The organism is Mesorhizobium sp. M2E.F.Ca.ET.219.01.1.1 (assembly GCF_004016445.2).
GTDB lineage: Bacteria > Pseudomonadota > Alphaproteobacteria > Rhizobiales > Rhizobiaceae > Mesorhizobium.
This window is the reverse complement of the sequence record NZ_SADT02000001.1, coordinates 2,142,084-2,199,754: the sequence shown is the minus strand read 5'-3', so window position 1 is coordinate 2,199,754 and position 57,671 is coordinate 2,142,084. Positions and strand designations below refer to the sequence as shown.

Here is a 57,671-nt window from a genome sequence, read left to right as displayed (position 1 = left end):
ACGGATCGGGGAAGCGACCTACCTTGCGGTGTGTGTTCCGTTGGCGGTGAAGGATGTTTTCCGATGTTTGTGAACCTCCCTTTGCTTGTGAAGCTTCCGATTGTCGTAGCTGGTCCCCTTGTGGATTGGCTCGGTCGCCGAGCCGATCAGAGGGCGCTATTGAAGGCAACAGACGACCTGAGCGGGTCCCCGGCTGAGATGCTCAGTGATATCGGGATTTCCCGTGACGACATCGAGACCGCGCGATGGTCCGCGCGAAAGTTAGGCTAAAAAAAGGCCCGGCCGCCGAGCGCCGGCGATGTCGTTACTTAGGCGAACCGTCAGAGGCCGCTGTTGCACGCCTGCCTGTGGCCAGGTGCCACGGGTATATCGTTTTACACAATCAACAAAGGGCTATCGCTATTAGTTAGCGAGGACTAATATGCCGGTGCAGTCGAGAGGGCCGCCTGCATGTCGGGTCGATCTGCTTTAGCTCCTGATACAATCGTCTCGACCACGATGCCCATCCCCATTTGCCTTGGCATTGCCCCTGACGAGCCTTGGATAGAAACGTTTCAAACCGATCAGGATGTTCGTCAGTATTGGCGAGGCTATGCCCTTGGTGGCGCGGTGTGCTCCGTTGTGCTGATCATCGAGCTTGTGGCAATTCACCTACTTATGGCGTCCTGACGGAGCCGGTTACACTCTGGGGATAATAAGCGGAGGCCAGCCGGTAGGGGGAATGGCTGCTAAGGCTTCGATAAACATCATGCGAATCACCGGACGCGACCTCACCATTCTCGGGGATAATGCCCGGAGATTGCAGCGCCAGGCGCAGAAAGATCAGGAGGCCGTCTGCCCTGAAGGGCCGAGGCCAATCCATTGATGATGGACGGAGGCAAAGGAAATCCGCACCCGAGCTGGAACCATCACCTCATCAACTCGCCCAACCATTTGCCCATTGACCGTCTCGGCGAGGGGCACTGCCCGCCGACTTTGGCTCATGGGCATGGCATCCAGCCGTTCCGCTGCTCTGGCTTACGCGAGCGTACGATCTTCGTCCGACCCAGCCAGCCGGCTGTATCCGACGACGTCGGCGGCGAGGGTCGCCGCGAGCTTGCGGGTCTCACTCACGTTGCCCCTCCTTTCGCGTGGGCTCGCTGCGCTCAGCACAACCCACTTTGCCGCGCCAGGTCGCGGAATAGCTTCTCATCATCGGGCCGCATTCTGCTTGTCCGGATGAACAACTCGTTTCCATTCTCCGGGCTTTCGCCGTTCACCACCTGTGCAAGATGCGTCGCCTCCTCGATCCGACCGGCCGCAGTCAGCGACAAGACCGCAATACGCCTTATATGGGCGTGAGCGTTGCGATGGAGCGTAGCGCGCACAGCCCACGCAGCAGCCTCGTCGGCTCTTCCGAGCCGCAGCAGGGAAATTGCCCGCACCGCTTGATTGGGACCTAAGAAGGGGTCGAACGGCGACAGTTCTCTGGCATGGTCGGCTGCTTGAATGGCAACCTTTGCATCCCCTGACCAGCCGTCGGTAAAGGCCCGCGCGTAATGCCCAAAGGCATAGGAAGGGCTGAGGATAGTTGCGCGCTCCAGCGCGTCAGTGGCTTCTTCGAGTGCGCCCATGATCCAGAGCGCGCGCCCGAGAGCGCAATGCGCCGCAGGGTCGTATGGGTCGACCGCCACGGCGCGGGCCGCAAGATCGTGAGCGAGTTGCCCTTCCACCGAAAGATGCGACGGATCAAACAGGAAGGCCTTCAAGAAATGTGTGAACGATAGGCTCGCGTACGGACTGGCAAAGCGCGGATCAAGGTCGATCGCGGCCTTGAATAGATCCTCGGCGACCGTATTGTCCTGGCCGGTGAACATGTGCATGTGGCCCAGGCCACGGTGATAGGCTTGCCATGCATCCAGTTCGTGAATAGCCCGCCCAGTCGCGATGTTGCGCTCCGCGAGATTGACCTCGTCCGCGATCAGCATTGCAATTTCGTCGGCCAAGGCCTGCCCGAACTGCGAGATCAATGCGAGGGGCTTCGAGAATCTTTCGGAAAAGAGCGCGCGGCCGTCAGCCGCCGCGACCAACTCGACATCGACCCGCAGCGTCGGTCCGTGCAGCGTGATGTTGCCGGCGCATACATAATCGCAGCGAAGCAGCCGGGCGGCCTCCAGGCTGTTCAATCCGAGGGATGACAAAGCCTGTAGCGAGTTCGCTGCGATGACGAAGACGGTTCGCAGTCGGGCAAGGTCGCGGATAATGTCCCTCAGCAACCCGTCCCTCAAGACATGGAGGCGCCGGGAGGCTATGTCCTCGAGCGCGAACGGCAGCACTGCGATCGCCGGCCTGTCGCGCCCGGAGACGCGAGCAGCCTGTGCTTCAGCCGATCTCGCCGGTCCCAAAAGAGGCATTGTCGACCTGCTTTCATCAGCCAACAACTCGAACGCACGCCGCAAGGAAGGGTCGCCTGGAAAATCCGTTGCGTCAGGCCGCGTTTCAGGCTGAGCTGAGGAGTAGCGCGGCCCGACGTTCGATTGTGCGTCCGCGGTGGCTGAATCATCGGCTCGATCGTTTGCCTCCTCCTCAAGCGTGAGCATGTAGCCGCGCTTTGCGACCGTCTTGATCAGGGTTGCCCCCTCCTCCCCGAGGACGCTCCGAAGATCGCGGACGGTCTGTGTCAATGCATCGTCAGTTACGACGAGGCCCTGCCACACGACCTCGAATATCTGATCTCGACTCACCACACGGTTTGCGTGCTCGACCAGATAGACCAACAGGGAAAAGGTCTTCGCGCGAAGGTAGACCGGGCGGCCGTTCTCCAAAAGAAGACCCCGCTCCCGGTCGAAGGCGTATGCGCCAAGCCGGATGAGAGCTTTGTGCGCTTGATCGGCCCCGCTCAACGGCGTTCTCCCCTGAAGGGTGCCTAGGTATACCGAATCTCCTCATATTAGGAAACTCTCAACTAAAGACCATTGGATTCTTGAACCCCCAAGTTTCGTCTCAATTTCGGAAATCTTTCCGCTGGATATCAGGCCTGGCCCCGCAAGCTCACCTAGGCTGCGACTGCCGCCATAGCAGGCGGCTCAAGAGGAGAGGACGCCATGGCCACCATCGAATTCCTGCACAGAGCCGGGTTGCGACGCCACCACGAGAGTCGTGCTGTCCGCCCCATTTTCGCCCTCCTGAAAGTAGCGGCTTCTGCCATTCTATGGCTGCCACGTTTTTGGGCACATCGAACGCAACTCGCCCCTCTTGCGTCTATGAATATACGCGAACTTCAGGACCTCGGCCTGAACTCTTGCGATGTTGCAAATGCTTTTGCGCAGCCGAATGAGCAGGACCCGACAGTGTACCTAGCGGCTGTTGCCCGCGAGCGCAGGCTGCGAAGCCAAACCTAGAGCACTGATCAAAGACAAGTCGATCCCGTCGCCTGGAACACTTCTCGCAGCCACTGCCCTTGGCTCCATGAACTCCTCGCCGCGGTGCGATTTCCTTGCGAACGATGTTCTAATACGACGTCAGCGTATTGCTCCATGCCTGATCCCCGTCTCTCGCTAAGTGGTCGGTTGACGACACCACGTCGAGGAACAGTATGGCGGCCAGTTTTCGGTCAGGCGCAATCTAGCGGCGTCACACCGGTAAGAAACGACTGGATGTCGGCCAGGATCGTATCCATGTCCTTGGCGACAAAGGTGTGTATGTCCCCGGGCTACTCCTTCATTTCTGCTTGAGGTACGCGCCGCGCCATGTCGCGCGCGGCTTCAGCCGATGCAACCGGATCGTGAGAACGGATCACGACTAGCGTTGGCACTGATATCGCAGGAAGGATATTCCAGATATCGATGTCCCGATTCATCGCTTCGTAGGCCGCATATGCGGACGGGATAGGCGATGGCCACCTCACCACTTCGCGCGTACTTCGTTCGGGGTCATCTCTTTTGCCTTACGGGGAGCTTACTCTCGTTGAGCCGCGGCCCCGGCGCTATCTGGAAATGTTGGCCGGGCTCCTTTCGTTTTCGCGGAGGGCGTTCGACCTGCTGTAGTGTGGCATAAGTCGCCTTGGGTTCCCACTTCATCGCGAGGGCCCCTCCAGCGTGGTGGACGGCAATGTCTGCTTTTCGCGGCGGGAGAGCCTCACCTCCACGGCCGAAAAGAGGCGCCAAGTGGCCATTCGCGTCGTGGGTGTTGGCGGCCGGAGGAATGTACTCATTCCATTGATCTTTTTTCGATTCGAGCCATTGGCCGACAGCGACGCTTGATGCTTGCCACAGGCAAACCACGTCAGGCGTTATGCACCAACCTATCTTGGTTCGCTCGGTTTTGGCCGCCGGCGTTGCCGGAATCTTCTCTCGGCATATCTATGGCAGAGAGAGCAGAGCGGTCGCGAACTCCTGGCCCTCAAGCCGCTAACGGGCAACGGATCACGAGCTGCTGTTTTGACGTGATTGGAATACCAAGCCGCTGACTTGCGTTTAATCAAAGAGCACGAGGCGAATCCGAACGGAGGACGTTCGATGCATGCTGGCTTCTCACAAAACTTGATCATAGCTGGATTGGGAGCCCTCATAGTCAGCTGCGCTGGCGTTCCCGCTCAGAAAATGGTTCCCACAAGCGGTTACGGCCCCAACCCTACCCTGCCGAAACCGACATCCACGCTGATTCCGACCGTCAACGTCGCGGAGGCAACAGGCTGGCAGAAAGGTGATATGCCGACCCCGGCGAAGGGGCTCAGGGTGACGGCGTTCGCCACCGGCCTCGACCATCCGCGCTGGCTGCACGTGCTCCCCAACGGAGATGTGCTTGTGGCCGAAACCAATGCACCTGCCAAGCATGACGACGGCTTCAGCCTCAGAAAGCTCTTTATGAACCAGGCCATGAAACGAGCCGGCGCTGCGACCATCAGCGCTAACCGCATCACGCTCCTGCGCGACACCAATGGCGACGGCGTTGCGGATGTGCGCAGAATTTTCGTGGAAGGCCTCAATTCGCCATTCGGCATGACGCTTTCCAAAGGGAAGCTCTATGTCGCCGAGACCGACGCGCTCGTCGCTTTCCCCTACTCCAATGGCCAGACCCGAATAACCGCGCCGCCGGAAAAGATCGTCGACTTGCCGGCCGGAGACATCAACCATCATTGGACTAAGGACGTGATCGCAAGTCCGGACGGACGCAAACTCTATGTCACCGTTGGCTCGAACAGCAACGCTGGAGAAAATGGCATCGCCGCGGAGAAGAACCGCGCCGCTCCGTCCTTGAGGTGGATCGGTCTAGCCGCAGCACCCGGGTTTTCGCGTCCGGGCTGCGCAACCCGAACGGGCTCTCCTGGAATCCCGAAACCGGTGAGCTTTGGGTCGCCGTAAACGAGCGTGACGAGATTGGCGATGATCTCGTGCCTGATTACATCACTTCAGTTCGCAACGGTGCTTTCTATGGCTGGCCCTATAGCTATTATGGGCAGAACGTCGACGAACGCGTCAAGCCGCAGCGCCCTGATCTTGTGGCGGAGGCGGTCAAGCCCGACTATGCGCTCGGCTCCCATACCGCCTCTCTAGGACTGGCTTTCTCCAGCCGCACGTCGCTCGGCACGGCCTATGGCAACGGCGCTTTCGTTGGCCAGCATGGCTCATGGAATAGAAGCGTACACAGCGGTTATAAGGTGATCTACGTGCCCTTCCGCGACGGTAGACCGAGCGGGCCGCCGAAGGATGTGCTCACCGGCTTCCTCGGACATGATGGCAAGGCGATGGGCCGTCCGGTCGGCGTTGCTGTCGATCAGGCCGGCGCACTTCTCGTCGCCGACGATGTTGGTAACGTCATCTGGCGGGTCAGCCGAGCGAAGGGGCGTTAGCGCGGTGCCTTTCTGACCGCTTTTTCCGTAAGCGCGATCTCGAGCGCCTTCGAATACAACGACTGCTTTCGGGGCACAGCAAATCTTACCTGTACCGCCGAGATGACGCGCAAAGCGTCCATAGCCTTTTTTGTTTCGAACCCTTAGGATGCTATCGACACTTCCGTGTCATGCAGCGGAACAATCCCGGTGGCATAAAGAACAACGGCGTCATCGAACTCGCCGATTGAAGGATCCCCGGTCCGGCTGAACGCCACAACACCGGCGCCGGCCGCTACCTTGTTCCGGAACATTTTAGCAATATTGAATGTTTATTTGGTTATGGAAAACGACCCTGCTTGCCGCGCTGCCTTGCGCATGATCCGGGCGACGATCGAGGAGCATTGCCCACCCGGCGTGCTGATGAGCGAGGAGCAGGTGAATGGGCACTAGGGCCCGACGCTACTCGACGAGGCCGAGGCACTGTCGGTTGTTGCCACCGTGGAGCGGCTGAGTTTTGAGCCCCGAGCAATACCTCCAGCGCCGAGCATAAAGACGTGAGTTTCCACAAGCACCGGGGTTGCCTGCTGTTATGACGTGAGGAGGCCGAGCTGCTCACCAAAAGGGCGTCGGGAGGCGCTTGGGCCGGCACCGCCTAGCTTGCCTTGTGGTAGGCCTGGGTGGTCTGAACCGCCTCAAGTAGCTCCTCTTCCGTTCTCCGGCCGCTCTCGAACAAGTTGACCAGTAGCAGGGCAGTCGCCTCAGCATCCGGACAGCCCGGCTGGCAACCCCGCTCGCGGCACAGAACCTCGAACACGCGCTTCAGCACGTCGAGATCTTCTGGATAAAAGGCATTAGGCGGTAGGTGCCGTTGCATCTCTCTGTTCCCGTCGGAGGCGAGAGTGCGTTGGTCGCTCTCAAGCAGCGGAGCCAAAAGCTTCTTATCCGGCAGGATGTTGGATCAGCACGGCGTATGCGAGGCCAACTAGCAGGATGAGCACAAGCCCAGCGATGAGGATGCTAATGGCGATCCATAGGCGTCTCGATTTCTTATCGTTGCTCACTCTGCCGGCTGCCCAGTTTTAGTCGCGCAAGGCGACAAAAAGCCCGCCGGCCGAAGCCAGCGGGTGAAGTGGGTCTCGGCCCGGCACGTGGGCCAAGAAGTTAATCATGCGCTCACAGCCGGCCGGGCGCGCCTACAAATGTTAAGAACTCGCAGGCTGCGGTCGCGCCGCCGTCTACACCGCCTAGAATTCGGCAGCCCGCTGCCGGTGGCTGAAAGCTAAGCCTGCGAAGAGCAAGCTTCACTAGCCGCTAACTCATCTCGCCGGTCGAGCGCTTCCTGCTGTGCCCGCTCGCGCGCGAGGGTAGACTCCTGGCAATGGAGGGTCGGCGGCCGGCGGCTTCTTCATATCGTCCTCTGTTCGCAGGTAGCGTAACTTTAGCTGCGGCTGATATACATGGCTAGGCCGGCTGCCTCACAACGGCAGGCTTAGGCTTGGCGGTCAACCACCAACGCTACCCAACGGAACCGCCGGACCGCTGCTGTTCGTTGTCGCGCATATAAGCCGACGCTTGTCGGCAAGCGTCATGCTCGCCAGCGCCGTTCGGCGCCGCGGGAAAGAATGCCGATTTCGGCTTCAGTCAGCGTGATCTGGTAGCGCTGTAGGGCATTCTTCGAGTAGATGTCGTCAGCAATAATCGAGACGGTCACATCGCCGTTCTCGTCGATTTGCACATCGTCGATCCGGAGCGGCGCTGAGTATATGCATTTCGGTGATGATCTTGGCTTTCGCGCAGGCTGAGTAGACAATCGCATGTGAAGAAGATCCCGTTGCCAGCAATTCGGCTGACGCAAGACTTATGCCAGCAAATTCGGTCCCGAGATGAGACAGGCCCGTCGGCTACTCCCACGTTCGTCCTTTTGGATACGTGCCTACTATTTCGGCCGGGGCGTATTGTTCGCTAGCCGGCGTCCGCGTTCGTACTCAGCGTCGGCTGGGCGGCTCGGCGGTTCAACCCAACGCACACCAACAGAGCGCGGGCCCGTCGGGCCACTTATGAACAAGGTGTCCAGCCCTTGCGCTACTCCGGCGTCAGGCGTGCTTGGAGGTTCCAAGCAAACATCGTTCCTCCCTTTGAAGGATGATGTCAGCCGCACATCGCGCTAGTTTGCTGAGAGAAGATCGGCATTTCCTCTTCAGCCGATCGTTCCGGCACCCGTCGCTGACTGCGGATGAACCAGCGGCGACGGGAGCGCCCGACCAGTTTGAGCGACCGGTGGCAAGGCGGACCTATGAATCCGTAAGGCAGCGATCCTTCGTTTGTACGACGGAGGTTTTCGCGACGATAGGCATGGGTCCGGTGGCAGACCCAGGAGGATAACTTTTTTGATCACCAGGCAACAAATCCGCACCCCCCGTACAATGCTTGGATGGACGCAAAACGAACTCGCGCAGGCGGCAGAGATTTCCGGAATGGCAGTGAGAAATATAGAAAGCGGGGCTACAGCCGATCCGCGCCCGAGCACGGTTGCTGGCGCTTCGACAAGCTCTGGGCCGGCGGCACGGAATTCCTTGGAGAGACGATAAGACCTGATAGGGGAGTGCGGCTGCGCATTACCTCATCAGGGACTTAACCGGCCGCAGCGGGCCCATCCTGCCAATAGAATAGAAGAGCCCGCCTCCGTTTAAGGAAGCGGGCCTGGCGCCAATAAGCCGTTGCAGCTCTAACCGCCGGTCGCGGACTTGGGCGCTGGTGCCGCAGGCTTGGCGACGGAAGGGGCTTCCACCTTCGGCGCGTTTACGGAGACGCTGACCTCCTTGGTGCCGCCATTGCCGTTGACGTTAATGACGCCCGTGAAGAACAGCAGCCCGACGATGGCTAAGATTGCAAGGACAATTGCAACTGCTGCGCCGCCACCGCCCGAGTTTACCACTGTAGGTCCGTCCGACATAACATCCTCCATTAGAAATATTGCAGATATTTTAGAACGGACTAATTCAGTCTTTGTTCCCGAAACCGCGATCGGCGAAATTTGTTGATCTAGACTTGTTTCATATTGGTACAGCTAGGCGCGCCAGTACTAGACCTGGCGCCGGTCCCCGGTCAGCGCTGGGGCGATTTCGAATCAGCCTGACCTATCAGCCGCTCCAACCGGGCGACGTGCTCCGCTCGCGTTTCGATGAACTTGCGTAGGAATTCTTCGGCTTCGTCTGTCGGATGACCATCCCGTGCAAGCGTTTTGATGAGAGCGCGCTGGCGGGCGATTATTGCCTCGCCTTCCCGGACGTGGCGCTCTGCCATCTGCACGAGAGTTTCGCGGCGAGGCATGAGACTTACTTCCGTATAATCCACTCCACCAACTGCGGATCGACAGCTGACAAGCCGGTAAAGGTCTGGATCAGGTGCGCGGCGAGTTCTCGCCATTGGCTCTCGGGCAGGCCCTGGCCTCTTTGTGAAACGCAGATTTGATGATTTCGACATCCAATGCCGATAGGGATTTTGAATTCGCCATGATTCCTCTCACACATTGGCGGGGGCGAAGACAATTCCCCGCGAACGGAGAGGATTATATCCCTACGCGATTAATTTCGCGAGTCCTTATGAATGCCGGGTAGAGCCTCAGTTTGAGATTTGCACGCGGCTGCCCCAGGTCACGATGGAATGGAGCGTGGCGCGGAACTGTCGGGCCGCTTACGGGCAAGCCGTCCAGCCCTTCCGCTGCTCCGGCGTTACGGCATGGTTGGTGAATTGGAGATTTCGATCGTCACGGCCGGCGGCGCGGCATTCGCTGCAATAGATGATCTCCAGCAGATCCCAATGAAGGCAAGGCTGATCCCGCCCGAACCGCTTGGCCAGCTCGGCGACATCGAGGACGGCGCGACGCTGGCAGCCGAAGCAGTGGACTGACAAGCCCGTGCCGGCCGCAAGCTTGTCGCCGAGCGTGCCTTCCGAAAAGGGATACTTGTTTGACATCGTGGCGATCCTCGTAAATGGGGTCGCCGCACCGATGAGGGATTTATTCCTGACGCCTGCCGGCTTCAAGCTCTTTCAGGAAATAAGCTTCGTTGAGGAGCTTTTCCCAATCCGTGCCGAAGCGCTCGATCAAATCGTGAGCCTGTGCTTCCGTGAGATTCGCTTCTCGCGAGAGTCTCCCGGCGAGTAGGTCGAGTTCGGTGAGATCAGTCTCGGGCAAACTGCCACCGCGGTGCTGCATCGCGTGGGCGATAACCTCGAACACGCTGCCGACTTCCTCATAGATCTCGCTGACCTCAATGCCCTCCCGGTCCGCAGCTTCCATAGCTTGGTCAGTCAGATCGCTTATCGTGGCAGGGTCATCCGTGACCACTTCGGGCAGATGCTCAGCCATCCAACGCTCGAGAAAATTGGCTCCCCGTGTGCTCATTTTTCCATAAGCATGAGCTGTATATTAGGTTCCGCTCATCTTTTTCGAAACCTTCTCCAGCGGGCTGCGTTGCCTTACGCTCATTGCCGACCACGAAAATCACATAAATATTGCGAATAATATCACATTATCACAAAAAAACTGATATCTTCATGGGATATTGATGTGATATAGACGACGCGTTTCGAAGGCGCCTGCAATGAAAAGCGACAACCGCCGACAAGGCATCATGGATTTCCTGATGGAGGCCGGCACGGCTTCCGTCGACGATCTCGCTTCGCGTTTCGCCGTCTCTAAAATGACCGTGCATCGCGACCTCGACGAACTCGAGGAAAGCGGCTTTCTGCGCAAGCTGCGTGGCGGCGCCACGATCCAGTCGAGCGGCCTGTTCGAGAGCGATTTCCGCTACCGCCAAAAACAGGCGGGCGACGAGAAGCGCCGCCTGGCAGTGGCGGCCGTGGCGATGATCGAGCCCGGCCAGACCGTCATCATCGATGATGGCTCGACGGCCGGTGGCATAGCCGCGCATTTGGCCGAGTTGCGCCCGCTGACCGTGATCACCAATAACCTCGCCGTCATACAGGAGCTGTCAGGGCTCAGCGGCATCACCTTGATCGCGCTTGGCGGCCAGTACAGCAAGAAATTCCACGGTTTCTTCGGCCTCATCGCAGAGGAGACGCTACGGTCGCTTCGCGCCGATGTCGCCTTTCTCTCGTCGTCGGCCATCTACGGCGCTGCGGCATTTCACCAGGACCAGGAGGTCGTGCAGACCAAGAGGCTGATGATGGCGGCCGCGGCGCGCAAATACCTGCTGGTCGATCATGGCAAATTCGGCCGCACGGCATTGCACTTCCTCACCGACCTCAAGGCGTTCAACATCGTCTTCACCGGCGGCGAGCTGGAGCCGCCCGCGCGCGAAGAACTGGAAGCCGCGGGGATTTCGCTGACGGTTGTCGACAACAGAGGTTGAACATCAGGAGCGCAGGCGTGACGTACTGGGTCGGAACAAGCTGGAAAATGAACAAGACGCTTGCTGAAGCCCTCGCTTTCGCCGAAGCGATCGCCGCGTTCACTCCTGGCTTCGACAAGCGCATCCAGCCCTTCGTCGTCCCGCCTTTCACGGCGGTGCGCGAAGTCAAGAAGGCGCTGTCGTCAACGCACATCAAGGTCGGCGCGCAGAACATGCATTGGGCCAACAACGGCGCCTGGACCGGCGAGATCTCGCCGCCTATGCTCAAGGATTGCGGGCTCGATATGGTCGAGCTCGGCCACAGCGAAAGGCGCGAGCATTTCGGCGAGAGCGACCACGCGGTCGGCCTGAAGACGGCGGCGGCGGTGAAGCACGGGTTGGTGCCGCTGATCTGCGTCGGCGAGACGCTGTCCGAGCGCGAGAGTGGCAGGGCAGATGCGGTACTGACGGCGCAGGTCGAAGGCGCGCTGCAGTTCCTGGAGGGAGAAGCAAAGTTAGCCAGGATTCTGTTCGCGTATGAGCCGGTCTGGGCGATCGGCGACAAGGGCATCCCAGCCAGTTCCGACTATGCCGACAAGCAGCAGGCGCTGATCAAGAGGGTGGCCACTGCCCTGCTGCTCGCAACGCCGCCGGTGCTTTATGGCGGCAGCGTCAATCCGCAGAACGCCGCTGAACTGATCGGCCAGCCCAATATCGATGGCCTGTTCGTCGGCCGCTCCGCCTGGCAGGCCGAAGGCTACATCGACATCCTGCGGCGCGCCTCGGCAGCGATCTGAATCCGATCGAAAGCACATTTCAGTCAAAGGAAGGACAAGAACCATGAAGATAGCCCTCGGAGCCGACGTCGCCGGCAAGCCGCTGCTCGACGTGATCGCGGCGCACCTCGCCACCAGGCCCGGTCTTACCGTCAGCGATCTCAGCCAGGCGGGCTACTACGCCGACCTCTCGCAGAACCTCGCCCAGACGATCGTCGACGGCAAGAACGACCGCGGCATCCTGTTCTGCGGCACCGGCATCGGCGTCTCGATCTCGGCCAACAAGGTGCCGGGCATCCGTGCGGCACTCACCCACGACACCTATTCAGCGGAACGCGCTGCCAAATCCAACAATGCTCAGATCATCACCATGGGCGCCCGCGTCATCGGGCCGGAGCTTGCCAAGGCGATCGTCGACACCTGGCTCGCTTCCGAATTCGACGAGAAGGGACCATCGGCCGGCAACGTCCAGGCGATCAACCGCCTCGACGAGGCAAAGCGCTAACGCTGCTTGTTGTGACGCAAGTCCGGACGGAAAACCGCTTCACACTTTTCCTGGAATTGCGCTGTTTAAGCTCTGCGCCATTGCGCCGATGACCGTGACGGCCGAGGCCGCGCCTGGATCGACATGGCCAAGCGACCGCTCGCCGAGGCGTGAGGAACGGCCCTTGGCGGCGATCATGTCCTTGGTGGCTTCGGCGCCGCCCTCGGCGGCGGCAAGTGCCACGGCAAGACTGTCTGCGAGGCTCTTGCCAGCAGCCCGCGCGGCACCAGCGGCTTCGGCCGCTGGCTGCCAGGCATCGACCATGGTCTTTTCGCCGAGCTCGGCCTTGCCGCGATCCTTGATGCCCTGCGCCATCGCCTGGAACATGGCGATGGCATCGTCGGCGCCGAGCTTCGTCTTGCCCTTGACGGCGGCGGCGCCGCGCATGAAGGCAGTTGCGTAGAGCGGCCCGGACGACGCGCCGACCGCATTGAGGAATGATTTCGCCGCCGTGTTGAGCAGAGCTGTCGGGTCGGTCGCGGCGAGATCGAGGCCGGCAACCGCGTCGCGCGCTGCGTTGAAGCCGAGCTCCATGGCGATGCCGTGATCGGCATCGCCGATCACGCCGTCGAGTTGACAGAGCCGGTCCTTGTCCGCCGCGATCGCGGCGGCGATGGCGTCGAACATCTTGCTCAGTTCAGGCGACCCGATCGAGGTCATGGCAAACTCCTCAGCCGGCCCTGAACATCGCGCAGTCGCAAGGATGGTCGAGCATCGTCTGCAACTCCCCGTCGAGATGCTCCAAGGTTAGGGAGGCGCCGGCCATCTCCAGTGAGGTGCAGTAATTGCCGACCCAGGTCGCGTGCACCGAGACACCGATATCGTCGAGCCTCTGCTTGAGCCGACGGTTCATGATGTAGAGTTCCATCAGTGGCGTCGAACCGAGCGAATTGACGAGCACTGCTACATTGTCGCCGCGTGACGGCGCCATTTCGGGGAGAATCCTATCCAGCATCTCGTCGGTGATAGCATCGGCGCTCTTGAGCGCGCCGCGCGCGATGCCGGGCTCGCCGTGGATGCCCATGCCGACCTCCATCTCGTCGGCGCCGATCTCGAAATTCGGCCGCCGCGTCTGCGGCAGCGAACAAGGCGACAAGGCGACACCCATGGTGAAGGTGTGGTCGTTGGCCTTGCGGGCGATGCGCTCGACCTCGTCAAATGAAAGCATGCGGTCGCAGGCCGCGCCCGCGGCCTTGAAGATGAAGAAATTGCCGGCGACGCCGCGGCGTTTTCCCCGCTGGTCGCGCGGCGCCGAAGCGACATCGTCGGTAGTCAGCACGGTGCGCACCTCGATGTCGTCCATCGCCGCCATCTCGGCTGCCATGTCGAAGTTCATCACGTCGCCGGCGTAGTTGCCGTACATGAACAGCACCCCGGCACCGCCGCTCGCCGCCTTGGCGCATTCCAGGATCGGATCGGGTGGCGGCGAGGCAAAGACGTTGCCGATGGCGGCTGCGTCCGCCAGCCCCTTGCCGACGAAGCCGAGAAAGGTCGGCTCGTGGCCGGAGCCGCCGCCGATGACGAGCCCGACCTTGCCGGATCTCGGACCGTCGCGGGCGATGATAGAGCGCGGGCTGCCGTCAACGCTCCTGAGGTGAGCGGGATGCGCCGCGAGGATCCCTTCCAGCATCTCGTCAACGGCGCGGTTGCCGTCGTTGATTATCTTCTTGGTCTGCACGGCATCCTCCCGATTTCAGTATTTTCGAGATACTACAGGCTGTTAGAGCAATTCCAGGAAAAGTGTGAAACGCTTCAGGCGGCGATGCGCTCCCGCGCCGCGAGAATCTCGACGCAGGCCTTGGCCGCTTCCTGGCCCTTGACCTTGAAGTGTTCGAAGAAGAAGCGGTGATGCTCTGCGCTGTCATGATAATTGTGCGGCGTCAGCACCGCCGAGAGCACCGGCACGCCGGTCGACAGCTGCACATTCATCATGCCGTCGATCACCGCGCTCGCCACGAAGTCGTGGCGGTAGATGCCGCCATTGACGACGAAGGCCGTGCCGAGGATTGCGGCGTAGCGGCCGGTCTCGGCCAGGGTCTTGGCGTGCAGTGGGATCTCGTAGGCGCCGGGTACGTCGAACACCTCGACGGCGAAGCGTCCGCCGGCAAGCACGGCTAGCTCCGCCTCGAACGACGCGACGCACTGGTCGACGATATCGGCATGCCAGCGCGCCCGAATGACGGCGACACGGTGACTATGTTGGTCTTTGGGGAAATGCTGATTCATGGGTCCATCCTTCCGTTTCGAACCAGAATCAGGACGCACGACACGGCCATTGAGCCCCGCGCGAGCGGGACCATTCACCGTTTCGTTCTCTTTCATCCGGACTGTGACCGTCGGCTCCGGAATCGCACCGGATCTGCTGACCCTCCCGTTGCCGGGAGGCGCTCGCGGGCTCGGGTCCCAGCTAAGGGTCCCTTACCGCCGGTGGGGACTTTCACCCCGCCCTGAGAACATTGACGCCGCTGGTATGGAAGCGCGGAGCCTGCCTGTCAACCGCCGAGACCGTCGCGAATGGCGGAGAAATAGCGGTCGGTCCCGACCTGCCCGCCCTTCAGCGCGACCTCAAGCCCGTCGACCGCCGCGATGCCGGAATGGGCGACGCAGAGCGGCGAGCCCGGCGACGCCGGTAGCGGCATGCGCACCGTCAGCGCGTCGACGCCCAATTGGCCAAGCGCATGGCTGGAGGTATCGCCGCCGGCGATGATCACACGCTTCAACGCTTGCTCCACGGTCAAGGCGCGCAGCAGCTCGCCGAGCCCGCGTCCGAGCTTTTGGCGGGCGCCCTCCTGCCGGTCGATCTCGGCGCCGCGATCGGCTGCTGGCCCAAGCGCCGTGTAGAGGATGACGCTGCGTCCGGCCTCGAGGCTGGCCTTGCCGGCTGCTGTCGCGCGCGCGATGGCCTGGTCGGACTGTTCGGACACCAGCTCGACCGGGTCGACCTCGATGCCGTCGAAGCCGTCGCCCATTGCGTGCCTGATCTGCCGTTCCGTAGTCGGCGAGCAGCTCCCCGAAACGACGGCGATGCGGTCGGCGGCGCCCGGCGGCGGGAAGCGGACGCCCTCGCCTGGGGCTGCGGGCTGCGCCCATTCGGCGAGCAGCGCGTATTCGATGCCGGACGAGCCGACGACGAAATAGCCGCCCGGCTTGCGAGCGCGCCAGATTTCCTTGCCGGCCAGCGCCTGGCTCTCGGGGCTGTCGATGTCGACGAGCAGCAGCGCCGCGCCCGCAGCCAGCCTGTCGAAGGCGGCGGCCCGGTTGGGCGACCGCAGCGTTGCAAGGTCGAGCAGATCCGACTTGAGATCGGTTTGGCGCGACAGGTGCACAAGCAGGTCGGACTCGTCCATCGGCGTCGCCGGGTGGCGGCTCATCACTGGATGGCGGTCGATGCGGTAGTAGCGGTCCTGATAGGCCGCGAACAAATGGCCGAAGGCGGTGTAGCGCCTGAGCTGCGGCGCGCCGACCACCAGCGGCACGCAGCCCTGCCCGAACACGGCGCGGCCGATCTCGGCCGCCCGCCCGATACTGCCGATCACGGGACTGGAATCGAAGGTCGAGCAGACCTTGTAGTGGCAGATCTCGGCCTCAAGCGACTTCAGCCAGGTGAACGCGTCCTTGAGATGCGTGTCCATCCATTGCGGGGACTCGCTGCGGCTGGTGCCGGCAAGGCCGACGGCACGGCAATGCGCAAAGCGCGCCAGCAGGCCGGCATCCGGCTTGCGCATGAAAAGCACAGTCGGCACGCCGCCGAGCTCCAGCGCCTCCATGACGTCAGTCGAGCCGGTGAGGTCGTCGCCATAGTAACTGAGGAGCAGGTTCTGCATGATCAGGCCGCCTTGCCGTCGCCGAACTTCTCGATCGAGCGCGCCAGCTCGGCATGGCTCCTGGCGAATTCGTTGAGCGCAATGCCCTCGACCGCCGCCTGCCACGCCTGCTGCACTGCGCGCACGCCGGCGCCCGGCCCGTCCGGATGGCTGACGATGCCGCCGCCGCACAGATAAAGCAGGTCGACCGTGCGGCCGGTGCGCGCGTAGGTCTCCGGCGCCTGCCCGCCCCACTGGCCGGATCCCGCCACCGGCAGCGCGCAATCCTCGGGCGAAAACAGCGGCGTCGTCACCGCTTCGAAGGAGCGGATGAAGGAGTCGTCTGGCTCCCAGTATTTCGAGGCGATGCCGTTGATCTGGAACTGGTCGACGCCGAGCAGCCGCCAGAACTGCTGCCAAACCTTGAAATCAAAGCCGAGTCCGGGATGGCGGGTGAGGATGTCCCAGCCGTTGCGGTGGGCATGCAGCACCAGGCCTGAGCGCTTGCGCAGGTAAGCCATGCCGCCGAAGCCGATGGAGTTGATGTTGACCACCGCGCAATTGCCGCCGGCCTTGATCACCATATCGTGGTTGCGCATCATCTCGTCCGGATCGGCATGCGAGATGCCAAAGGCGTACATAACCTTCTTGCCGGTCTTCTGCTCATGCTCGAGGATCAGCGGCATGATCGCCTTCACCCGCTCCGACAGCGGCGAATAGGCTGGGCTCATCAGCTTCTCGTCGTCCTTGATGAAGTCGACGCCGGCCTCAATCAGCTCGCCCACCATCTCGGCCGTCTCGTGCGGCCTCAAGCCCAGCGCCGGCTTGACGATGGTGCCGATGATCGGCCGCCCTTCGACGCCGGTCAGCCGGCGGCTGCCGGTGACACCGAATTGCGGGCCTGGATGCGCGCCCCTGAATTCTTCCGGCAGCTTCATGTCGATAACCCGAATGCCCGACAGGCCCCTGATCGAGAACGTGCCGCCGATCGCGATCGTCATCAGCGCCGCAAGGTCGGTGCCGATGGCGTCGAAGGGAAAGCCGATATCGACATCGGCCCGCCTGAACGGGCCGGGACCCGCCTCAGGGATCGATGGGGGCGCGGCCTCGGGCAGATGCCGGATCGCCAGCACGCGCGCCGCCACGCGCGCCTTCAGCTCCTCGGTCTCGCCGGGCAGCGCGACGAAGGTGCCGGTCGACTGGTCGCTGGCGATCTTGGCGGCCAGCGCCTCGACGCTCCCCGAGGTCTCGATGCGATAGGTGAGGACGATCATGGCCGGTCATACCGAGGTCGAATGGCAGGAAATGAATTCCCTGAATAGTAAATCTGGTATAATGAGTACATAAGCATTGCAAGCAATATCCCGTCGGCGGCAGGCATTCCGGAGATCGCCGCCGCAATGCTAGATTGGGACTGGGTCAAGGGAGATTCGCTGCGATGAACCGTTCGGAACCGATCATCCGACGTAAGCTTTCCGACGAAGTCTTTGTCAGGCTGAAGCGCCTCATCGCCAGCGGCGAGTTGCAGCCGGGCGACGATATGCCGTCCGAGCGCGAGTTGATGGAGCGCTTCGAGGTCGGCCGGCCGGCAATCCGCGAGGCCATGCAGGCGCTAAGCAATATGGGGCTCGTCGCCATCTCGCATGGCGAGCGCGCCAAGGTGCTGCAACTGACCGCCAAGTCGATCATCAAGCAGGTCGACGGCGCGGCCAAGATCATCCTGTCGTCGTCGAAGGATACGCTGGAGCATCTGAAGAGTGCGCGCATCTTCTTCGAGCGCGGCATGGTCCGGGAAGCGGCCGAGAAGGCCACGCCCGAGGACGTGCAGCGGCTCAAGGCAATCGTGGCCGAGCAGCGCGCCGCGCGCGGCGATGCCGAGGCCTTCATATCCGCCGACATGCGCTTCCACACACAGATCGCGGCGATATCGGGCAATCCGATCTATGTCGCGGTCAGCGAGGCGATGCTCGGCTGGCTGAAGGAATACCACACCGAGATGCTGATCTGGACCGGCAAGGAAAAGTTCACGCTGACCGAGCACGAAGAGATCATTGGCCGCATCGAGAAGAAGGACGCCGAGGGCGCCGAGAAGGCGATGATCAAACACCTCGAACGCTCGCGCGCCCTCTATGTGCTGACGTCGGAGAAATAGCTTCGCTCAGCCGATCCTGGCGATAGCGTAGGGCGGCATGGTGAAGCGCCCTGGAACCGCATCGGGTACAAGCGTGCGTTCACCCGCTTCGCCCCAGACGGTGACCGGCCCTGCCGCTTCGCCGACAAGCTCGGAGGCGTCGATCGGCACATCGTGCGGGGTGACGTTTGCCAGCCACGCCGTGATCGCGCCGGTCGAAGAGCGGCCTGCCAGCGCCGCCACACGGTTCTCGTCGCTGGAGCGCGCAGCGATGTGCGTCTGGCCGGCCAGCGCAGCGAGACCCTTGACCGCGTGGAAGATCGGCCGCGGCGTCCCTTCCTCGATGGCGTCGCCGGCCCGCGCCAGCACACCGAACGATCCGGCGAAGCTCGAGAGCGTCAGCATCTCGAGCTCGGCAGGTACCACGCGCGCGGCATAGCCGATCGTCCAGGCCGCCGCGAACAGCCCGACATGGCGCGAATCGCGATTGGCCATGGCGATGCGTTGCCCGTCGGGATTGTCCTTGGTCGCCCCGCCATATGGATTCTGCCGCATGGCGATGGTCGAGGGGCCGATACGGTAGGGTTTTGCCCCAAAGATCGCCCGTGTCGACTGTGTAATGAAAGGCAGGGCCTCCAGAGATTGCATGACACTGAGGTCGTCGGCCGCGTGCACGATCGGGCAGGTGCAATGGGTGATGAAATCGAGCTGCGCCGCTGGAACACGCTTGCGGTTGAGTTCGGTAAAATAGCTGAACATGCCGCCGCCGAGGCGAATGCCGGGGAAGGCGCGGCGTGCCGCGGCATAGACGTCTTCCAGCGCCGGGCAGGCCGGCCAGGCGCTGCCCGGCGGCGTCGACTGCCGGTCGACCGAAGGCGAGACCGCGATGGCGTCGAGCCGCAAACCCGCCTGGCGCACCATCGCCGCGACTGCGGAGAGTTCGGCATCGAGATCGCCATCGCAGGCAACCACGCATTCGAGCGTCGTCGCGGCGGAGAAGGCGCTGGCCAGCGCGGCATGGGCTCGCAAGGCATCAAGCCCATGGCCGCGTGTCGGGTCGTAGTGAAGCAGAAGCTGTTGGGGGCCAAGTTGCGAGAGGAGCGGCAGCTTGCCAAGCGCCGCCTCGACATCCTCGGGATAGATCACCACGCCGAGCTCGGGCAGCTTCGATCCGGCCTCGCCTGGTTCGACGCGCACAGGTTCCGCACCCGCCGCGGCGGCCGACGACTGTCCGTCGTCCGTAATGCGCAGCGCGATCGTCTGCCGATTGGTTTGTCCGGCCGGCAGCACATAGGGCCATGGGAGTTCCAGCGGCCGCACATAGGTCTTGTAGGACGCGTCCGACCAGTTGCGCTGATCCTCCATCTCGAAAGTGTCGCCATCCATTCGGCATTCAGCGCTGACGCCAGGGCGAACCTGGTGGGTGATGGCGCGCATATCCTTGAAAGGCTGCCAGGGGTCGATCAGCAGCGGCAGTTTTGTGTCCACCACGCGGCCGTCCGTGTGCTCGACCCTGACCGGACTGCCGGCAAGGCCGGAGATCGGATGCAAGATGCAGAAGCCGCAGCGATTGGTCTCGAAATCGCTTTCGGGCAGCGCGCTCACATCGAAAGCCAGGCGACCGTCGGCATGGCCCTCGATCCTGGCGTCAAAGCCGAGCCGGCTTCCGTCCGTTCCCTCGCACCGCGCCGAATAGCGCGCGCTGAAACTGTCGTCATGCTGTTCGATGACCAAGTCCGACAGCGCCGGCTCATAAGTGCCCCAGTCGCGGTCGCGCACGATATAGGCGATGGCGCGCAGCACCTCGACGCCGCCATGACGGATGGTGCGCAGATTGCCATTGACGAAATCGGCGCTGAGTAGACCCGCACTGAGCCGGACCGGTTCGGCTTCCACCACGCGTGTGCCGTAGAGGAGGAACCGATCCGTGGTCATTGGAGCAAATCGTCGATCCGCACCGGCTGCCGGCTGGCGGCGCCGGCATAGGCCGCCTCGACCAGGGCGAATGTCTTCAGGTTGTCGGCGCCGGATGTCGCCGGCTCCTTGCCCGCCGTCAGGCAGTCCACCCAGTGCTTCTGGATCGCCAAAACGCTTTCCTGGATGTTGTGCCACGGCCGCGATGCCCAAGAGAGCAGCGGCGGCGAGACGTCGGAAACTCTGGTGCCGTTCTTGCCGGTGACCGTCAGCTGGTAGCCCTGCGAAAGGCGGATCGTGCCCTCGCTGCCGTCGAGCTCGATCAAGGTCTCGGGGAACGGTTCGACGGCAAGCTTCGTGGCATAGCTGCAATCGACTACCGACGTCGCGCCAGCTTCATGGTCCATCAGCATCGTCGCCACATCCTCGCCGGCGATGGCGGGATTGACGCGCGTGGTGCGTGCGGTGAGGCTCGACACGTCGCCGAGAAGGAAGCGGGCGATGTCGAGGATATGGATGCCGAGATCCTCGATGATGAAGCGCTTTCCCGTCGCCAGATAGGGCTGGCCGGAAAACACGTCATAGGCGGAGCGGAAGGAGATGCGGCCGAAGAACGGCGTGCCGATCTCGCCGCTGTCGAGCACGGCGCGCACCGCCTGGATCGGCGACTGCCAGCGGAAATTTTCATGCACCATCAGCGGCACGCCGGCCTCAGCGCAAGCCTTCACCATGACCTTGGCGTCGGCAAGCGTCGGCGCGAACGGTTTTTGGCAGATCACCGGGATGCGATTGGCGGCGGCCAGTTCGACCAGGGGCCGATGGCTGCCGACAGTGGTGGCGATATCGACGAAGTCGAGTGTCTCGCCGGCAAACATCGCGGCCGCGTCGTTGTAGCGCCGCTCGATGCCGAACTGGTCGCCGACTGTCCTGAGGCGTTCCGGATCGGGGTCGCAGATCGCCACAATCGAGGCGCCGTCAATGTCGCGCCAGCCATGCATCTGGTTGACGGCGAAGAAGCCGCAGCCGATCAGTGCTCCACGCAGCTCCGCCATGGTTAGCTCACCTTCGCCATCTGCATGAGCGTCACGCGGCTCTGCAGCCGGCGCTGCGCCTGGTCGATCACCACTGCGACAATGATGACGAGCCCCTTGATCACCATCTGCCAGAACGAGCTCACCCCCATCATCACCAGCCCGTCGGAGAGAATGCCGATGACGAAGGCGCCGACGATGGTGCCGCCGATCGTGCCGCGCCCGCCCGACATCGAGGTGCCGCCGAGCACCGCCGCCGCGATGGCGTTCAGCTCGAAGCTCTCGCCCGTCGCCGGGTGCGATGCCATCAGCTCGGAGGAGATGATGAGGCCGACAATCGCCGCGCAAAAGCCGGAGAACATGTAGACGAACATCTTGACCATGTTGACGCGAACGCCCGAGATCCGTGCCGCGCGCTCATTGCCGCCGACGGCGAAGATGTGGCGGCCGAGCGGCGTGTTGCGGGCGAGATAGGCGGCTCCCAGCGCCACCACGACGAGGATCCAGATCGAGACCGGGAGGCCGAGCAATTTGCCGGCGCCGAGATAGCCGAAGCCGGTGGTGCCGAGTTCCGGCTTGCCGACGAGGTTGGGAAAGGTGCGCCCGTCCGACGACAAAAGCGCCAGGCCGCGTGCGACATAGAGCGTGCCGAGCGTGGCGATGAAGGGCGCGACGTTCAGCCTGGTGATCAGCAGTCCGTTGACAGCCCCGATCAAGATACCAACCAAAAGCGTAATGAGGGCGATCTCGACGACGTTGAAATAGACGGTGTAGCCGAATTGCAGGTCGACGCCGTTGAGCACGAGATAGCCGGCGACCATGCCACACAGGCCTACGATCGAGCCGACCGACAGGTCGATGCCGCCGGTGACGATGACGAAGGTCATGCCCATGGCGAGGAAGGCGTTGAGCGCCACATGCTTAGCCATCAGGATCAGATTGGCGGCCGAAAGAAAATTCGGCGCGGCGATCGAGAAGAAGACCAGGACGACGATCAGCGCGATGAAGGTCCTGAGCTTCATCAGCGTCAGCAGAGCCGAACCGCCGGATGCAGATGGCGCGGCAGCCTTGGCGGGGATGTCGGTCATCTGCGTTGCTCTCCGTGCGCGGGTCCATGTCCAAGCGCCGACGCGGCGACGATCGCCGCTTCCGTCGCCTCGGCGCGCTCGAACATGCCCGTCAGTTTTCCATTGCTCATCACCGCGATCCGGTCGGACAGCGCCATCACCTCGTCCAGGTCGGAGGTGGCGAAGAGGATGCCCAGCCCATCGCGCGAAAGCTTGCGCATGGTGCGGAACACATCCGCCTTGGCGCCGACATCGATGCCGCGGCTCGGCTCGTCCATCAGAAGCACCTTCGGTCCGGTGAGCAGCGCCTTGCCGATCACCACCTTCTGCTGGTTGCCGCCGGACAGCGACGACACTTCCTGCGCCGGATCGGCGACCTTGATCGAGAGCTCCCGCACCATCTGGGTCACCGCCTGCCGCTCCGCGCCGCCACGGATGTGGAAAAGGCTGACGAAGCGCGACAGGCTGGCCAATGTCAGATTGCTGGCGACCGACAGGATCGACACCAGGCCCTCGCGTTGCCGGTCTTCCGGGATCAGCGCCAGGCCGCGCTGGATGCGCCGCGTCGTGTCGCGCTCCTTCACCTGCTTGCCGTCGATGAAGATCCTGCCGCTGGCCTGGCCGTGGCGGCCCATGATGCAGTCGAACAGCTCGCTGCGCCCTGCCCCCATCAGTCCGTAGATGCCGAGGATCTCGCCGGCGCGCAAGGACAGCGAGACGTGATCGACCGCCAGCCCGCCGGTGACGCGCGGCAGGCAGATATCCTCGGCGCGGAACACTTCTGCGCCGGGTTGATGGCCATCGGCCTTGGCGAAATCCTTGGCGTCCGAGCCGATCATCTGTCGCACGATCCACTGCGTGTCGACGTTTCGCATCTCTTCCTGGCCGGTGATGCGGCCGTCGCGCAGCACGGTGATGTAGTCGCCGATGCGGATCAGCTCTTCCAGCCGGTGCGAGATGTAGACGATGGCGACCCCGCGCGCCTTGAGGTCGGCGATGACCCTGAACAGGATCTCCACTTCGGCCGCGCTCAGCGCCGAGGTCGGCTCGTCCATGATCAGGATGCGCGCGTCGAGCGAGACGGCCTTGGCGATCTCGACCAGCTGCTGCTGGCCGATGCGCAAATCCTCGACCAGCATGTCCGGCCGGATGCCGGCTTCGAGCTGTTCAAGGAATTCGGCGGCGCGGCTCTCCTGGCCCTTGTGGTCAATCTTGCGGAAGACGTTGGTGAGCTCGCGCGTGGCAAAAACGTTCTCGGCGACCGAGAGATTGCCGAACAGGTTCAGCTCCTGGAATACCATGCCGATGCCGCGGCTTACAGCGTCGCCCGAGGAGGAGAAGGACACCTCGTTGCCGTCGAGCAGAACGCGGCCGGCGGTCGGCTGTTCGACGCCGGCGATGATCTTCATCAGCGTCGACTTGCCAGCTCCGTTCTCGCCGACCAGCACGTTGACCGCGCCTTTGCGCACCTCGAAATTGGCGTGCTTGACCGCAACGGTGCCGGCATAGACCTTGGAGATGTCCTCCAGCTTGAGGATGACATCGTGACCGGGTGAGGCGCTCATGGCTTCGGCCCGATCTCGGTCTCCGCCGGAGTCACCAACGGCAGGTCCTGGCCGCTCTCGATCGTGTAAGCGCCGAGCACTTTCGCGGTTCGGCCCTCGAGCCCATCGCGCGGCAGCTTGGACAGCACCGTCTTGTCGGCATAGGCATTGAAGGCCTTGCCGAACTGGGCGAAATCGATCTGGTTGGTGAAATCGTTGAACTGGACGAAGTTGAGGCTGTCGCGCAGCGCGGTGCCGCGCATCGCGGGCCCGATCTGCACCCGCGCATCCGCCTTGCCGTCGCCATCGACGTCGACGTCGACGGTCGCCGCGCGCGACTGGGTGTTGGTGGCGACGATCTTGCCTTCGATGCGCACCGCGAAGGTCCATGGCGAATTCGCCTGCTTCTTCGGATTGCCGTATTTGGCGCCGGCGGCGGCCTGATCGGTCTTGGCCAGCGCATGCACTTCTGCGAACGGCCCGGCTTTCTGCTGCAGATAGGGAATGACCTTCGAGGCCCAGATATCCTCGACTTTCTTGTCGGGGTTGAAGGCCGAGCTGTCGGCGCTGTCGCTGCCCCGCGCCGATGGGGTCGGCAGGATCTTGCAGCCGCCGAGGCCGATGGCTGCCGTCATCGCGAGAATAAGCCAAGTCTGCATCGCACAAGTCGGCTTGGTCATGGCAATCAAGGGCACCCGGAAAATGAAATGGAGGCGAGGGACGAACGCGCGTCCGCCCCTCGCAGCTTCTATCGCGCCGGCTTAGTTCTTGAGCGCGAAGGTCTCCAGCTTGGGAGCATTGTCGGCATTGATCAGCACGCAGTCCATGAGCTGCTTTTCCTTCTCCGGCGACTTCTTGTTTTTGATGAAGTCGTTGGCCTGCTCGACGGCCATCTGCGCCTGGGCGAAGGCCGGCTGCAGCACCGTCGCCTTGATGCCGCCGGAGGTGATGGAATCGCGCACGTCGTTCGAGCCGTCGAAGCCGACGACGATGACGTCCTTGCGTCCGGCGGCGGCAAGCGCGGCGTAGGCGCCCATCGCCATCGTGTCGTTGCCGGAGATCACGCCCTTGATGTCCGGGTTGGCCTGCAGGATAGATTCCATCTTGGAATAGGCCTCGGTCTGGCTCCAGTTGGCCGACTGCTGCGCGACCTTCTTCAGGTCCGGATAGTCGTCGATGACGTCGTGGTAACCCTTGGAGCGGATGCCGGCATTGGTGTCGGACTCCTTGCCGACCAGCTCGACATAGTTGCCCTTCTCGCCCATCAGCTTGACGAATTCCTGCGCGCCGAGCTGGGCGCCCTGGTAGTTGTTGGAGACGATCTGCGCCACGGCGACGCCGGTGGCGTTGATCTCGCGGTCGATCAGGAAGGAGGGCACGCCGGCGTCCTTGGCCTTCTGCACGGCGGCGACGGTGGCGTCGGCGCCGGCATTGTCGAGGATGATCGCCTTGGCGCCGCGGCCGATCGCGGTGTCGATCAGCTGCGACTGCTTGTTGGCGTCGTCGTCATGGACCAGCACCAGCGTGTCGTAGCCGAGCTCCTTGGCCTTGGCCTCGGCGCCGACGGCCTCCGCCTTGAAGAACGGATTGTCATGCGAGGGCGTGATGATGGCGATGAGGTCCGCCGCGTAGGCCGGCATCGCGGTGCCGAGTGCGAGCACGCCGGCGAAAGCGGCAAGCGTCATTCTGCGAGTGAGTTTCATGAAGTCCTCCCGTTGAAAAACCTGCCCCGGACGACCGAGGCTATTTGTCTGAATTTGTCAGGCGGTGCAGCTGCGTCCCTCGGGTTTGAAAGCCTTGCCAGCTTCATCCGAACTTTGTCCTGCTGCTCGCCGTCCTTCGTCCTCCGTCGTCGGATTCCCAGAAGTCCGAGCCGGAGCAGCTAAAACCAACTGGTATGATGAGTCAATCATTAATTCAGGTGATATGTACCTGATTCACGACTCGTCCAGTTCGCCATCTTTCAAAAATTCGAGCCGCCGGCGCCTCAGGTGATGCGCTGGATACTGGCGGCGATCTCCTCCGGCTCGAAGACCCGCTTCCAGTCGTCGCGCATCAGCACCGGCTTGCCGAATTCGATCGCCTTGTTGCAGGCGTCCGAGAACACGCCCTTGGTCTCGCCGAAGATGACGGCGCCGAGCACATTCATGTGGCCGAGCAGGAAGTCGAGCGCCGCCTGCCGGTCGACGCCGCGCGCCACGACCTCGTCGAGCGCTTCCTTCATGACGACGAGCAGCGACGCACAGACCGTCTCCGAGAGCCCGGGTTCGAGCAGCGCCATCTGCTCGACGGTGACGCGGTGCGAACGCATCACCGGCGCCCAGATGATCTGGGCGATCTTCTCGCCCTTGGCGTAGTCCGCCTCCGGCCCCTGCATCAGGGCGCTGACGAAATGCTGCTTGGCCTTTACGCCGCCGAAGAAATCCTTCTTGGCCGCCATGTCGGTCTCGTCGTTGAAGATCGGCGGATGGCACGGATGCGTGACGAAATAGGTCAGATCGGGCCGCTTTGGCAGGTGGCCGGCAAAAGGCGCTGCCGCGTCGAGCACGATGACCATGGTGCCGGCCGCGAGTTTGCTCTCGATTCCGGCTGCGACCTTGCCGATATGCGTGTCGGGAACCGCCAGGATCACCACTTCGGCGCCGTCGAGCGCTTCATCGACACTGAGCGTGTCGATGCCGAGTCCGGATTTCAGACGCTCCTTGCCCGCCTCGCTGATCTCGACATGGCGGATGCTGTAGGGGGAACCGCGAAAATTGGTCGACAGGCGGTAGCCCATTTTGCCCCCGGCACCGAACAGCGCGATCGTCGTCATCTAACCTGCTCCTGATGTTCAGACGACGGCGGCGCCGATCGTCATCTTGTATACTGGTATGATCACTCTACCAAATTTTGGCAAGAAGCATTGTTTATTTTGTTTCCCGTCATTTCGGTAGGGCTGTAGCTGTGTCCGCTCTCGTCTTCGTAGCGGCGCCCTTGTCACCGTCCGCAAGATCGGCAGGCGCACGCCGCGCCAACGCCTGGCGCCCGGCCAGCGCGAGTACGAAGATGACGACGATGCCCTGCACGATGTCCTGAGCGCCCGGCGGCAGGCCGATGATCTGCATGGTGGTGACGATTAGGACGAGCAGGATGCTGGCGAAGAGCGTGCCGAGCGCCGTCGCCGAGCCGCCAAAGATCAGCGTTCCGCCAAGCACCACGGCGGCGATCGACTGCAAGAGATAGGGCTGGCCCATCTCCAGGAAGGCGCCGCCGATATAGGCGCCGAGCAGCAGCCCGTCGAGCGACGCCAGCACCGATGAGATGATGAAGGCCGACGCGATCACCCGGCCATTGCGGATGCCGGCAAGCCGCGCCGCGGCGCGGTTCTGACCGACTGCCGACAGGAGCTGTCCGAATACGGTGTAGCGCAGCACGAAGGAGGTCACGGCTACTCCGACGATGGCGACAACGGCCATGATCGGTACTCCCCCGATGCGCCCCGTCGCGAGATCCTTGAGAGAAGGGCTGACGGCAAAGCCCGGGATCGCCTTGTTCGACAGAAGCGTCGCGGTCGCCAGCACATAGCCTGTCGCCAATGTCGCGATGATCGCCGGAATGCCGAGGCCGACGACGAGCAGCGAGTTGAGCGCCCCGACCGCAAGACCAAGCAGGATGGCGGCGACGACCCCGATGGCGAGGTTCGCGTCCTGGCCCTTGATGGTCAGCAGCGCGACGAAAGCACTGAGCGTGATCACCGACGCCACCGACAGGTCGATATTGCCGCGCCCGGTCGTCAACACGAACATCTGGCCGATGCCGACCACCGTCAGGAAGGACGCCGACAAAATGACGCCGGAGAGGCTGGAGAGGCTGAAGCGGCTGGTGACGATGGAGAGCACCAGCCAGAGGATGAGCACGCCGATCGCGGCCCAGATCCAGCGGTTGCGCTGCGCCCAGAGGCCGAATGTGGCGAGTGCGTTCATGGCTCGCTCCTGCGGTCGGCGGTCAGGCTGCGCAGCGTGAGCAGCGCGATCAGGATCAGCCCTTGCGTGGCGGCGTTGTAGTCGCTGCTGACGCTGAGCGTGCCGAGCAGCGCGCCGATCAAAGACAGCGTCACCGCGCCGGCGACCGCGCCGACCGGCGAGATGATGCCGCCGAGCAGCGAGCAGCCGCCCATCACTACGGCGGCAACGCTGAGCAAGGTGTATGAATTGCCGGAGTTGATGTCGCTCGCCGTGTTGATGGCGGTCAGCGACAGGCCGGCGGCGCCTGCGAACAGGCCGGCGATGAGGTAGCGCACCAGCGCGTAGCGCGTCGGCGACCATCCCGAGCGGATCATCGCGGCGGGATTGTTGCCGAAGCCGCGCAGCACCACGCCGAGCGGCAGCCGGTCGATGACAAGCACGATCAGCGCCACGGCCACGATCATGAAGATCGAGGTGGGCATGAAGCCGATCGACCAGCCGAAGAGCGTCGACAGCCACTCGGGGCTGGCGCCGCCCGGTGTCGGCTGCAGCGCGTAGCCGATGCCTACCCAGATGAAGGACGCGCCCAGCGTGACGACGATGGCCGGGATCTTGCGCGCCTGGATGACGCCGCCAAGCCCCGCATAGGCGGCGAGCGCGGCCGCCAGGGCCAGCGCGCCGAGCCATGGCTGGTCGTAGAGCAGCGTGGCGCTGAGCACGCTGACCAGTCCGGCGAAGGCGCCGACGCCGAGGTCGATCTCTGAGCCGCCGACAATGAACATCTGCGCCGCTGTGACCAGCACCAGCGACAGCGCCGGCATCAACAACAGGTCGAGCCCGAACGTCGAGGCGACCGCCGGGTTGATCGCGATCATGATGGCGAGCACGGCGGTAAGTCCGATGAAAGGCGCGGCATTGACCAGCTTGCGCCCAAGCCTCGCGGGCGCGGTCCGCTTACTGGCGGCGCGCGCCTGGCCGTCCGCCGAAAGCGCGAAGGAGGCGCCGACGATCGCCTGCTCGGTGATCGCCTCGCCGGCTAGTTCCTTCACGATCCGGCCGCCGGAAAAGACCAGCACACGGTCGCAGGCGAGCAGCTCGGCGTCCTCGGTCGTGTGCCAGACCAGCGCGCGGCCGCCGCGCGCGACCTCGTTGCAGAGCCGGTAGAAATCCTGCTTGGTGGCGATGTCGACGCCGCGCGTCGGATCGTCGAGCAGGATGACCGGCGTGTCGGCGACCATCGCCCGCGCCACCAGCGCCTTCTGCTGGTTACCGCCGCTGAGATCAGTGATGTTGGACTGGAAGCGCTTGTCGTCGAGCCGCAGCTTGCTGGCGGCGCCGATGGCCGTGTCGCGATTGGCGCGATCGGAAACCAGCCCGATCGCTGGCCTGCGGGCAAGAGCGCCGATGCTGATGTTGGAAAGCACGCTCCACAGCGGGAATACGCCTTCCTTCTGTCGGTCGCCGGCGATGAAGCCTGCCTCCGCCCGCCTGGAAACGCCCGCATGCTGGTTTCGGTCGGGGCTGAAGATAGCGTGCAGCAATTCCTTCTGCCCGCTGCCCTCGAGGCCGGCCAGCCCAACGATCTCGCCGCGCACGATGTCGATGTCGCGGCCGAGCGTGGCCGTCAGCGGCCCGGAGAGCCGCACGAGCACGTCCTGGGAGGACGCGGCGGTGACGGGGTGCTGGTGGACCGGATTGGCGTCGCCGCCCATCAGCTGCACCAGCTTGCCGATCGAGGCGTCCGCGGCATGGCCCTGCCAGGCTGTGCGGCCGTTGCGCAGCACCACGACCTCGGTGGCGATGTCGATGATTTCCTGCAGCTTGTGGCTGATGAAGATGAAGGCGAGTCCTGCCTTCGCCCGCTCGCGGATGAAGGCCCGCAGCTGTTTCGAGCGGTCGAGATCGAGCGAGGATGTCGGCTCGTCGAGCACGATGAGCTTGACGCCCGGTGTCGCCGCGGCGCGCGCGATCTCCACCATCTGCCGCTCGGCGATGGTCAGGTGTCCGACCTCGGCGTCGGCATCGATGCCGTTGCCGGGGAAAACGGCATCGAGCGCCGCGCGGGCGCGGGCTCGGTAGAGCGCGCGCCAGCCCGGCCGGCTTGCCGAGTCGGCGGGGGTTTCCAGGAAGAAGTTCTCGGCGACCGACAGGTTGGCGCAGAGCGACAGCTCCTGATGCACCATGCGGATGCCGCGCCGCTGCGCTTCGCCGGTGTCGTATCCGGCGAAAGCTACCTCCTCGTCGGCGAAACAAATCGAACCGAGAGTCGGCCACATCGCGCCGCACAGGATGCGCATCAGCGTCGTCTTGCCGGCGCCGTTGCCGCCGACAAGTCCGATCACGTCGCCGGCGCGAACGGAAAGATCGATTCCCGCATTGGCAAGCGTCGGGCCGAAGCTCTTGGTGATGCCGCTCAGCGAAACGACGCTCGGCCCGGCAGGAGCCGCGGCGGCAGCGGTGGCCTGTACGGCGACGGCGATATGGGACATTCGTCCTCCGATTCATGGCGGCGAGACCGGGCCCGGCCGTGCGGCCAGCGCCCGATCCCTGGGCCGGTCGCCTTACTTGCTGAGCAGGTTCTGCTTGACCCAATCCAGCGAGTAGCTCGGGCTGATGATCTGGCCGCCGGGCAGCTTGGCGTAATCCTTCAGGTTGCCGGCATCGACGGTTGCTACCGGCATGATCATCAGCTTCGGCGCCTTGGCGCCCTTGAGCAGCGACAGCCCGAGCCAGAAGGCGGCGCCGCCGATGCCCGGCGTGGTGTTCATGGACACGGTCTGGTAGCCGTTCTTGGCATTCTCCTCGGCCCACCATTTGACGAAGTCGGTGCCGCCGCCGCCTTCGATGACCGGCATCTTGTCCTTGTAGTCGCCGCCATACTGGACGAAGGCCTGGGCGATGCCGACATCGTCGCTGCCGCCCTGGCCGAGCACGGCATCGACATGCGGCAGCGAGGGCAGCACGTTGGCGATCGCCGACTGCGCGACCGATGCCGTCGCCTGGCCGTAGACGGTCGCGACCACCTTGATGTCCGGATATTTGGCCAGCACCGATTGCTGCGCGTTGAACATGTCGTTGTCGGGCGCCGAGCCCTTTACGCCGCGCACCTGGATGACATTGCCCTTGCCGCCGAGCATCTTGAAGACGGCCTCGGCCTGGGTTGCCTTGTAGCCCTTGAAGTCGAAATTCAACTGATAGTTGCACGGCGCCGAGGCGACCGAGTCGAAGGAGATGACGATGATGCCGGCCTTGCAGGCCTTCTCGATGATGCCGTTGACGGCGGTCTCCGAAGCGGCGTCGACGGCGAGAACGTCGACCTTCTTCAGGATCAGTTCGGCGATCTGGCTGTTCTGCTGCGCGACCGAGCCGTCGCCGTTCATGACGATGTAGTCGGCGATCTGTCCCGCGGCCTTGGCTTCCTTGGCCGAAGCCTCGAACGCTTCCACCATCTGATGACGCCAAGTGTTGCCGTAGTAGGCATTGGCGAGCGCGATGACCGGTGCGTCCGGGGATGCCTGCGCCGGCAACGTCGCAACAGCCACCAGCCCGGCGCTGGCAAGCGCCGCCACAATTGAAACCTTCATTGTATTCCTCCCAGAAAGACAACAGCGCATAGCGGCATCTAATGAGAATGACGCCATGTCAGGTACACATTATACCAGCATACCAATTAGGCAAGCGCTCTTCGGTTGCATTCTGAACGCTGGATGGAGGCGGCGCGAAGGCCTGACCCATGGCATCGCCGAGGCAGGCAGCATGGCGGAGTTCATCGGACCATACGCTCGGAACGTCGCTCCATGATTTCGTATGGGATCGCCGGCCACCCGGTCGGACGCAAGGGTCAAGGCGAGACGGCAGCCTTCAACGCTGCGAGCTTGGATCGCCTACTTTCGCGGCGCCAGCGCCGACCTGCCCGCATCGATGAAGGGCGCCCAATAGTCGACCGACTCGCGGATCATGGCCACGACCTGGTGGTCGACCGGCTCGCGCTCGCGGAACGACAATTCGAGGCAGATTTCGTTGTCGGTGCCGCCGCCGCGCCGAACCGTCTCCAACAGCTTTTCCGGGGTTATGCGGCCGTCCTTGTTGTAGGCGGCGGTGAACGGCCAATGGCCGCCCTTGTTCATCGACGACTGCTTGATGTGGATGATCGGCGACTGCCTCGGGAAGGCCTCGGCCCAGGCATAGGGGTCGATATCGTCGGGATTGCTCGACGTGACATCGCCATGGTCGATGTCGACCATCATCAAGAGCGGAATGGACAGATTGGCCGCCTCGATCTGCTCGTGCAGCGCCCGGCAGTTCTCGATGGTGTGGCCGAATTCGCGGCCGACCGACATCGGCTCCCAGAACAGATAGGTCAGTCCGGCCGCCCTGGCATGTTCGGCCACCTCGCGCCAGCACTCCATGGCGATGTCGAGCAGCCGGGCGCGGCGCTTGGGATCGTCATAGTCCTGGTGGGTGAAGATGGCGAACTGCGTGCCCATGCTTGTGGCGCCCAGTTCGGCCGAGATGTCGGCGAAAATCTTGAACCAGTCGACATAGTAGCGGCGTACATCGGCATCCGGATGGCCGAAATGGTTGAGCCTGCCATAGGGGCCGGTCATGCACGACGTGACGCGCACGCCAGTACGATCCAAAGCGGCGCGGAATAGGCGGATGAATTTCGCGATCGTCGCCGCCGGCCAGCCCGGATTGACGAACTCATGCGTGAGCTGGACATCCCTGATGCCGATGCCATAGGCGATCGCGTCGATCAGGTCGTCGGGATCGGCGAAGCGGTTGACCAGCGGATTGGTGTTGAGGGACAGCGTGAAAGCCATGGCTTCACCTCCTGCTCAGACCTGCCAGACGAAGCCCGGCAGGATGAAGTCCGGCCGGGCGTCGTGACGCGCAAACAGCTCGCTGAGTTGCTGACCGCTCATTTCGGCCAGTATGCCCGAACGCACCAGCGCCGACGGCAGGCCGGCGCCCGATGCGCCGGCTATGTCGTGTTCGATACTGTCGCCGATACCGACAACACGTTCGCGCGGCGGGTTGCCCAACATTGCGAGCGCCGCGTCATAGATCGCCCTATGCGGCTTGCCGATCCATTCGACGTTGCCGCCCAGTTCCTCGTAGAGTTCGGCGATCCTGCCGGCGCCGAAACGCTGACCCGATTTCGTCAGCATGATCCTGTCCGGATTGGTGCACAGGCAGGGCACGCCGGAGACCGCGGCAGGGGCCAGCATCTCGCGATAGTGATTGAGCTCGAAACGGTCACCCTCGCTTGCCGAAAGCAGGATGATTTCGGCCCGACCGGCGTCGTCGACCAGCACGATGTCGAGACCGTCGACGGCACTCGTGTCGCCATCGCGCGCAATCAGCAGGCAGCGCGTGCCGCGGGGGAGACCGGGCTGCCCGGCCAGCCCGGCAAAGCGCCGCCAGGCGACTTCGCCGGAACTGACGAAGACGTCCCAGGAGCCGCGCTCGAAGCCGAGTCCGACAAGGCGATCCTCGTTAGGCGCCGCACGCTTGCCGGAATTGGACAGAAGCACCACGGATTTTCCAGCGGCCTTCAGCTTCGACAGCGCCGTGATTGCTCCCGGATAGGCGACGCTGCCATCATGCAGGACGCCGAATTGATCGACAATGAAATGATCGTAGCGGCCGGCCAGGTCGGCGAGATCGCGCAGCGTCACGGGTTTCGTTGCCGCGATGCTCATAGCAAGCCTGCCTGGTGCGCGCCCTGCAGCGCCAGCCTTGCCGTACCGGCCGCCGCCTCCTCGGAAAGCGCTTCGAAAAAAGGCACGCGCAGTTGCCTTGCGCGGATTGCCGTCCACACAGGGTTGCGGGCGCCGCCACCAACGCTGCGGACGGAACGCAGCGCCGGCCCACCGAGATCGGCAAGTTGCCGGTAGCCGCGCGTCTCGATGGCGGCAATTCCTTCCAGCATCGCCTGCAGGAACAGCGCGTCGTCCGCCGGGCGCGGATCGAGGCGCGGCGCGAGGCCCGCATCGGCGATCGGAAAGCGCTCGCCGGTGCCGATCAATGGGTAATAGTCGAGGCCGGTCGGCCGGTCCGGATCAATTGATCCGGAGAGCTCGACGATGCGCTCGACGGGGAAGAAATGCGCCAGCACCTTGCCGCCGGTGTTCGACGCACCGCCGGCCAGCCACGCGTCGCCGATGCGATGACTGTAGATGCCGTATTTGGGCGCGAACAGCGGTCTTTCGCAGAGCACCTTCAGAGTCAGCGAGGAACCAAGAGCCGTGACGGCGTCACCGACATTCTTCGCTCCCGTGGCGAGGAAGGAAGCGCAGCCATCGGTGGTGCCAGCGACCACGACCACGTTCCCCTCAAGGCCGAAATTCTGCGCGGCCCCAGCGCTGACCTTGCCGACGGCAGTGCCCGGGGGAACGACACCTGGCAGCAAAGCCATGTCCGCGCCCGTCCCCCCGATCCAATCCGGCCAACTTCGGCGGACCGGGTCATAGCCGGTCTTCAGCGCATTGTTTTCGTCGCTGATATCGAAACGGCCGGTCAGGCGGCCGGCGATCCAGTCGCCCTGGTGGAGGATGCGAGCCGGTGTCAGCATGCCCTGGAACTGCAGCAGCTTGGCGAGGCCGGAAGTGGCGCCATGGGCGGCGCTTTCCGGCGGCGCGTGGGCAGCGATCGCGGAGAGGATCGCCGCGTCCTCGACCTTGTCGGAATACATCAATGCCGACGCGAGCGGCTCGCCGGCATTGTCGATCGGCAGCATCGTGCCGGAAGTGCCGTCGACGGCAAGCGCGCGCACCCGACTTCTATCGACCAGGGCGAAGAGGGTCTTCAAAGCGGCTTCGGTAGCGCGCCACCAGGTCGACGCGTCCCGCCAATCGGTTCCGAAATCGGCAAGCGCGACGCCGGCTTGCCCGTGGATCGCGCCGCCAGGATCCATGGCGACGGCGCGCACGCCGGAGGTGCCGACATCGATGCCTACGACCAGCGCCGTCATTGCAGGGTCGTCCCGGCGCGCCGGTTCAGTTCCTGGCGGTATTTCTCCGCATCCCAGTTCAAGAGCTCGCCATTCTGTTCCGGGCTGAGATAGTTGACGCGCGCGGCCGGATCGACGCGCGCGACGACGTCAGCGAGGCAGCGCGCCATCGCCTCGGCGCCGGCGTTGGCGTCCCGCCGAATCAACACGCCCTTGCCAGGAAACAGGATCGACATCGGTGGCTGTTCGCCGGCCGTGCCGGTCCTGGCCGCGACGGTGGCGGCGTTCTCGTTAGGGCCGGCGATCACCGAGCCAACGCCGAGGAAAATGACATGGTCGGGATAGAGGCTTCCGGCCGCCGCGATGCGACAGCTGGCAAGATCGGTCGCCACTGCATGCGCTTCGATGGCGGACGGAAGCCGGTAGTCGCTGCCCATGGCGAGGCGGATCAGCGCGTCGATGTCGGGTTGAGCCGTCGCGCGCGGCGGACGCGCGAGCAGTCCGCTGACGCGCCTCAGCAACAGGCTCGCTTCCTCGACGGTGTCGGCGGCGACAACCAGTCCGTGATTGCCGAGCACCAGCACATCGGTACGAGGCTTCAGCCGCTCGGCAATGCCTTGCGCCAGCGGCAGGCCCGGCCGGCGATACGGCACGAAGACCCAGTCCAGCCCGCGCAGGCGCTCGGCGAGCAAAGCTTCCGCATTGGCCTGCACGGCAATCGCAATGGTCTCGACGCAATGGACGTGGACGACGATCCTTTGCGGCAGCAGCGCATGCACCGTCGTCTCGATCGAAGGCCGCAGGCGATGCGGATTGAGGTCGGCCGGCGTGAACTGGTCGGCCTTCTCGGCCGCCGGGCTGCGGTGGGCGACCGCCTCGAGCAAGGGCGCCAGTTCCACCGGCACCATGATGTCGCTGGTGGCCGCATTCATCAGCCAGGTGCCCGACGCCTTGATCCACAACAGGCCGGCCTGTTTGAGGGAGGTGTTGCCACCGGCGCCCTGGACCAGCAGGGGATCGGCGCCGACGCTGGCCGACAGCACGCGCAGCGCCCGCAACTCGGCGTCTTCCTGATCGATCCGAACAACCATCAGCCGGCCTTCGCCAATCGGTTGGCGCACCAATCCTCGAAGGTAGCTCGCTCAGCAGTCGACATATGCAGTCCGTGCTTGGTGCGGCGGTCGAGAATATCGGCCGCGGTCGACGCCCACTCATGCTCGAGGAGATAGGCGGCCTCGCGTTCGAAGAAGTCCCTGCCGAAGCGCCGCCCGAGATCGTCAAGCGAGCCGGCGCCGCCGACCAGGGCGCGGGCGCGGGTGCCATAAAGCCGGCCGTAATGCTTGAGCAAGGAAGCCGGCATCCACGGATAGTCGCGACCGAGATCGCCCAGGAATTGTTCGAAATCGGCGTTGGCGATCTCGCCGCCCGGCAAATGCGCTTTCGCAGTCCAGGCTTTGCCCATCTTCGGCAAGAAGGGCTCGATGCGATCCAGCGCGTGCTCGGCGAGCTTGCGAAAGGTGGTGATCTTGCCGCCGAAGACCGAGAGCAGCGGCGCATGGCCGGACGGCGCGTCAAGCTCGAAGATATAGTCGCGCGTCACCGCGCTCGGATTGTCGGCGTTGTCGTCGTAGAGCGGCCTGACACCTGAGAAGGAATAGACGACATCGGTGCGGGCGAGCCCGCGCTTGAAGTAGCGGTTGACGACCCTGATCAGGTAGTCGATCTCGCTTTCGTCAGCTTTGACGTCCTCCGGCCGCCCCTCATAGGGAATGTCGGTGGTGCCGATCAGCGCCAGATCGTTCTGGTAGGGGTTGATGAAGATCACCCGCTTGTCATTGTTCTGAACAAGATAGGCCTGCCGCCCTTCCCAGAATTTCGGCACGACGATGTGGCTGCCCTTGATCAGGCGGACATTGCGCCTGGAGTTCTGGCCGGCGACGCGGTTGACGACGTCGTTGACCCAAGGACCGGCGGCATTGATGAGTGCCCTCGCCCGCACCATTGTCTTCACGCCGGTGCCGCCGTCTCGCATCTCTACGACCCACAGGCCATTCTCACGGCGCGCGGCGGTGCAGGCGGTGCGGGTCAGGACCTTGGCTCCGCGCTGCGCAGCGTCGAGCGCGTTGATGACCACCAGCCTGGCATCGTCGACCCAGCAATCGGAATATTCAAAGCCGCGCTTGAAGGCGTCCTTGATCGGCGCGCCCTCAGGCGCGGTACGAAGATTGAGCATTCGAGTGGCAGGCAGCCGCTTGCGGCCGCCGAGATGGTCGTAAAGGTACAGGCCCAACCGCACCAGCCAGGCTGGCCGATCGTCCGGACTGTGCGGCAGCACGAAGCGCATCGGCCAGATGATGTGCGGAGCGGATTCGAGCAACACCTCGCGCTCGATCAGCGCCTCGCGCACCAGGCGGAACTCGTAATATTCGAGATAGCGCAGGCCGCCATGGACGAGCTTGCCGGAGCGCGAACTGGTGCCTTCGGCGAGATCGTCCTTCTCGCACAGAATGACGGACAGGCCGCGTCCAGCGGCATCGCGCGCAATGCCGGCGCCATTGACGCCGCCGCCGATGACGAAGAGGTCGACGATGTCGCTATCGCCGCTCATCCCGATCGAGCCCCGGTGCCTGTTTGCCGCGTCATCGCCGCCGCCCTCAGCATGGATTGACCGGTGGCAGGCCGGCCAGATAGCGGCGCACTTCCTCGGCCGCCTGCTCGGCGGCATAGGTGACGGTGCGCACCGAAGCGCCGGCAATATGCGGCGTCAGCGTCACATTCGGCAGCTGCAGCAGCGGCCAGTCGGCAGGCACGGGCTCGACCGCGAAGGTTTCCAGCATGGCGCTGGCGATCTGGCCCGATGCCAGCGCGTCGTACAGCGCGTCATAGTCGACCAGCGGCCCGCGCGCGGTGTTGATGAAGATCACGCCGGGCTTCATCCTGGCGATGGTGTCCTTGTTGACCAGGCCACGGGTCTCCTCGGTGACGCGAGGATGGATCGTGACTACGTCGGAGCGGCCGAGCAGGTCGTCCAGCGCGACGAGCTCGACGCCGGCATTCCTGTCTTCCGCGCTCAGTTGCACATAGGGGTCGCAGACCAAGATGCGGCAGCCGAAGGCGCGCAGCAGGCACACGACCTTGGTGCCGATATTGCCATAGCCGACGACGCCGACCGTCATTTCGCTGAGCTCGCGGCCGGTGCGGTCCGCGCGGTAGAGATCGCCGCGCCACTCGCCCTTGCGCAGCGCCTCATGACCGACGCGGATCAGCCGCGTCTCGGCGAGGATGGCGCCGATGGTGAATTCGGCGACCGCGCTGGCATTACGTCCAGGGACGTTGACGACGCGAATGCCATGGGCCCTGGCGGCGGCCATGTCGATGTTGATCGGACCGCCGCGCGAGACCGCGACCAGCTTTAGTCCCGGCAGACGCTGCATCATGCCTTCCGAGAGCGGCGCCAGTTGGGTGACCAGGATCTCGGCATCGCTGATGAAGTCCACCACATCGTCCGGCCGACCGAAATATTCCTTGACCTTGTCGAGGCCGAGCGCGGGATTGCCGAACTCCATCGGTTCGTCCGGCCAGGCGCTTTCGAGCGTGCGGATGTCCAGGCTGTTGCCACAGGCCTTCTCGATCTCCGACCGGAACACCTCCGGAAGCATGAAACGGTCGCCGATGATCGCAATCTTTCTGTGCATGCTGCTTCTCAATTCACTTTCGATGCGGCGATAGATCGCCAGACCGGGCGCAGGGCCTCATGTGCCATTACGTAGGAGGGAGCCATGGCTTCGTAGATGGCGGCGAGTTGCTGGTCGCAAGGCTCCGCCTCGCCGAGCAGCGGCGAGACCCATTCGCCAACGCAGTCGTCCATCGAGGGGTAGAGGCCGAGGCAGACCGCCGCGATCATGGCGGCGCCGGCGGCGCCCGCCTCCTCTCGCGCGCTGGTGCGGACGTCGGAGCCCACTGCGGCGCCAAGGATCTTGCGCAGCGCCGAGCTGCGGGCGGCACCCCCGGTCAGCCGGATTTCGCTGGGCAGCGGCCCCATGGCGGCGTAGCAATCGCGCGCGGCGAAGGCCAGGCCCTCGAAGACGGCGCGCACCATGTCGGCATAGCCGTGGCGCGAGGAGATGCCGACGAAGCCCGCGCGCGCATTGGCGTCGACGAACGGCCCGCGCTCGCCGGCCTCCGAGACATAGGGCTGATAGATCAGCGAGGCCGGCTCCGAGGCCGCTATCCAATGGTCGACCAGCGCGATCATCTCGCCGTTCGAGCGTGTTATGCCTTGCGAGGCAAGGATGCCGGAAGCGAGGCCGAGCACCCAGTCGATGTTAAGCGTCGCCGCCATGTTCGACTGCATCTGCGCGAAGACGCCGGGCGCCGGCATGGTCATCGTGTAGCCGGTCTTTGCCGTGTTGAGCAGCACCTCGTCAGGGGTTTCGGCCAGCCGCATGTGCATGCCGGTGGAGCCGATGATGGAGCAACCCGGCTTGCGCTGGCGATCGAACAGGCCGGCGCCGAGCGCGGTGCAGACGACGTCGACATAGGCGAGCACGACCGGCGTGCCGGCGATGAGCCCGGAGGCGTCGGCCGCCGCCTGCGAGAGGCCGGCGCTATGGCTGGTCCCGTCGACGATTGGCGGCAGCAAATGCTTAAGGTCGGCGACGCCCAGCACATCCAGCACGTCGTCGCTGTAGTCGCGGGTGCGGAAATCGCCGAAGGTGAAGGTGCCCTCGGACGGGTCGGTGGCACGCTCGCCGGTCAGCCGGAAATAGAGCCAGTCCTTGCAGTGGAACGCCGTGGCGGCGCCGGAGAGCATTGCCGGCATGTTGCGCTTCATGAAGACGAACTGCGACCCCTGCTGGCAGGCGGCGAGCCCGCTGCCGGTCTTCTCGAAACGCAGCCGGTCCTCGGGCCGGGCGCGGATTTCCTCCACCACGGCAGCTGCACGCGCGTCGAGCCAAAGCCACCCCTTGGCGACCGGCTCGCCGGCCTTGTCGATCAGCCAGGTGCCGTCGCCCTGCCCGGTCACGGCGATGGCGATCACCCTGTCGGCGAGGTTCGGCACCTTGTCGGCGAGCTGGCGCAGCGTGGTGGCGGTATCGGTCCAGGTGCGCGCGAGATCCTGCTCGGCGCCGCCGCCGGGCAAGGTCTCATAGCGGTTCGGCAGCGCCGTCGCCGCGATCTGCCGGCCCGCCGTATCGAAAGCGACGGACTTGATGACAGACGTGCCGGCGTCGATCCCGATCAGCACATTCTTCATCAGGCAAGCTCCATACCGTGCGAAATCGCGTTGCCGCTCGACTGGTCGAAGACATGCAGGTTGGCCGGGTCGATGCTGACGTTGATCGGCGCGCCGAGTTCGAGACGGGTGCGGTCATGCTCGACGAGGACGAGCGAGCCGCCGGCGAAATCCGCCGCGATATGGGTCTGGTCGCCCAGCCACTGATTGGCCGAGACGGTGGCCGGGACGCCATCCTTCGAGCGCCGAACGGCGTACGGCCTGATGCCGATGACGACTCGCTCGCGATTGAGCAGCGCCTCGCGGACCGGGCCGCTGAAGGCGTCCTTGTCATAGTCGAGCGAAAGCCCGTCGGGCAGTCTGAGGTTGATTTTGCCAGCGCCACTGCCGACGAAGGCCTCAAAGACATTCATGGGCGGCTCCCCCACGAAGGTGCCGGTGAAGAGGTTCGCCGGGCGCTCCTTGATCATCTGCGGCGTGTCGAACTGCTGCAGCACGCCGCCCTCCATCACAGCGATGCGATCGGCAAGAGCGTTGGCCTCGGTCTGGTCATGGGTGACGAGGATTGCGGTCAGGCCGCGCTCCTTAATGAAGTGCTTGATGCGGCCGCGAAGCACGGCGCGCAATTGCGGCTCGAGCTGGCCCATCGGCTCGTCGAGCAGATGCAGGTCGGCGTCGCGGATCAGGGCACGGCCGAGGCTGGCGCGCTGCTGCTGGCCGCCGGAGATCGAGCTCGGATAACGATCGAGGATATCCTCGATCTCGAGCAGCTTGGCGATGCTGGCGACCTTGGCATCGACCTCGCTCTTCTGCAGCCTGGCCGCCTTCAGCGCAAAAGCCATGTTCTCGCGCACGGTGAGCGGCGGATAGAGCGAATAGCCCTCGAAGGCCATCGCCACATTGCGCTTGACCGGCGGCAGCGTGTGCACCTTGCGGCCCGCGACAGAGATTTCGCCGCGCGAAACCTCCTCGAAGCCGGCGATCATGCGCAGCGTCGAGGTCTTGCCGCAGCCGGACGAACCGAGCAGCGCGATGATCTCGCCCTTGGCGATCTCGATGCTGAGCTTCTGGACCGCATGCACGCCGCGGTCGATCGGCCCGTAGAATTTGTCGACGCTGGAAATGGTGAGGGCGCTCGCGCTCATGCCGCTTCTCCGTTGCGCAGACTGACGATGTTCTTCGAACCGATGCGCTCGCCGCTGGCCTGATCGAACAACAGCGCGCTCTTGGCGTTGACCGCGAGATGCGCTTTGCCGCCGCTCTGGCCCGGCGTGCCCGACGGCCGCGAGACGAGGATCTCGCGGCCGCGCACGGTGCGAACCAGCGTGACGATCTTTTCGTTGAGGGGCGTCTCTGCCTCGACGGTGACGGGGATGGCGCCCGGCTCGCTATCCGCGACGAAGTGCAGGGTTTCGGGCCGCAGGCCGATGACGCAGTCGCGGCCGATCGCGGCCTCCGGAGCGCCGCCAAGATGCACCTGCACGTTCGACAGGCCGACATAGATGCCCCTGGCGTCGCGCTGCGGCTTGACATCGAGCAGGTTGATGGTCGGGTCGCCGAACAGCCGCGCGATCTCGATATTGGCCGGCTCGCGATAGATCTGTTCTGGCGTGCCGAGCTGCCTGATGACGCCTTGCGACATCACCGCGATGCGGTCGCCAAGCGCCATCGCCTCCTTGTAGTCCTGGGTGACGTAGATGACGGTCGCGCCGCGGTCGGCGAGAAGCCTGGGTAGTTCCAGCCGCATCTCGAAACGCAGCTTGGCATCGACGTTGCGCAGCGGATCGTCGAGCAGCAGCACCGGCGGCGAGCCGACCAGCGCGCGTGCAAGCGCGGTGCGCTGCTTCTGACCGTTCGACAGCGCGCGCGGCTTGTGGCTGAGAACATGGCCGATCTTGAGCAGCTTGGCGACGCTGTCGACGCCTCCCTTGATGGCGCCTTGGGACGAGCGCTTGGCCTCGAGCGGCGTGGCGATGTTCTCGAAAGCGCTCATATGCGGGAACAGGGCGAAATTCTGGAACGCCATGCCGACACCGCGGAATTCGGCGTCGACGTCCGTCATGTCCTCGCCGCCGATCAGGATCTTGCCCTCGTCCGGATCGATGACGCCGGCGACGAGGCGCAGCAGCACCGTCTTGCCGGCCCCGGAGGGCCCGAACAGGACCAGTGTCTCGCCATCGGCGACGGTCAGCGACAGATCGTCGAGGACGGTCTGGCTCTTGTAGCGCTTGACGATGTTCTTCAGTTCGAGGCTGGCCATTCGATTTATCCCTTGACCGCGCCGAGCGACAGGCCCTCGACGAGATAGCGCTGCGCATAGAGAGCAAGCGCCAGCGTGGGCGTGATCGACAGCACGATCGCCGCCGAAATCTGGCCGTACTGGATGCCCGAGGAGGTGATGAAGGCGAGCGCGCCGACCGTCACTGGCTGTTTGTCGGCGGAAGCGAGCACCAGCGCGAAGACGAAATTGTTCCAGGCGAAGATGAAGGCGAGCAGGCCGGCCGCCGCGATGCCCGGTCCGGCGAGCGGCAGCGCGATCTTCCGGAAGGTGGCGAACCAGGAATGGCCCGCGATACGGTAGGCGTATTCGATGTCGGCCGGGATATCCTCGAAGTAACCGCGCACGATCCACAGGATCAGCGGCAGGCAGATCAGTTGGTAGACCCAGATCAGGCCGAAATAGGTGTTGGCCAGCCCGAGCTTCTGGAAATAGAGGGTGAGCGGCAACAGCACCAGAAGCGCCGGCGCAAAGCGGAACGAGAGCAACGTGAAAGCGATATCCTCCGAACCGCGGAACTTGTGGCGAGCAAACGCATAGGCGGCCGGCACGCCGAGCAGCAAAGCCACTGCGACCGAGGTCACCGAGAGGAAGATGGAGTTCCACAGATTGCGCATGAAGGCGATGTCGAGCGTGCCGGCCGCCGTCTGCAGCTTGCCGGTGATCAACGCCGTATAGTTGGCGAGCGTCGGCTCGAAGACCAGTTGCGGCGGGATACGCAGGATCGTCTCGTTGGTCTGGAACGACATCATGAAGATCCAGACGATCGGAAACATGAAGAAGACCACGACCAGCGTGAGCGCGATACCGCGCAGCACCCGTTCCAGAAGCGATGTGTGTTCCATGCCGGCCCTCCTATGCCTGGCCGCGCGCGCGTTCGCGCAGCCGGAGCCAGTTCTTGATGAAGATGTTCGAAAGGAAATAGGTGATCGCCCACAGGATGATCATCAGCGCGGCCGAGCGGCCGACATTGGTCGACTGGAAGAAGTTGAGATAGGCCTCGACCTGGAAGACCGTCAGCGTGTCGCCGGGGCCGCCCTGGGTCATGGCGTAGATGATGTCGAACTGCTGGATGGAATCGAGCAGGCGGAACAGCGTCGCAGTCAGGATATAGGGCGTCAGCATCGGCAAGGTGATGCGAAAGAAGACGAAGCTCCGCGGCACGCCGTCGAGAGCGGCGGCTTCGAAGGGCTGCGTCGGCAGGCTGCGCAGGCCGGCAAGCAGCAGGATCATGATGAAGGGCGTGTAGACCCAGATGTCGACGAGCACGACGGTGAGCAAGGCCGTCGAGGGCGAGGACGCCCAGCGGAAATCCTGCAGGCCGATCAGGCTGGCGAGATAGCTCAGCACGCCAAAGCCGGGATTGGTCATCAGCTTCCACATCAGCGCTGCCAGCGCCGGGGCCGTCATCAGCGGCATCAGGAGCATGATCGAAATGAAGTTGTTCAGCGTCGAGCGCTTCTGCAAAAGCATGGCGATGCCGAGGCCGAGCAGCAACTCCAGCCCGACGGTGATGCCGGCATAGAGCAGCGATATCTCCAGCGTGTTCCAGAATTTCGGATCGGTGAAGAAGGAGATGTAGTTGTCGCCCCAATTGAACTGGCGCGCCCAGGGCTGGCTCAGCCTGTAGCGCTGGAACGAATAGACCACCGAGGTGAGGAACGGGATCAGGATGCCGATGCAGACCAGCAAGGCCGGCAGGCTGAGTATATAGGGCAGCACCTTCTTGCTGATCCTGAAGCCCGAAGGCCTGGCTCTCTGCATCGTCGCCGAAGTCATTTGTCAGCCTGTGTCGGTTGTTTTTGCCGCGCCGGTCGCCCAAGGGAGCAAGGCGGCCGGCCGGGCGAACTAACAGCACCATAGGCGCCGCATCGCAATAAATGCAGGGGCGGGCCCGCCCGCCTGGAGTTCCATGCAATTCCGGGACGAAAACCGCAATGCGCTCTTCCCGGAATTGCCTGGATCATGATGGCGTTTCGTTGAACCGCCATCAGACCCAACTCTAGTTCGAGCATGATCTTCCGGAAACCGGTTCCCGCTTTTAGGGATCATGCTCCAGGCGGACCAGCCGTCACCCGGTTCAGCCGAGGCCGGCTTCCTTGAGCTGGCCGTTGATGCTTTCGGCCAGCTTGTCGAGCCCTTCGTCAACCGGCACTTCCTTGGCCACCATCTTCTGCAAGGTCGCAGCCCATTCGGTGGTGAGGTCGAAGAACAGCGGCTGCGCGGTGAACTTGATGCTGGCCCCGGGCGCGGAAGCGTCGAACATATCGACATAGCCCGGATAGCTCTTGTTGAGCTTCTCGCGGAACATCTCGTCCTTCCACACCGCCTGGCGGACCGGATTGACAAAATCCATCTTGGTGGCGCCGAACAGGCAGTGGTCGAGGCCGGAAGCCCACTGCATGAAGTACCAGGTGGCGTCCTTGTCCTTCGAGAAGGTAGACATCGACAGCGACCAGATCCAGATGTTCGGCGTCGGCGCCTTGGCGGCCGGATTGGCCTTGAAGGCCGAGAAGGCGAGCTGGCCGGCCATCTTGTTGGTGCCGCCGTTCATGAAGTAGCCGAGGATGTCGGCGTCGAAGATCATCGCCGAAGCGCCGGCGCCGAGATCGGTGCCGACCTGGTACCAGGTGTAGGTCGACCAGTCCTTCGGGCCGCTTTCCTGGATCATCTGCACCCACTGCTTGTGGAAGGCCTTGGATTCAGCGGTAGCCATGGCCGCCGATAGCTTGCCGTCGGCAGAGACGTTGAGGTCCTTCTGGTCGAAGTTGGCGTAGGCTGACAGGAAGCCCGGATGGATGGTGGCCCAGGAGCGCGAGCCGCGCACGCCGATGCCGTAGACGCCGCCGCCGACATCCTTGGTCAGCTTTGCGGCCGCGGCGACCATCTCGTCCATGTTGCCGGGGACCTTGACGCCGGCCTTGTCGAACATCGCCTTGTTGTAGGTGATGTTGTTCTGCTCGAAGCCCCACGGAATGCACCATTGCTTTGCGTCGTCGGAGCCCAGCGCGCCACCGGGCTTGCCGTTCCAGGCGCAGGAATTCCTGACGCCCGGGAGGAAGTCGTCCCAGGCATATTTCGGATTGGTCTTGGTCGGGTCCTTGATCCATTCGTTGAGGTCGGTGATCCAGCCGGCCGGGCCGTAGGTCCAGGTCATGTATGCGCCGGTCATGAAGGCGTCGTATTCGGGCGAGCTCGCCGAGAGCGCCGCCGTGACCTTGTCGAAATAGACGTCTTCCGGGAACACGTCATAGGTGACGTTCATGCCGGTCAGCTGCTTGAAATTGTCGAGGTCGGCGATCATGGCATCCGCATAAGGATGCTTGTTGAGCAGGAGCTTGATGGTCTTGCCCTTATGCGCCTGCCAGTCGAAATCGGCGGCAAGCGCGCGGGTCTGGCCCAGGTTGAGCAGGACGCCGGCGGTGCTGGCGGCAAGGCCCATCGCACCCAGTCCCTTGATCAGTCCGCGGCGGTCGACTTGTCCGCGCAGGAAGGCGTCGAGCAGGTCTTTCTCTTTCTCATGCATGTCTTCTTCTCCTCCAAAGGGTAGTTTCAACGAAACTGTTGCCGGCTACCCGACCGGCGTCTTCTCCACGAGCGATCGCGCCGTGCGCTCGTCGGTTATCAGGCCCTTGAGGTAGCGCCCCTCCAGCACCGACTTGATGGCGCGGACCTTTATCTTGCCGCCGGCGACGGCGACGATCCTGCGGTTGGCTATGTCCTCGCGCGCCAGCGCCAGCGCGCGGCTGGAGACCGTGGTGGCGAGCGGCCTGCCCTCCTCGTCGAAGAAGTGGCCGAGCAGTTCGCCCACGGCGCCGTTGCGGCGGGTCTCCTCCATTTCGCCCTTTGCGATCATGCCGGTGGCGACGAGCGAGGCCTCCTGTTCCGCGGTGCCGATACCGGCAAGCAGGAGATCGGCGGATCGCGCGAGGTCGAACACCTCGCTGATGCCCTTCTGGCCAAGCAGCACCGCGCGGTCCTCGACGGTGTTGGCGAACATCGGCACCGGCATGACATAGGCTTCGGCGCCGGTGCGCTCGGCCAGGCGATGGATGACGTCGTGCGGATTGGCGGAGAATTTCCTGGTCAGGCCCCCAAGCAGCGAGACGAAGCGGATTCCGTTCGCCGATATGCGCGGCAGATATTCAACGCAGGCCGCAAGCGTGCGGCCATGGCCGACGCCGATCAGCGCGCCCTCGCCGCGTTCGATCTCGCGCTTGAGAAACTGCGCGCCGGCGATGCCGAGCGCCTTGAGCGGCAGGTCCTCGGGATCGAACTCCGGAACCACCTCGCAATAATCGAGGCCGTAGCGGCCGGACAACTCGTCCTCGATCGCCACGCATTCGGAGATTTCGCCGTCGATATAGACCTTAACCAGACCCTCCTGGTTGGCTTTGGTTATGAGGCGGTGCGCCTTTAGGCTGGTCAATCCAAGCCGCTTGGCGACCTCGGACTGGGTGAGGCCGCCGGCATAGTGAAGCCATGCGGCTCGGGCGGCCATGCTGGTCTCGTCATCGCGAAGGAGGCCGTTGCCGAACCCTACCATCTCCACCCTCTGATATTTTTATCAATTACTGCAAAATTTTTCACAGAGTTCGGCAGGAGTCAAGTGGCACTGCGCGAAATCGCGCGCAAAAGCCCATCACCAACCGATTGTGGGAAGCCGCCCGGCGCTCGCCTGAAAGTTCGCGACGCGAGATTGCCTGCTGTCGACGCTTGCGCGATGCACTGATCTAAAAGTGACGGACGGATCTCTTTGCAAAACCGATACAGGTCATCACGCCCAACACCGGAGGAAATATCGCTGGGTTTCCGAGTGGGGAAAGGCGGTAGCGCTCTTCCGAAGAGCGCCCCCCCGCACAGCGTGTCAACCAAGTCAGCAACGCCGCGGAGTCGGCCCCGCGCGACGCTACTTCGATTCGGCCTAAAATTGTGGGACTGTTCGGCATCCGCTTTGGGCCGAAAGCGGGCTGTCGACCTGTGAGGCGATTGCCAGAAAGCCGACGTTCGGCGACCCGTCCGCGGCGCGGGTCACTCTTCCCTGAACGCCCGATCAATTTGATCAGCTAGGGGCTTCACAAGATATGAAAGCATTGTGCGGTTGCCCGTCGAAAAGAACACTTCAACTGGCATGCCGGGCGCAAGCGTCAGGCCCTTCAGCTTTTTCAGCTCGCTGCGGACAATACCGATACGCACAGTATAGAACCCTGCCCCCGCTGCGCTCGTCGAGGCTGAGATCCGCGGCAATCTCCTTGACGTTGCCATTCAGCTCCGGCGTGACGCGCTGATTGAACGCCGAGAATTTAAGCCCAGCTTCCTGGCCTGGCTTCAGCTGATCGATATCCTGCGGAGCGACTCGTGCTTCAACAGTCAGTTCGTCCGCAACCGGAACCACCAGCATGACCACTTCACCAGGCGTGATGACCCCACCGACGGTATGCACCGTCAGCTGATGCACCACGCCATCCTGTGGGCTGCGCAAATCGATGCGCTTCAGCTGGTCTTCGGCCGACACCTTGCGCTCGACGAATTCCGATATCTTGCTCTGGACATCGCGCAGCTCGGTTGCGACTTCCTTGCGCAGGTCTTGATCGACCTGAATAATCTGCAGTCGCGTTTCGGCAATGCGGCCCTTGGCCTGCGCGATCGATGCGGTGAGCTGGCCGTGCTCGCCGTCGAGGCGGACCGCATCGCGCTCGAGCGCGGTCAGGCGATCGATCGAGACCAGCTTCTGGCGCCAGAGCTTGCGGATGCTTTCGAGTTCGGTGCCGATCAGCTCGATTTCGTGGCTTTTTGCGACCCGCTGCTCGCTCAACCCCGAGCTTTCTTCGACAAGCTGCGCGATGCGTTCTTCGAGCTGCGCCTTCTGTCCGGCGCGGCCTCCGCGACCGACATCCCCCTATCCTTATGAGGAGTCGGAACAGGAGCTGTTCCCAGTGCCGGTCTTCCCCCTCGGATCCCCCTCGATCAAGTTTGCACCACTGCGGATCCTGGCTCGCCAGTTTTTTCGAAGAGCTGGCGCGCTTCAGCGGGAGGCGTGAGGCAGAAAGTTCGAAAAGCTTCCAAGAACCCCGGGCAAACTGGACGCCGCACCGGACACTAAGGTCCCGCTGACATCGTAGCGAACGTCCTCGACCGTCCGGCCAATTTCATCGACAAAAGTGCGTCCGAATAGGGCCGTCGGCGGCTCCGTCGTGGGAACGAAAAAAGAAGAGAAGCAGAACCTTCGTGTGCGATTTTTGCACACGACCTCTCGTAAGTGGCTGGTTTTGCTTAAATGTCCGTCCCATCCATCATAGGTGCTACGGCAATCGTTTTCTTCATGGGCCTATTTCATCGCTGGCGCAGGTGTCACAGTCAAATCCTTTAGCGCGAATTGCCTTATTCTCGTTTGATTTCAAGCAGTTCGAGAAGGAGGGACAAAAGTCCCGTGAATCAAGGGACCTTTTTCTGGAGTCACACTTTTTGTTAAAAGGCAACAGTCCGATTTGAAGTTTCCACAAATAAGCGTAAACTTTTCTTCGGAGGCGTACAGGCAGCAATGCCTGAGAAGAGGGGCGGGGTTGAGTATGCCCTCATTGTCGATCCTTGGTGTCCGCCGTTGGTGGATCACCGACGCGCGTAGGACGCATCCGCCTAGACTTGCCTGACGGGGCAAGGAGCGGAGGATTAGCGGCGGCGCCTCCCACACCCTCTACCCCCTGAGCCAATCCAGAACTCCAGTTTCCTTTTAACGATGGCGCTCAGCGCCGGCTCTCGCCGGCGGATGTGCGTCCGTGCGGCCGGTTGCCGGGCGTTGGGCCGATTACAGCGCAAGCCGCATTGAAACCAGGGAGAATCGCAATGGCACTCGACATCACCGCGCAAGACATCATCATCGACGAGACCACCGGTCTCCAGGAAGATGATATTGCCCCTACCAACAACAGCACGCTGCAATATCTCCTGGGCCTCGACGGTTCGGGCGGGCTGACGTCGCCCGAAGTTGCCTTCCAAGCCGACTTCGTGGTGGCCTCCGCAAACGCCGGCGAAACCATCACCTCGGTCATTCTTGCGCAGAACTCCTCCGGAACTCCATTTTCCACCACCGTCGGTGTGAACAGCGGCATCCGGACGGTCGACGGTAATTATGTCTGGCTGTTCCAGGATGCAAGTCACCCCAACGTTGTGATCGGTGTCATTGGCACCTCCAACGCTGGCGCGGCACCAGCTGCAACCGGTCCGCTCGCCTTCTCGTTTGGACTCGTCGGCACCAGCACCACCAATGCGGACCTGTACCTGGTCCAGTATGTGCCACTGTCCCACCCGGACGCGACCAACCCAAACGACCAGATCGATCTGCTCAACAAGGTGTACGCATCGGTTAGCGGGACGTCGGTGCTGAATTTCAGCCAGCTCGGCGACGCTCCTCCCGGCCATAATAATTGGTACATCCTCGATGCCGACGTCGCGAGCACGCAAAAGATTCTTGTCACGGCCCACGACAATGGTGTCCAAGCTGAAGTCAACGTCAGCACGCAAGGCCTGGGTGTTTCGTCTCAGGACGTGCGCTTTGGTCGTGAACTCCAGATCGACTTGATCAACGGTGGGAGTCAGAGCGCCGGCAAGAACTTCACCAACTCGCCGCTTGCCCCAAATTACACCGATCATATCGAAAACGTATCCGGCGCGGGTTTCTCGATCTCGCAGTCCACCCCGACCAACACCGTGGCCGATATCGAGGTCCACGCCTACAATAATGACGACAACGCGAAAGGCGGAGCTGTACCGGGTGACGACAACGATACCGAGATCAATATCACCGGAGCGACGTTCAAGCTGAACGGCGTGGCGACGACCGCTGCCGCCCTGGGCATCACCGTTGATCTCAGCGGCACCGGAATGATCCTGCACAATGTCGGCGAGGGCGTGACAGTCGATTTCACGACTGCGGGCGGCTCTGGCGGGACCTTCGACCGCTTCACCATCAAGAATATCGATACGCAGAAGGATTATTTCGACGTCAAGGAAGTGCATTTTGCCGGACAGACCACCAACGCCTACAACGAACAGGTCGGCTCCTTCATCAACTTCAACGACGACGGTCCGGCCGTAACCGCGGATGGGGTCGTTCCGACGCTGACTACCGACGATACCAACGTCATCGACACCGATTCAAAGAGCTTTGCTTCCGTCTTCAGCACTGACGGCGGCTCCGATGGTCTCGACGGCGTCACCTACGCGCTGGGTGTCAAGCAAGCGGGTGTTGACAGCGGCGTGGACGACACGCTGAGCGGCGACAACATTCTGTTGCGCCTCAACAACAACGGCGAAGTCGAAGGCTATCTGCAGAACCACACTGGCACCGTCGCCTTCGTCATCAGCGTCGATGAGAACACTGGCGAGGTGACGCTCACCCAAAACCGTGCGGTCGTCCACGACGATGCGACAGATTCGGTGGAGAGCGGCGCTTCGGCGGCCACACTTGCCGCGGCCGACCTCGTCACTTTGACCGCGACTGCCACCGACGGTGACGGCGATACCGCGCATGACACAGCCGATATTGGTGCCGCCTTTGCCTTCGAGGACGACGGCCCGACCGTGACTGCGGACGGCACCATTCCCACGGTGACTACCGACGACACCGATATTTCTGATACCGCATCGGCGGGATTCGCTTCGGCTTTCACCACCGATCTCGGCGCCGACGGCGGCACTGTCACTTATGAGCTTGGCATCAAGAACGCAGGCGACGACAGCGGCCTCGACGACACGCTCAGTGGTGACAACATCCTGTTGCGCCTCAATGTCAACGGCGAAGTCGAAGGCTATTTGCAGAACGATACGGGCACCGTCGCTTACGTGATCAGCGTCGACGAGAATACCGGCGAGGTGACGCTGACCCAGAACCGCGCTGTCATCCACAACGACCCGACGGATCCGGTTGAGAGCGGCGCTTCGGCGGCAACACTGGCCGCAGCCGATCTGGTCACATTGACGGCGACTGCCACGGATGGTGACGGCGACACCGCCCATGACACAGCCAACATCGGCACCGCCTTTGCCTTCGAGGACGACGGCCCGACGATAACGAAGCCGTTCGACGGCGACCAGAACAACCTCGCCGGGAGCCCGCTTATCGGGACCCACGAAGTTATGACCAACCTCGTTGGCCAGCAAGCCGTGGGCGATTTCGGCTACGATATCGGCAGCGACCAGTTCGCGGGCTACGATGCCGCGCATTCGGATTTCGTCGACCAGGACACCGTGCTTGCAGGGCTCCAACTTAGCCTCGGCGGCAACCTCACCGGTCTTGTTCCTGGCACGCCGACCCAGTTCATCAGTTCGTTCGCGACGCTGCAGTCGGAAAGCGCCACCTCGGCAACATTCAACTGGCAAATTTCGTACGACAGCGATCCGAACACGACCGGCAACCAGACAGCCACCGCAGGCGGAACCCTTGTCTTCGATAAGGCTGGCGACACCTATACCATCACATTGAACGACGCTGTGGAGGGGTTCACCAAAGACATCCTGCACACCAGCGAGCTTCTTTCCAAGCAGCCCACCAGCAATACCGGCCACCCGAACATCGTGGTTGAGAAGCTCTTCGAAGCAGACAGCACGCCCGAAACAACCGATCGCGACTTCTTTGTGCAGTTCACGGCGAACTCGACCACCAACACGATCAAATTCGGCCTTAACTCGACCGGCGACAGTGACAACGCGACACCCGCTGACACGGCATGGAACCCCGGCGATCTGGTCACAAACAACCACGAGGACTGGGTGTCTGCCACCCAGAGCACGAACGGGGTCGCTGGTGATACTATCCAAAAGGGCGAATTGCTGACGCTGCGGTTCTTTGACACCAGCCCCGGTATCGCCACCGAGAGCATCACCCCGAGCCAGACGGCCGCTGACATGGCCATCAAATTCGACGGCATCGGCAACAGTGAGGACCTGATGGTGATCCTCGACCTGGTCAGCAGCACGGACAGTTCACTGCATACCTCCAAGGCGATCTACATCTCGAATTCTGACATTTACAAAATAGGGCAGGTGCCTGCCGCGTACGCAGCGGACTTCCCACTCGATAACAACGATGGCCTCGTTATCATCGAGAGGAACGACTACAACGATGCTAACTCGAACTGGGTGATCGAAGGTGCCCAGATCATGCAGTCCGGGAATGGGATCACCGGCGACGGCACGGCGATCGATCTGAATCAAGCGACGGGTTCAAGTGGTGGTAGCTCTCAGACCACACTGGTGAACTGGGACCCGACCGACAACGACGTTCTGAAGATCGTAGACCTCGGCTTCACCTCGACGCAGACCACGACACCGGACGCCCATCTCGACTTCGGCGTCCAGCTGCACGACGCGGACGGCGACGCGACCACCGTCCAGCACATACTCGTCGACATCGCCTGATGCAGAACCAACGGGGGCAGCCAAGCTGCCCCCGTTGGTCTCAGCAGCAATGAAGAAGCGGGGGTATCCGTGATACAGCCGAGACCGCAACTCCAGGAAGTAATGCACTTGGCGCGCCGTCAGGTGCCCGCCCTCCTCCTCTTCAGCCTGCTTGCCAATCTCCTGCTGCTCGCCAGCACCGTCTACATGCTGCAGATCTACGACCGGGTGCTGTCGAGCGGCTCCATCGATACGCTGTTGTGGCTGACACTTGCCGTCATCGGCGCCATCGCGGTCTACGGCATGCTGGAACACGCCCGCCGCATGATGCTGGGCCATATCAGCCAATGGCTGGACGAGCAGCTCAGCGTTCCGGTGATCGAACGCGCCATGCAGGCGCGGCTCGCCGGCAGCAACCTCGAGGCTGGTCTCAAGGATGTCGGCGATTTGCGCAGCTTCGTCGCCGGCGACGGCATCCTGACCTTTCTCGACGCGCCATGGACGCCGGTTTTCCTGGCGTTCATGTGGTTGCTGCATCCGGCGCTGGGCATGGTCGGCATCGCCGGAGGCGTGCTCCTTTTCTGCGCGGCACTCGCCAACGATTTTCTCACCCGCCGCAAGAGCCAGGCGGCAGCGTCGGAGTTGCGCCGCGCTCAAACAGCCGTTGTTCAATTCATCGATGGCGCCGAGACATTGCGCTCGCTCGGCATGTCCGAGCCGGCGCTGCGGCGGTGGGAGCAGACCCAGCAGTCGCTGATGGATATCCAGACCAGGCTTCTGCGGCGCACCACCGTCATAGGCAGCCTGTCGCGTTCGCTTCGCCTCGCGCTGCAGGTGGCGGTGCTTGGACTTGGTGCCTATCTTGTCCTGCGCCGCGAACTGACGCCCGGTTCGATGATTGCCGCCTCCATACTGCTCAGCCGCGCGCTGGCGCCGATCGAGCGTTCGATCGGGGCTTGGCGCAGCCTGGTCAGCTCGCGAACGGCGCGCCGCAACCTGATGAAGCTTTTTGCCGACACGCGGTCGATGGAGCCGACCGGCGTCACCCTGCCCCGCCCGCAAGGTCGGTTGAAGCTCGAGAACCTCCACTATCGCGTGCCGGGAAGCTCTCAAGCACTTTTGAACGCCGTAGGCTTCGACGTCGAGCCTGGCCAAACCTGTGGCGTGATCGGTCCGTCCGGATCCGGCAAGACTACGCTGTGCCGACTGATCGTTGGCGCACTGCAGCCATCGCTCGGCCATGTCAGGCTGGACGGCGCGGAGATTTGGAACTGGCCTTCGGATGAACTGGGCCAGTATATCGGCTACCTGCCGCAACAGATCGAACTGTTTCCGGGGACAATCGCCGAAAACATCGCGCGCCTGCGCGACGTCGACAGCGAGGCGGTCATGGCCGCGGCACAACTTGCAGGCATCCACGAGATGATCCTGCGGCTGCCGAACGGCTATCGGACCGAAGTGGGACCGCATGGCGCCCGGATTTCGCGCGGCCAGTGTCAACGCATTGCGCTGGCCCGAGCGCTGTTCGGAGATCCGCCCCTTATCGTTCTGGATGAGCCGAACACCGGCCTCGACGGTGAAGGCGAGGTCGCGCTGTTCAACGTGTTGCAGCAGCTCAAGGAGCGGAGGCGCACGGTCGTTGTGATCACCCACCAGACCAATCTTCTGCGCACGGCCGACCATATCCTCTTCCTGCGAGAGGGGTCCGCTTCCATGTTCGGCACGCGCGACGAAGTGCTCGCCGCGCTCAGCGGCCAGCCTAAGCGAATCCCGGTGCCGGCTTCCACGCTGGACAAGATCGCCGCCAATGCGCCGGCGAACCTGAAGGCAGCGGAGTGAGCCATGAGCGATCGATTTGGCGACTTTTCAACGACGCTGGACCGGCTGGCGGACAGCTTGCACGAACGCACCGACAAGCTGACCGCCTCCGCCGGCGACCTCAGCGCGGCGGTATCAGTTTGGTTGAATGGGATCGGCCAGCAGTCTCGCACGGCGTTGCTGGCGGCGACCGGCGGCCTCCTCCTGATCTCGATTGGAGCGCTGCTCCGACAACGCTCGCCCGTCTACCGTGCCAGCAGGCGCAATCTGAAGCAGCGGACGCGACCGGCTCGGATGCTGGGCTACGCTTCAGCCATCCTTTTCGTCGGCGGCACCGCCGCCTGGTCCAGCGTCGCCCTGCTGGCGAGCGCCGTCGTCGCCAACGGCGTCGTTAGCCCCGAGGGGTATCGCAAGACCGTCCAGCATCTGGAGGGCGGAATCATCGGCGCGATCCATGTCAAGGAGGGCGACAAGGTCAGCGTCGGCCAGGTTCTCATCAGTTTGAAGACGACCGACGCGCAAGGCCGCTACGACGAGTTGCAGTGGCACTATATCCGCCTGCTGGCAACCGAAGCGCGGCTGGTTGCAGAGCTTGCCGGCCAAAGCCGTATAGCCTTCCCCAAGGAGTTGACGTCGATAGACAGCGACATCGCGCGGAAGGTTGTCGTCGAGGAACAGGCGCTGCTCGCCAGCCGCCTGGCAACCCGTGAGGGGCGCACCCAGATCCTGAACAAACGCATCGCCCAGATAGAAGAGCAAAGTACCGGAGCGCGGGACGTCATGGCCGCCGAGGCCGAGCAGCTTGGACTGATCGACCAAGAGATCGCCTCCGCGCAGGAAATGTACAAGAAGGGCCTCGAGCGCCTCCCGCGGATACTGGCCCTGCAGCGCTCCCAGGCCGACATTCGCGCCAGCCAGGCATCGAACCGGGCGGAGGTGGCGAAAAACGATCAGCAGATCGGCGAGACTGAGTTCCAGCTCCTCAACCTGCGCCAGCAGGACAGCGAGGGCGCCAATGAGGATCTTGCCAAAGTACGCAACGATCTCGCCGAATTGCGCAGCCAGTTGCCTTCCCGCCAAGATGTGCTGGCGAGGACGGACATCGTCGCGCCGATCGCCGGAACGGTGATGAACCTGCGTATAACGACCGAGTCGGGCGTCATCGCGAGCGGCCAGGCGCTTCTCGACATCGTCCCGAACGAGCCCAATCTGATCATCGATTCACGCATCAAGCCTACGGATATCGACGTGGTCCATCCGGACATGCCCGCCCGCGTGGTGCTGTCTGCCTATCCGAGCCGGCATCTGCCGCAGATCCATGGCACGCTCACCTCGGTGTCAGCCGACCGGCTGACGGATGAGAAAACCGGCGAGCCCTATTTCCTCGCCAAGGTGAAGGTCGACGCGGCCGAGCTCGCGGAGCTGCACGACGTCAAACTGTCGCCCGGCATGCCGGCCGAAGTCATGATCTTGACCGGCGAGCACACTTTGCTCGACTACATGATGGCCCCGGTGGAGGCCTCGCTCACGCGCTCTTTCAGGGAGAATTGAGACAACAAGATCAATGACGTTGGCTGTACAGCCAACGTCAAAACTCGCCCGGTTGGGTGAACGGACCGGCCGGATGAGTGGGTTCCCGCGCTTGGCCACGCCATGTTTCGGCAGAGCGCAGGATGGGCCGGTACCACCGGCCCATCCTCAATTACTCCTCCTCCTCAGCCGGTTCCGGGATCGCGTCCTGCAGGTTTTGTCGTCCAACCCGATCCGCGACGAGCATCGAAAGCATCATCTCGACGAGGCCGTTGGCGGCACCCTTCTCGCCGCCATTGGCGCCGATCTGGATCTGTGGCACGAGCGGCAGCCTGCCATTCTCGATCGCCTCGGCGAAGCGCATGAGAACCTGCGAGTTGAGCTGATAGTCCGGTCCGCCGAAGGCCGCGACCTTCTTCTCGGTGGCCTCGGCCTCCGCCAGGCCGATGGCGCGCACCTTCTCGGCCTCCGCAAAACCGGTCGCCTTGATGCGCTCGGCATCGGCAAGCGCGACAGCCTTGATCATGTCGGCCTCGCCCTGGCCGGCAACGCGCACCTTCTCCGCCTCCGCCTTGGCGGTGACCTGAATGGTTTCCGCCTCCTGACGGGTGCGGGCGAGTTGCGCCTTGCCCTCGTTCTCGCTGATCTCGATGGTAAGTGCCGAGGTCGTGATCTTGGCTTGCTGTTCGGCCAGCGCCTCCTTCTCACGCAAGGTGCGCTCCTGAGTGGCCGCCCTCTCCTGCAATTTGTAGGTCTCGACCTTTTCGACCGCGATCTGGCGCTCGCGCAGCTGGATCAGGATCTGCTCTATGCTGTTCTGGCCGTTCGCGGCACGCGGCGTGCCAATCAGCACTTCCTGCAGCTCGAGGCTGTAGGAATTGAATTTTTCGCGCATCTCCTCGCCTGACTTGCGCTGGATGTCGCTGCGCTCCTGCAAGAGTTGGATCAGCGTCTTCGTCTGGGCGATGTTCTTGAAATAGGCGGAAACCATCGGATCGAGCGTCTGTTCGACCAGCCGCTTGATGTCACCGAAGCGCTGCACCACGAGCGGCGCCTTCATATAGTCGATATGCACGACGACGGAGAGCGGCAGCACGGGCTCGAACGCATCCTTGGTGATCAACGACACTTCGGACAGGTTCTCGTCCAGCCTGTGATCGCCGAACTGCTCCTTCGTCCATTTGAGCACGAAGTTGGTGGTCGGCACGGTGATGATATTGCCGGCGTAAGTATTAAACGCATACTTGCCCGGCAGCAGCGGCGTCGACCAGACACCGCGCGCCCCGATTTCGACCAGCTCGCCGTGACGGTATGCCTGCCCGGATATGTCCGTGCCGTGGCGGCCGTTGTAGGAGACGACGACGCCCACCGTGCCGACGTCGATAATCGTCTTCTCGACCAGTTCGACGGTCGCGAAAATGCGATTGAGGAAGTAGCTGCCGTCGGCCAGCACCTGCAGCTGCCGGCCGCGATAGCCGCCGGCTTTCAGAAACTTCTCCGGGTCCTGGAAATTATTGTGGAAGTTCGGGTCATTCG

The 57,671-nt window shown here is 63.2% G+C and carries 43 protein-coding genes, 1 pseudogene and 1 riboswitch (1 of these 45 only partly in view); of the genes and pseudogenes, 9 read left to right on the top strand and 35 right to left on the bottom strand.

The window, feature by feature from the left end:
• Positions 1–1,145: 1,145 nt before the first annotated feature.
• Positions 1,146–2,882 (bottom strand): winged helix-turn-helix domain-containing protein, encoded by a 1,737-nt coding sequence (locus EN862_RS10425; RefSeq protein ID WP_127863985.1) that lies wholly within the window; start codon positions 2,880–2,882, stop codon positions 1,146–1,148.
• Positions 2,883–4,496: 1,614 nt separating this feature from the next.
• On the opposite strand from EN862_RS10425, the pseudogene EN862_RS10420 reads away from it, so the two are divergent.
• Positions 4,497–5,830, top strand: a pseudogene (locus EN862_RS10420) (sorbosone dehydrogenase family protein).
• 1,567 nt (positions 5,831–7,397) lie between these two features.
• On the opposite strand, the gene EN862_RS36075 reads toward EN862_RS10420, so the two are convergent.
• From EN862_RS36075 to EN862_RS10400, 3 genes are all read right to left on the bottom strand, one after another.
• Positions 7,398–7,547 carry a hypothetical protein gene (locus EN862_RS36075; protein WP_189401962.1) on the bottom strand — a complete coding sequence of 50 codons (150 nt, stop codon included), beginning with the start codon at positions 7,545–7,547 and terminating at the stop codon, positions 7,398–7,400.
• A gap of 990 nt (positions 7,548–8,537) precedes the next feature.
• A complete protein-coding gene (locus EN862_RS10405) occupies positions 8,538–8,765 on the bottom strand; it encodes a hypothetical protein (protein ID WP_127863983.1) in 228 nt (75 codons plus the stop codon).
• A 152-nt stretch (positions 8,766–8,917) separates the two neighbouring features.
• Entirely contained in the window at positions 8,918–9,142 is a 225-nt protein-coding gene (locus EN862_RS10400) for a hypothetical protein (protein ID WP_127863982.1), read from the bottom strand.
• A 408-nt stretch (positions 9,143–9,550) separates the two neighbouring features.
• Between EN862_RS10400 and EN862_RS36070 the strand changes: the two genes are divergently transcribed.
• Entirely contained in the window at positions 9,551–9,721 is a 171-nt protein-coding gene (locus EN862_RS36070) for a hypothetical protein (protein ID WP_189401960.1), read from the top strand.
• Between the two features lie 109 nt (positions 9,722–9,830).
• Here the strand turns inward: EN862_RS36070 and EN862_RS36785 are convergent, their stop codons facing one another.
• On the bottom strand, positions 9,831–10,181 hold the full coding sequence (locus EN862_RS36785) for a hypothetical protein (protein ID WP_245519536.1): 351 nt from the start codon (positions 10,179–10,181) through the stop codon (positions 9,831–9,833).
• Positions 10,182–10,416: 235 nt separating this feature from the next.
• On the opposite strand from EN862_RS36785, the gene EN862_RS10390 reads away from it, so the two are divergent.
• From EN862_RS10390 to EN862_RS10380, 3 genes are read left to right on the top strand one after another with little or no spacing between them, the layout of a single operon-like run.
• Entirely contained in the window at positions 10,417–11,187 is a 771-nt protein-coding gene (locus EN862_RS10390; protein ID WP_127863981.1) for a DeoR/GlpR family DNA-binding transcription regulator, read from the top strand.
• A 2-nt stretch (positions 11,188–11,189) separates the two neighbouring features.
• Complete coding sequence (locus tag EN862_RS10385; RefSeq protein ID WP_189401966.1) at positions 11,190–11,963, top strand: triose-phosphate isomerase; 774 nt, start codon at positions 11,190–11,192, stop codon at positions 11,961–11,963.
• A 43-nt stretch (positions 11,964–12,006) separates the two neighbouring features.
• Positions 12,007–12,447, top strand: a complete 441-nt coding sequence (locus EN862_RS10380; protein WP_127863979.1) for an RpiB/LacA/LacB family sugar-phosphate isomerase — start codon at positions 12,007–12,009, stop codon at positions 12,445–12,447.
• 39 nt (positions 12,448–12,486) lie between these two features.
• Here the strand turns inward: EN862_RS10380 and dhaL are convergent, their stop codons facing one another.
• From dhaL to oiaX, 5 genes are all read right to left on the bottom strand, one after another.
• Complete coding sequence (gene dhaL, locus EN862_RS10375) at positions 12,487–13,146, bottom strand: dihydroxyacetone kinase subunit DhaL (RefSeq protein WP_127863978.1); 660 nt, start codon at positions 13,144–13,146, stop codon at positions 12,487–12,489.
• 10 nt (positions 13,147–13,156) lie between these two features.
• Positions 13,157–14,164 carry a dihydroxyacetone kinase subunit DhaK gene (locus EN862_RS10370; protein WP_127863977.1) on the bottom strand — a complete coding sequence of 336 codons (1,008 nt, stop codon included), beginning with the start codon at positions 14,162–14,164 and terminating at the stop codon, positions 13,157–13,159.
• A gap of 74 nt (positions 14,165–14,238) precedes the next feature.
• Complete coding sequence (locus EN862_RS10365; RefSeq protein WP_127863976.1) at positions 14,239–14,712, bottom strand: 6,7-dimethyl-8-ribityllumazine synthase; 474 nt, start codon at positions 14,710–14,712, stop codon at positions 14,239–14,241.
• A gap of 80 nt (positions 14,713–14,792) precedes the next feature.
• A riboswitch (FMN riboswitch) is annotated at positions 14,793–14,945 on the bottom strand.
• A gap of 33 nt (positions 14,946–14,978) precedes the next feature.
• A complete protein-coding gene (locus tag EN862_RS10360; RefSeq protein WP_127863975.1) occupies positions 14,979–16,310 on the bottom strand; it encodes a four-carbon acid sugar kinase family protein in 1,332 nt (443 codons plus the stop codon).
• Positions 16,311–16,312: 2 nt separating this feature from the next.
• Positions 16,313–17,563 (bottom strand): 3-oxo-isoapionate-4-phosphate decarboxylase OiaX, encoded by a 1,251-nt coding sequence (gene oiaX / locus EN862_RS10355; protein ID WP_127863974.1) that lies wholly within the window; start codon positions 17,561–17,563, stop codon positions 16,313–16,315.
• A gap of 164 nt (positions 17,564–17,727) precedes the next feature.
• On the opposite strand from oiaX, the gene EN862_RS10350 reads away from it, so the two are divergent.
• On the top strand, positions 17,728–18,441 hold the full coding sequence (locus tag EN862_RS10350; RefSeq protein ID WP_127863973.1) for a transcriptional regulator NanR: 714 nt from the start codon (positions 17,728–17,730) through the stop codon (positions 18,439–18,441).
• A gap of 6 nt (positions 18,442–18,447) precedes the next feature.
• On the opposite strand, the gene EN862_RS10345 is transcribed toward EN862_RS10350, so the two are convergent.
• The 24 genes from EN862_RS10345 to EN862_RS10230 all read right to left on the bottom strand — a co-directional run bounded on the left by EN862_RS10345 (position 18,448) and on the right by EN862_RS10230 (position 48,207).
• The gene (locus EN862_RS10345) at positions 18,448–20,355 is read right to left on the bottom strand and encodes a hypothetical protein (RefSeq protein WP_127863972.1); all 1,908 of its coding nucleotides are present in this window, start codon (positions 20,353–20,355) and stop codon (positions 18,448–18,450) included.
• On the bottom strand, positions 20,352–21,386 hold the full coding sequence (locus EN862_RS10340) for a Gfo/Idh/MocA family oxidoreductase (RefSeq protein WP_127863971.1): 1,035 nt from the start codon (positions 21,384–21,386) through the stop codon (positions 20,352–20,354). The genes EN862_RS10345 and EN862_RS10340 overlap by 4 nt, the downstream gene beginning before the upstream one ends.
• Before the next feature lie 2 nt (positions 21,387–21,388).
• Positions 21,389–22,453 carry an ABC transporter permease gene (locus EN862_RS10335; RefSeq protein ID WP_127863970.1) on the bottom strand — a complete coding sequence of 355 codons (1,065 nt, stop codon included), beginning with the start codon at positions 22,451–22,453 and terminating at the stop codon, positions 21,389–21,391.
• Positions 22,450–23,997, bottom strand: a complete 1,548-nt coding sequence (locus tag EN862_RS10330) for a sugar ABC transporter ATP-binding protein (RefSeq protein WP_127863969.1) — start codon at positions 23,995–23,997, stop codon at positions 22,450–22,452. Before EN862_RS10330 ends, EN862_RS10335 begins: the two co-directional genes overlap by 4 nt.
• The gene (locus EN862_RS10325) at positions 23,994–24,635 is read right to left on the bottom strand and encodes a DUF2291 family protein (RefSeq protein ID WP_127863968.1); all 642 of its coding nucleotides are present in this window, start codon (positions 24,633–24,635) and stop codon (positions 23,994–23,996) included. Before EN862_RS10325 ends, EN862_RS10330 begins: the two co-directional genes overlap by 4 nt.
• Before the next feature lie 102 nt (positions 24,636–24,737).
• The gene (locus EN862_RS10320; protein WP_127227879.1) at positions 24,738–25,679 is read right to left on the bottom strand and encodes a D-ribose ABC transporter substrate-binding protein; all 942 of its coding nucleotides are present in this window, start codon (positions 25,677–25,679) and stop codon (positions 24,738–24,740) included.
• Positions 25,680–25,963: 284 nt separating this feature from the next.
• Positions 25,964–26,791, bottom strand: a complete 828-nt coding sequence (locus tag EN862_RS10315; protein ID WP_127863967.1) for a phosphogluconate dehydrogenase C-terminal domain-containing protein — start codon at positions 26,789–26,791, stop codon at positions 25,964–25,966.
• Between the two features lie 109 nt (positions 26,792–26,900).
• On the bottom strand, positions 26,901–27,941 hold the full coding sequence (locus EN862_RS10310) for an ABC transporter permease (RefSeq protein ID WP_127863966.1): 1,041 nt from the start codon (positions 27,939–27,941) through the stop codon (positions 26,901–26,903).
• A complete protein-coding gene (locus EN862_RS10305) occupies positions 27,938–30,412 on the bottom strand; it encodes an ATP-binding cassette domain-containing protein (RefSeq protein ID WP_127863965.1) in 2,475 nt (824 codons plus the stop codon). Before EN862_RS10305 ends, EN862_RS10310 begins: the two co-directional genes overlap by 4 nt.
• A 72-nt stretch (positions 30,413–30,484) precedes the next feature.
• Positions 30,485–31,507, bottom strand: a complete 1,023-nt coding sequence (locus EN862_RS10300) for an ABC transporter substrate-binding protein (RefSeq protein WP_127863964.1) — start codon at positions 31,505–31,507, stop codon at positions 30,485–30,487.
• 300 nt (positions 31,508–31,807) lie between these two features.
• Positions 31,808–32,746: a TIM barrel protein gene (locus EN862_RS10295; RefSeq protein ID WP_127863963.1), complete on the bottom strand. Its 939-nt coding sequence runs from the start codon at positions 32,744–32,746 to the stop codon at positions 31,808–31,810.
• Between the two features lie 15 nt (positions 32,747–32,761).
• Positions 32,762–33,628: a TIGR01459 family HAD-type hydrolase gene (locus EN862_RS10290; protein WP_127863962.1), complete on the bottom strand. Its 867-nt coding sequence runs from the start codon at positions 33,626–33,628 to the stop codon at positions 32,762–32,764.
• Entirely contained in the window at positions 33,625–34,899 is a 1,275-nt protein-coding gene (locus EN862_RS10285) for an FGGY-family carbohydrate kinase (RefSeq protein WP_127863961.1), read from the bottom strand. The genes EN862_RS10290 and EN862_RS10285 overlap by 4 nt, the downstream gene beginning before the upstream one ends.
• Positions 34,896–35,969: a class II aldolase/adducin family protein gene (locus EN862_RS10280; RefSeq protein WP_127863960.1), complete on the bottom strand. Its 1,074-nt coding sequence runs from the start codon at positions 35,967–35,969 to the stop codon at positions 34,896–34,898. Before EN862_RS10280 ends, EN862_RS10285 begins: the two co-directional genes overlap by 4 nt.
• Complete coding sequence (locus EN862_RS10275; RefSeq protein WP_127863959.1) at positions 35,969–37,486, bottom strand: glycerol-3-phosphate dehydrogenase; 1,518 nt, start codon at positions 37,484–37,486, stop codon at positions 35,969–35,971. The genes EN862_RS10280 and EN862_RS10275 overlap by 1 nt, the downstream gene beginning before the upstream one ends.
• Before the next feature lie 46 nt (positions 37,487–37,532).
• On the bottom strand, positions 37,533–38,573 hold the full coding sequence (locus EN862_RS10270; RefSeq protein WP_127863958.1) for a 2-hydroxyacid dehydrogenase: 1,041 nt from the start codon (positions 38,571–38,573) through the stop codon (positions 37,533–37,535).
• An 8-nt stretch (positions 38,574–38,581) separates the two neighbouring features.
• A complete protein-coding gene (locus EN862_RS10265; protein ID WP_127863957.1) occupies positions 38,582–40,135 on the bottom strand; it encodes an FGGY-family carbohydrate kinase in 1,554 nt (517 codons plus the stop codon).
• A complete protein-coding gene (locus tag EN862_RS10260; protein WP_127863956.1) occupies positions 40,135–41,259 on the bottom strand; it encodes an ABC transporter ATP-binding protein in 1,125 nt (374 codons plus the stop codon). Before EN862_RS10260 ends, EN862_RS10265 begins: the two co-directional genes overlap by 1 nt.
• Positions 41,256–42,374, bottom strand: a complete 1,119-nt coding sequence (locus tag EN862_RS10255) for an ABC transporter ATP-binding protein (RefSeq protein ID WP_127863955.1) — start codon at positions 42,372–42,374, stop codon at positions 41,256–41,258. The genes EN862_RS10260 and EN862_RS10255 overlap by 4 nt, the downstream gene beginning before the upstream one ends.
• 5 nt (positions 42,375–42,379) lie before the next feature.
• A complete protein-coding gene (locus EN862_RS10250) occupies positions 42,380–43,237 on the bottom strand; it encodes a carbohydrate ABC transporter permease (protein ID WP_127863954.1) in 858 nt (285 codons plus the stop codon).
• Positions 43,238–43,247: 10 nt separating this feature from the next.
• Positions 43,248–44,171 (bottom strand): sugar ABC transporter permease, encoded by a 924-nt coding sequence (locus EN862_RS10245; RefSeq protein WP_127863953.1) that lies wholly within the window; start codon positions 44,169–44,171, stop codon positions 43,248–43,250.
• 301 nt (positions 44,172–44,472) lie between these two features.
• Positions 44,473–45,918 carry an extracellular solute-binding protein gene (locus EN862_RS10240; protein WP_127863952.1) on the bottom strand — a complete coding sequence of 482 codons (1,446 nt, stop codon included), beginning with the start codon at positions 45,916–45,918 and terminating at the stop codon, positions 44,473–44,475.
• Positions 45,919–45,963: 45 nt separating this feature from the next.
• The gene (locus tag EN862_RS10235) at positions 45,964–46,938 is read right to left on the bottom strand and encodes a sugar-binding transcriptional regulator (protein ID WP_127863951.1); all 975 of its coding nucleotides are present in this window, start codon (positions 46,936–46,938) and stop codon (positions 45,964–45,966) included.
• Between the two features lie 576 nt (positions 46,939–47,514).
• The gene (locus EN862_RS10230) at positions 47,515–48,207 is read right to left on the bottom strand and encodes an HlyD family efflux transporter periplasmic adaptor subunit (RefSeq protein WP_348632069.1); all 693 of its coding nucleotides are present in this window, start codon (positions 48,205–48,207) and stop codon (positions 47,515–47,517) included.
• Between the two features lie 1,028 nt (positions 48,208–49,235).
• On the opposite strand from EN862_RS10230, the gene EN862_RS10225 reads away from it, so the two are divergent.
• From EN862_RS10225 to EN862_RS10215, 3 genes are all read left to right on the top strand, one after another.
• Positions 49,236–52,808, top strand: coding sequence for a DUF5801 repeats-in-toxin domain-containing protein (locus tag EN862_RS10225; RefSeq protein ID WP_127863950.1), 3,573 nt, complete (start codon positions 49,236–49,238; stop codon positions 52,806–52,808).
• A 123-nt stretch (positions 52,809–52,931) separates the two neighbouring features.
• Complete coding sequence (locus tag EN862_RS10220; protein WP_245519535.1) at positions 52,932–54,626, top strand: type I secretion system permease/ATPase; 1,695 nt, start codon at positions 52,932–52,934, stop codon at positions 54,624–54,626.
• Between the two features lie 3 nt (positions 54,627–54,629).
• Positions 54,630–56,156 carry an HlyD family type I secretion periplasmic adaptor subunit gene (locus tag EN862_RS10215; protein ID WP_127863948.1) on the top strand — a complete coding sequence of 509 codons (1,527 nt, stop codon included), beginning with the start codon at positions 54,630–54,632 and terminating at the stop codon, positions 56,154–56,156.
• A 151-nt stretch (positions 56,157–56,307) separates the two neighbouring features.
• Here the strand turns inward: EN862_RS10215 and EN862_RS10210 are convergent, their stop codons facing one another.
• Positions 56,308–57,671: the 3' portion of a flotillin family protein gene (locus EN862_RS10210; protein ID WP_127863947.1), read on the bottom strand. Its footprint extends 685 nt past the window's final position; 1,364 of the gene's 2,049 nt are visible here — the last part of the coding sequence; its start codon lies off the right edge, out of view; the stop codon is at positions 56,308–56,310.

Bases quoted from the DNA above. Each gene is read 5' to 3' on its own strand.
- EN862_RS10405 (WP_127863983.1), bottom strand. From the start codon at position 8,765: ATGTCGGACGGACCTACAGTGGTAAACTCGGGCGGTGGCGGCGCAGCA.
- EN862_RS10400 (WP_127863982.1), bottom strand. From the start codon at position 9,142: ATGCCTCGCCGCGAAACTCTCGTGCAGATGGCAGAGCGCCACGTCCGG.
- EN862_RS36070 (WP_189401960.1), top strand. From the start codon at position 9,551: ATGGTTGGTGAATTGGAGATTTCGATCGTCACGGCCGGCGGCGCGGCA.
- EN862_RS36785 (WP_245519536.1), bottom strand. From the start codon at position 10,181: ATGGCTGAGCATCTGCCCGAAGTGGTCACGGATGACCCTGCCACGATA.
- EN862_RS10390 (WP_127863981.1), top strand. From the start codon at position 10,417: ATGAAAAGCGACAACCGCCGACAAGGCATCATGGATTTCCTGATGGAG.
- EN862_RS10380 (WP_127863979.1), top strand. From the start codon at position 12,007: ATGAAGATAGCCCTCGGAGCCGACGTCGCCGGCAAGCCGCTGCTCGAC.
- dhaL (WP_127863978.1), bottom strand. From the start codon at position 13,146: ATGACCTCGATCGGGTCGCCTGAACTGAGCAAGATGTTCGACGCCATC.
- EN862_RS10365 (WP_127863976.1), bottom strand. From the start codon at position 14,712: ATGAATCAGCATTTCCCCAAAGACCAACATAGTCACCGTGTCGCCGTC.
- EN862_RS10360 (WP_127863975.1), bottom strand. From the start codon at position 16,310: ATGCAGAACCTGCTCCTCAGTTACTATGGCGACGACCTCACCGGCTCG.
- oiaX (WP_127863974.1), bottom strand. From the start codon at position 17,563: ATGATCGTCCTCACCTATCGCATCGAGACCTCGGGGAGCGTCGAGGCG.
- EN862_RS10350 (WP_127863973.1), top strand. From the start codon at position 17,728: ATGAACCGTTCGGAACCGATCATCCGACGTAAGCTTTCCGACGAAGTC.
- EN862_RS10345 (WP_127863972.1), bottom strand. From the start codon at position 20,355: ATGACCACGGATCGGTTCCTCCTCTACGGCACACGCGTGGTGGAAGCC.
- EN862_RS10340 (WP_127863971.1), bottom strand. From the start codon at position 21,386: ATGGCGGAGCTGCGTGGAGCACTGATCGGCTGCGGCTTCTTCGCCGTC.
- EN862_RS10335 (WP_127863970.1), bottom strand. From the start codon at position 22,453: ATGACCGACATCCCCGCCAAGGCTGCCGCGCCATCTGCATCCGGCGGT.
- EN862_RS10330 (WP_127863969.1), bottom strand. From the start codon at position 23,997: ATGAGCGCCTCACCCGGTCACGATGTCATCCTCAAGCTGGAGGACATC.
- EN862_RS10325 (WP_127863968.1), bottom strand. From the start codon at position 24,635: ATGCAGACTTGGCTTATTCTCGCGATGACGGCAGCCATCGGCCTCGGC.
- EN862_RS10320 (WP_127227879.1), bottom strand. From the start codon at position 25,679: ATGAAACTCACTCGCAGAATGACGCTTGCCGCTTTCGCCGGCGTGCTC.
- EN862_RS10315 (WP_127863967.1), bottom strand. From the start codon at position 26,791: ATGACGACGATCGCGCTGTTCGGTGCCGGGGGCAAAATGGGCTACCGC.
- EN862_RS10310 (WP_127863966.1), bottom strand. From the start codon at position 27,941: ATGAACGCACTCGCCACATTCGGCCTCTGGGCGCAGCGCAACCGCTGG.
- EN862_RS10305 (WP_127863965.1), bottom strand. From the start codon at position 30,412: ATGTCCCATATCGCCGTCGCCGTACAGGCCACCGCTGCCGCCGCGGCT.
- EN862_RS10300 (WP_127863964.1), bottom strand. From the start codon at position 31,507: ATGAAGGTTTCAATTGTGGCGGCGCTTGCCAGCGCCGGGCTGGTGGCT.
- EN862_RS10295 (WP_127863963.1), bottom strand. From the start codon at position 32,746: ATGGCTTTCACGCTGTCCCTCAACACCAATCCGCTGGTCAACCGCTTC.
- EN862_RS10290 (WP_127863962.1), bottom strand. From the start codon at position 33,628: ATGAGCATCGCGGCAACGAAACCCGTGACGCTGCGCGATCTCGCCGAC.
- EN862_RS10285 (WP_127863961.1), bottom strand. From the start codon at position 34,899: ATGACGGCGCTGGTCGTAGGCATCGATGTCGGCACCTCCGGCGTGCGC.
- EN862_RS10280 (WP_127863960.1), bottom strand. From the start codon at position 35,969: ATGGTTGTTCGGATCGATCAGGAAGACGCCGAGTTGCGGGCGCTGCGC.
- EN862_RS10275 (WP_127863959.1), bottom strand. From the start codon at position 37,486: ATGAGCGGCGATAGCGACATCGTCGACCTCTTCGTCATCGGCGGCGGC.
- EN862_RS10270 (WP_127863958.1), bottom strand. From the start codon at position 38,573: ATGCACAGAAAGATTGCGATCATCGGCGACCGTTTCATGCTTCCGGAG.
- EN862_RS10265 (WP_127863957.1), bottom strand. From the start codon at position 40,135: ATGAAGAATGTGCTGATCGGGATCGACGCCGGCACGTCTGTCATCAAG.
- EN862_RS10260 (WP_127863956.1), bottom strand. From the start codon at position 41,259: ATGAGCGCGAGCGCCCTCACCATTTCCAGCGTCGACAAATTCTACGGG.
- EN862_RS10255 (WP_127863955.1), bottom strand. From the start codon at position 42,374: ATGGCCAGCCTCGAACTGAAGAACATCGTCAAGCGCTACAAGAGCCAG.
- EN862_RS10250 (WP_127863954.1), bottom strand. From the start codon at position 43,237: ATGGAACACACATCGCTTCTGGAACGGGTGCTGCGCGGTATCGCGCTC.
- EN862_RS10245 (WP_127863953.1), bottom strand. From the start codon at position 44,171: ATGACTTCGGCGACGATGCAGAGAGCCAGGCCTTCGGGCTTCAGGATC.
- EN862_RS10240 (WP_127863952.1), bottom strand. From the start codon at position 45,918: ATGCATGAGAAAGAGAAAGACCTGCTCGACGCCTTCCTGCGCGGACAA.
- EN862_RS10235 (WP_127863951.1), bottom strand. From the start codon at position 46,938: ATGGTAGGGTTCGGCAACGGCCTCCTTCGCGATGACGAGACCAGCATG.
- EN862_RS10225 (WP_127863950.1), top strand. From the start codon at position 49,236: ATGGCACTCGACATCACCGCGCAAGACATCATCATCGACGAGACCACC.
- EN862_RS10215 (WP_127863948.1), top strand. From the start codon at position 54,630: ATGAGCGATCGATTTGGCGACTTTTCAACGACGCTGGACCGGCTGGCG.